This window comes from Mycoplana rhizolycopersici (genome assembly GCF_013378445.1).
GTDB classification, from domain to species: domain Bacteria; phylum Pseudomonadota; class Alphaproteobacteria; order Rhizobiales; family Rhizobiaceae; genus Mycoplana; species Mycoplana rhizolycopersici.
On the sequence record NZ_JABXYK010000014.1, the window covers coordinates 1 to 55265 of the forward strand.

Below are 55265 nucleotides of genomic sequence, written 5' to 3' on the forward strand. Positions count from 1 at the left end.
GAAGAACGAACCGTCGAAACAACATGGAGGCGCGTCGGCGATCTCCTGCAGCTCTTTACGCCGCAGGAGTGCTCGAACTATCTGCGACATGCAGGCTATGGTGCAGCCTAGCCCTGACAGACTCTAGAAGGGCTGGACGGCCATATTGCAAGGCACGCGGACTTCCAAAACCCGACCGGAACCCGTCGCAACCGCATCTACGGGCGCTAGCCCGAATTAGCCAGCGGCCCGCCGAAAGGTGGGCCGTTTTCCTGCGGGGCGTCGGGCAGATGTCAGAAAGCACCGAGTGTGCCACCCCCAGACACCTGCAACTGAGCAATGCACAGTCATGGCCATTGCTCCGCCGCGATTGAAATCCTAGGTCCTGTTGACAAAGTGACCATCCACGTGGAACCGAGCGTTGTCGTTCCACCGATCCGGAAATGCGTTTGATCATGAAAGTATCAGTTCCCCTAGAAGCTTTTCCCGAATTAGGAACGGTCGCAAACCCTGCCGTGCTGTATGACGGGAACGACGCATTCGTTTGCTATGAAGCCTCGTTGCGTGCGGGAGGCGGCAATGTGGTGCTAAAATTTGGAGAAGTTATCGATTTCAGAATAACGCCGATGAATGTTGAGGGCCTGAAAGAGTGCCGGTATGCGGTCCACCCATGGAGGTTCAACGAAATTGTTGGCGGCGAAGAGACCTTCAAATGGAAGGCCCTGAACCCGAGGTTCTGGCTTATATCTTTCAATGACGTAATGATCGAAGTTCTGTTCGAAACGGTTTCTCTCATACACCGCGACACGGAAGGTGGGCCGCAACACAGAACGTTGATTGGTGCCCTACCTGATTGAAAGGAAATGGGATTCTCAAATCGGTGAGAACATGATTCAAAGCTGCCTTTTAGGCAGGTAGCGTTGGAGCGAGGCGATTTGAGCGAAGAGGAATGGCATATCATCGAGCCGTTCTTACCGAGAGAACGTGGGCGTAAGTCGCGCCCCGCTTATGATAATCGGCGTTTTCTAAATGGGATGCTGCATGTTCTACGCGTCGGATGCCCCTGGCGCGATATGCACGAGCGCTATGGCAAGTGGAACTCGATTTATGTCCGGTTCCGTCGATGGGCCGAACAAGGTGTCTGGGACGCTCTTCTCGAAACGCTTGTTGAGCTGGGGTTGACCGATGACTGGCAGCACATGATCGACAGCACCACGGTTCGGGGCCATTCGCAGGCTGCGGGCGCAAAAGGGGGACTTATCAGGAGGCCTTTGGTCGATCACGCGGCGGCTTTACGACGAAAATCCACGCCCGTGCAGACGGTCAGGGACGCCCTCTCGGCTTTATCCTGACGGGTGGCGAAGCGTCGGATTACAGTGCCGTTCCAGACCTGCTGACAATGCCGGTCAGCAGACCGAGATTGTTTCTTGCCGACAAAGGTTATGATGGTGATTACCTGCGCGAAGAACTGCTGATCCACGGGATAAGGCCCGTGATCCCGCCGAAGGCTAACAGGAACAACCCGCCTCCTTGCGATTTTCGAGCCTACAAAGATAGAAATCGCATCGAACGGATGTTCAACCGGCTCAAGCAGTTCCGCCGTATGGCAACCAGATACGACAAGACCCGGAAATCCTTCTCAGCATTCCTTGCGCTGGCCGCGGCGAAGATATGGTTGCCGTACTTTGTCAACAGGACCTAGGTTGACATAAGTCGATCGCTCCAAGGAGTTTCTGTGCGGCGTCTTTGCTTCATTTTCGGGATTGCCCTCCTCCTTTCGAGCATCGGTGGGAGGGCGGGCGCCTGCACAATGCTCGCTCGGTTGGATCTGGACGATGTCCAGTACGCCGATGTCGTGGTGGTTGGGAGAGTTTCGGGCTATCACATCGTGCTCGATCCCATTGCGCGCGAACGTTTCAAATCGCTGGTCGCCAAACACCCGGGACTTTGGAAATCAACGAAGGAGCCGTCGGGCTTCCTCACCGACTATGCCCGTTTCAAGATCATGGTCGATGAAGTTCTGCGAGGCAATGCCCCTCACGAGCTTTCGGTGACATGGGACAATTCAACATTCGGCGAGCCGGAGAGCATCCCGTCCGGTCCATTTCTTGTTGCCCTGCGAGACCCGAGTGCTCCCATTCCTCCGCTGCGCGGGCCGTCAGCAACCGGTGTGCCCAATCTTGAGCCAGGCACCCTGACGGTGTTGCAAGCGCCGTGCTCAAGAGCGTTTCTGTTCGAGGTCGACAGCCAGGAAGCCCAACTGCTCCGACAGCAACTGGCGCGGCCGCAACAGCAATAGCTGATGTTCGGAAGTATGGCGCCGCGTTCTCGATCCCCCGATGCCCCAGCGGCACTTCCGCTCGCCTCCCGCGTTCCTATCTAATAGGGTGACGATAGAACCCGGGCGCCAAGGTCTGGGCGCTCAGACCCAGGCCATCAAGGAATGCGAGCCGAACCATGACAGAAGCTGCCACCCGGATTTCGGCAAGCAAGGCCAAGCCGATCGAATTCGACAACAGCTATGCGCGCCTTCCGCAGAATTTCTTCGCCCGCGTCGAGCCGACGCCGGTGGCAGCACCGCGGTTGATCGCGTTCAACCGGACACTCGCTGAAGAAATGGGGCTCGACGCCGAGGCGCTGGAACGCGACGGTGCTGCGATCTTTTCCGGCAACCGCATCCTGGCCGGCTCCGAGCCGATCGCCCAGGCCTATGCCGGCCACCAGTTCGGCCAGTTCGTGCCGCAACTTGGCGACGGCCGCGCGATCCTTCTGGGCGAAGTGATCCGCCCTGACGGCGCGCGGCGCGACATCCAGCTGAAAGGGTCCGGCCCGACGCCGTTCTCGCGGCGCGGGGACGGGCGCGCAGCCCTTGGCCCGGTGCTGCGCGAATACATCGTGAGCGAGGCGATGCATGCGCTGGGCATCCCGACGACGCGCGCGCTCGCCGCCGTTACCACCGGCCAGCCCGTGTACCGCGAAACGATGCTGCCCGGCGCGATCGTGACGCGCGTCGCCTCAAGCCACATCCGCGTGGGCACGTTCCAGTTCTTCGCGGCGCGCGGCGACACCGACAGCATCCGCATTCTCGCCGACCACGTGATCGACCGCCACTATCCCGAACTCAAGGGACAGGACGGGCGCTACCTGAAGCTCCTAGACGCGGTGGCACAGCGGCAGGCACAGCTGATCGCCCGCTGGCTCGGCGTGGGCTTCATTCACGGCGTGATGAACACCGACAACATGGCGGTGTCCGGCGAGACGATCGATTTCGGCCCCTGCGCCTTCATGGACAGCTACGATCCGCGCACCGTCTTCTCCTCGATCGACAAGGGTGGCCGCTACGCCTATGGCAACCAGCCGATGATCGGCCAGTGGAACATCGCAAGGCTTGCCGAGACGCTGCTGCCGCTGCTGCACGAGACGCCGGGCGATGCCGTCGATCTCGCAAACGATGCCGTTTCCCGCTTCATGGAGCATTTCCAGGAGGCCTGGAGCGGAACGATCCGCGCCAAACTCGGCCTCGGCGACGACGTGGAGGAAGCCGATACCGACCTGATCCGCGCCTTCCTCGCCCTGATGCTGGAGCAGAAGGCGGACTTCACCCTCTCCTTCCGAAGCCTTTCGGATGCGGCGGAAGATAGCGCCGCCGATGCCGCCTTCGCAAATCTGCTGGCCGACCGGGAGGCTGCAGGCCCGTGGCTTGCCCGCTGGCGCGAAAGGCTCGACCGCGATGCCCGCCTTCCCGCAGAGCGGGCGGCTTCGATGCGCGCGGTCAACCCTGCCTTCATCCCGCGCAACCACCGGATCGAGGAAGCGATCGCCGCCGCGGTCGAAGAACAGGATTTTTCCCTGTTCGAGGCGCTGAACGACCTGCTTTCCCGCCCCTATGACGACCAGCCGGCCTTTTCGGCCTACGCCCGGCCGCCAATGCCGGGCGAAGAGGTGCTGCAGACCTTTTGCGGGACGTGAGTGGGCGGGCGCAGTTGCGCGGCGGGACGACTGTTGCAGGTGGAGGCGGGGACGGCGGCCGCACGATGCAACCGAGGGCGAAGTGTACGGAGACGTATGCACCTCCCGCAGCAGAGAGCGGTCAGGCCGACGCGTTTACACGATAGGCCATTCCCAGAGACCTTGGTGCCGTTTCCTTGAAGCCGAACTTTTCATAAAGCGTGTTTGCCGGCACATCGGCGATCAGGCTGACATACGCCGAAGAGGGCAGTCTGTCTTTTACATGCTCCATGATGGCATTCATGATCGCCTTACCGAGTCCCCGCCCCTGGTGTTCGGGATGCACGGCAATGTCGACGACCTGAAAAAAGCAACCTCCGTCTCCGATCAAACGTCCCATGCCGACTGCGGAACCCTCGCGAACAACCACTACGGAATAGACAGTCCCGTGCAGGCCCCTGCCCGCGGCCTCTTCCGTAAATGAACTCAGTCCCGCCACCGCTCGAAGATGCAAATACTCCTCGACAGATGGGGTCCGGGCCACGATTGAATAGGCAGGCTGGTTCATTGGGATCCTCTCTTCGTCTCGCCATGTCGACATCGTCTACCACGAGATACATCATCGAGCTTTGCTGGCCGTAAACAGCGAGAGACATTGCTTTAACAGAGGACGTCGGTCCCTTCCCTGAAGCGAACACATTCGCCTCGCTCGCCGTTTCACCTCACCCGTTGATTGTGATTGTGGGCGCGCTAGTTGATGGTTGCAGAGAGGTCCTCGACCCGAGCGATGACACGACCCGATGACATGCCGCGTTGACCGGTTCACGGCCTCCCGCACTGGCTCGACCTGCCTTCATGGAGAACGCGCATGCTCCTCATTCTCACCGCCATCGTCTTCGACCTGATCGGCATTGTTCTCGTCGCTGGTGGCGGGTGGCTGGTCTCGCTCGGCGGCAGCCCCTACTACCTGATCGCCGGCCTCGGCTTTCTCGCGACCGGCATTCTGCTGTTCATGAGGCGGCCGATCGCCATCTGGATCTACGCCATCCTGATGATCGGCTCGCTGGCATGGGCGGTCTGGGAAGTCGGCTTCGACTGGTGGCAACTCGGCCCGCGCGGCGGCATCATCGTGCTTCTCGGCCTGTGGCTGATGCTGCCGGCGATCCGTCGCCCCCTCGGCTTCACCAGCCCCACCGGCGAGGTCTATCCCGCGACCGTGCTGCCGCTCGCCGTTGCGGGGCTACTGGCGATCGGCGTCGCGGTGTTCGCCATGACGCATGACATTCACGACATCCGTGGCGCGTTGCCGGTGGAGGCACTCATCACCACACCCGCACTCGGCGGCGATGTGCCGGACGGCGAATGGCACCAGTACGGCCGCACCGGCTACGGGCAGCGCTACTCTCCCCTTGACCAGATCACGCCGGAAAACGTCAACACGCTCAAGGTCGCCTGGCAGTACCAGACCGGCGACGTGAAGCTGCCGGACGACGTCGCCGAGACCACCTACCAGGTGACGCCGCTGAAGGTCGGCGAGACCCTCTATCTGTGCACGCCGCACAACTGGGCGATCGCGCTGGATGCCGCGACGGGCGAGCAGAAGTGGAAATACGACAGCAATTCCGGCATGAACCCGGACCGACAGCACCAGACCTGCCGCGGCGTCACCTACTGGAAGGATCCGGCGGCCGCAGCCGGCGCCCCTTGCGCCGAGCGCGTCTACCTGCCGACCTCGGACGCACGCCTGATCGCGCTCGACGCGGCGACCGGGCAGGTCTGCACCGCGTTTGCCGACAACGGCGTGCTGCATCTGGAGACCGGCATGGAGTACAATCCCGCCGGCTACTACTACTCGACGTCGCCGCCGGTCGCCGTCGGCGGCAAGATCATCGTCGCCGGCGCGGTCAACGACAACTACTCGATCCACGAGCAGTCGGGCGTGATCCGCGCCTTCGACATCAACACCGGGCAGTTGATCTGGAACTGGGATTCGGGCAATCCCGACGTCACCACGCCGCTTCCCGAAGGCCAGAAGTATACGACCAACTCGCCCAACAGCTGGTCTGTTTCCTCTTACGACGAGGCGCTGGGCCTGATCTTCGTGCCGCTCGGCAACCAGGTCCCCGACCAGCTCGGCATGGGCCGCAGCGAGCACGTGGAAAAATACTCCTCCTCCATCGTGGCGCTCGACCTTGAGACCGGACAGGTGCGCTGGGTGCGCCAGACCGTGCACCACGACCTGTGGGACATGGATATTCCCGCCCAGCCGGCCCTGCTCGACATCACCAGGGAGGACGGCACCGTCGTGCCCGCGCTCGTCGGGCCGACGAAGCAGGGCGACGTCTACGTTCTCGACCGGCGGACCGGCGAGCCGCTGGTCCCGGTCACAGAAGTGCCGGCGCCGACGGGCGCGATCCCCGAGGACTTCACCTCGCCGACGCAGCCGCTTTCCGGCCTGACCTTCATGCCCGACCCGCTGCAGGAAAAGGACATGTGGGGGGTGACGATGTTCGACCAGCTCGCCTGCCGCATCGACTTCCACCGGCTGAAATACGAGGGACGATACACCCCGCCCTCGCTGGAAGGCAGCATCATCTATCCCGGCAATTTCGGCGTGTTCAACTGGGGCTCGGTCGCCGTCGATCCCGAACGCCAGATCATGTTCGGCATGCCGACCTATCTGGCCTTCACCTCGCGGCTCGTCCCGCGCGACCAGATCCCGCCGAAGGAACAGGGCGAGAAGGGCTCCGAGCAGGGGCTCAACCGCAACGAGGGCGCGCCCTACGGCGTCTACATGGGGCCGTTCCTGGGGCCGCTGAAGATCCCCTGCCAAGCGCCGCCGTGGGGCTATGTCGCCGGCGCCGACCTTCGCACCGGCAAGGTCGTCTACAAGCACAAGAACGGCACCGTGCGCGACATGTCGCCCCTGCCCCTGCCCTTCAAGGTGGGCGTTCCCGGCATCGGCGGGCCGATCATCACCAAGGGCGGGGTCGCCTTCCTGGGCGCTGCGGTGGACGACTACCTGCGCGCCTACGACGTGACGACGGGCGAGCAGCTGTGGGAAGCGAGGCTTCCGGCCGGCGGCCAGTCGACGCCGATGACCTACACCGTCGGCGACAAGCAGTTCGTGCTCATCGTTGCAGGCGGTCACGGGTCGATCGGCACCAAGCCCGGCGACTACGTGATCGCCTATACGCTGCCATAGCGCTGGCAAGGCTCGCATAAGCTGCAATGCCTAGGGTCTGCCGGACCTCAACCGCGCCCCGCCCGGGGCGCCCTGCGACTTCGGGATACCCGGATTCGTACTTTTCCGGAGATCGGCATGAAGATCGGCAGCGACAACCTCCTGGCGAATTACACACTGGCGCGGCAGACCTCTTCGAAGCGGGAAGACTTCACCGGTTCGAGCGAGGAAAGCGGCGTCACACGCACCAGCGCCCCCACGGTCGCCCCGTCCATGCCCCAGACGTCGGCGTTTGCGCGCGCACTGTGGACGATCGGCGCAGACAAGAGCGAAACGACCTCGGCGGACACGGGAATTGTCGAAGAATTCATGGAGCTCGCGAAGATGACGCCGGCCGAGCGCCTCCGCAAGCAGATGCTGGAGGAAATGGGGCTCACGGAAGATTCCCTGAAGGCCCTGCCGCCGGAGGAGCGCAAGGCGATCGAGGCCGAGATCCGCGAGGCGATCGAACAACAGTTCGGCGTCGGGGCGGCAGGCGAAAGCACCTCAGAGCTGAAGACGGCGGCCGAAGGCTAAACTGTCAGGACGATCGTCGTTGCGGCGCGTCCGGCATGGCCCTGAAATTTTCGCATTGACAATGGCGGCGAATAGGAGAATATCGCCGCCATGATCACGAACGCACCCATCGCGCACACGTATTTTTGGCTGTTCCGATAAGGAGCGGCTGTTCGATCATCATGTCCAACAAGCCGCCATCAGGCGGCTTTGTTGTTTTCAGGCTCCTGTTGGCAAAAGAACCCGAAGGAGCCTCGCAATGAACACCGTCATCAAGCTCGAAACGGCATCCGCCGAACGCCCGCCCGTCCTCAACATCCGCGCGGCACGCCCCGGCGACCTGCGCCAGTTGCTGGACATGATTGCCCTGCATGCCGAATGCCACGGCGACGACGCAAAGGTGACGGCGAGCGACCTCGACCGCGACCTGTTCGGAACGACCCCGTGGGTTACCGCGGTCGTCGCCGAAGCCGGCGGCCAGCTCGTCGGATACGCCATACTCGTGCCGCTCTACCGGGCGCTCGAAGGGCGGCGCGGCATGGAGCTGCACCAGATCTTCGTCCGCGAGGGACATCGCGGCAGCGGCATTGGCCGGCATCTGGTTTCGCGGGCGCGCGAGCAGGCCCGAATCGCCGGGTGCAGCTACCTTTCCGTCAGCGCCGCCACCGGCAATTTCGGCGCACACCGTTTCTACGAGGAAATGAACTTCAAGGCTGGTCCCGTCACCGGCATGCGCTACATGCAGGCGCTGTCCTAAAGAAATAAAGCATAGAGAAAACAGGCTCAGAGCGAGCAGGACTGACGGAAAGCGCCGTGCCCGGCTCCGGCGCGGCGCTGTTCCGCCGCAAACCGAACATCTCCTTGCCAGAATGTCCCATGCGGCATAAGAGGGCAGAAGCAGGTGCGTGCGCCTGCGGCTGGTGCGCGACGGGAGGGCGCGGCAGTCCGTCTTCAATCGCCAAGGGGCGCTCCCGATCCGCTTCAGTATCTTCAGGAACGGTGCGCGCATGCTCGACCGACCCATGATGCCAGGCACTCTCACCTTGTCCATCTCCGACCGAGTGGCGCCGGCTTCAGGTTTTCAACCGGTTGACGTCCCAAAGGAGCTGGAAACCCCATGACAGATACCCCATACGCGACGCCTGCGGCCGCCAAGATATGGCTGTTCGTTCTCGGCGCCGTTCTCATTCTCGCAGGCCTGTTCCTCGCCATCGGCGGCGGAAAGCTGGTCTCCCTCGGCGGCAGCTGGTACTTCCTGCTGGCCGGCATCGGCATCGTGCTTTCCGGTGCGCTGGTGCTCTTGCGCAAGCCGTCCGGCGCGCTGCTCTTCGGGCTCGTCACCCTGCTCACGGTCGTCTGGGCCGTGTGGGATGTCGGCCTCGACTTCTGGGCGCTGATCTCGCGCCTGCTGGCACTCGGCATCGGTGCTGCGGTGGTGGCACTCTCCTATCCGCTGCTGCGCAAGGCGAGCGGCCGTTCGCCTGCCTACCTTCCCTCCTTCCTCATCGCAGCGATCCTGGCGCTCGCTGCGGCCGCAGGCGTCGCCGGCATGTTCGTGCCGCATCCGACCGTCCGCTTCGCCGGCACCGCGCCCGCACGGACACCGGTCGACCCGGCCAGCGAGCAGAAGAACTGGGAGGCCTACGGCAACACGCACGGCGGCAGCCGCTTTGCCGCACTCGACCAGATCAACGTCGACAACGTGAAGGACCTGAAGGTCGCCTGGACCTACCGGACCGGCGACACGCCGATCAGCCCCGGCAATAACGGCGCCGAAGACCAGCAGACACCGCTGCAGGTGGGAGACAAGCTGTTTTTGTGCACGCCGCACAACAACGTCATCGCCGTCGATGTCGATACCGGCAAGGAGATCTGGAAGACCGAGATCAACGCCAAGTCGTCAGTCTGGATGCGTTGCCGCGGCCTTGCCTACTTCGATGCGACCAGCCAGATCCAACAGCCGACGCTACCCGGCTCGACGCCGGTCACGCCGGTTTCGGTGGCCGAAGGCGCGCTTTGCCAACGCCGCATCCTGATGAACACGATCGAGGCCGAACTCATCGCGCTCGACGCCGACACCGGCGCCTTCTGCCCGGATTTCGGCACCAACGGCCGCGTCAACCTGAAGATCGGTCTCGGCGATGCCGCCGATCCGAGCTATGTGCTGACCTCGGCTCCGACGCTTGCGGGCACCACCGTCGTTGTCGGCGGACGTATCGCCGACAACGTGCAGGTGGACATGCCGGGCGGCGTGATGCGCGGCTTCGACGTCATCACCGGCCAGCTCCGCTGGGCCTTCGACCCGGGCAATCCGGACATCACAGGCCTGCCGCCGGAAGGCCAGACCTACACCCGTTCGACGCCGAACGTCTGGGCGGCCATGTCCTACGACCCGGCTTCCAACGTCGTCTTCATGCCGGTCGGTAGCCCCTCCGTCGACCTGTACGGCGCAACGCGCACGCCGCTCGACCACAAGTACGGTGCCTCGATGCTTGCGCTCGACGCAACCACGGGCCGCGAGAAATGGGTCTTCCAGACCGTGCACAACGACCTCTGGGACTTCGACGTGCCGATGCAACCCTCCTTCGTGGACTTCCCGAAGGCTGACGGTTCCACCGTGCCGGCGCTGGTCTTCGGCACCAAGGCCGGCCAGCTCTACGTGCTCGACCGGGCGACCGGCAAGCCGCTGACGGAGGTGAAGGAAATCCCCGTCAAGCCGGCGAACATCCCGAACGAGCCCTACGCCCCCACCCAGCCGCTTTCCGTCGGCATGCCGCAGATCGGCGTCGGTCCCTATACCGAGTCCGACATGTGGGGCGCCACGCCGTTCGACCAGCTTCTGTGCCGCATCGCCTTCAAGTCGATGCGTTACGATGGCCTCTACACCGCGCCGGGCACCGACCTGTCGCTGTCCTTCCCCGGCTCGCTGGGCGGGATGAACTGGGGCGGCCTTTCGACCGACCCGATCAACAACATGATCTTCGTCAACGACATGCGCGTCGGCCTCTGGGTGAAGATGGTCGAGGCCGCACCGAGCGACCAGACCGCCAGTGGCGGCGAGAGCGTCAACACCGGCATGGGCCTCGTGCCGATGAAGGGCACGCCCTATGCGGTCGACAAGAACCGCTTCCTGTCGCAGCTCGGCATCCCCTGCCAGGCCCCGCCCTTCGGCACGCTGACCGCTGTGGACATGAAGACGCAGAAGATCGCCTGGCAGGTGCCGGTCGGCACGGTCATGGACACGGGCCCGTTCGGCATCAAGATGGGCCTGCCGATCCCGATCGGCATGCCGACGCTCGGCGGCACGCTCGCAACGCAGGGCGGGCTCGTCTTCATCGCCGGCACGCAGGACTACTATCTGCGCGCCTTCAGCACGGCGACGGGCGAGGAAGTCTGGACGGAGCGGCTGCCCGTCGGCAGCCAGGGCGGACCGATGACCTACAAGTCGCCAAAGACCGGCAAGCAGTACGTGGTCATCTCGGCCGGCGGCGCGCGCCAGTCGCCCGACCGCGGCGACTATGTGATCGCCTACGCCCTGCCGGACTGATCGGTCAGCGGCAAAGACAACGGACTGCCCGCATGGCCGGGCAGTCCTTCACGTTTTTGGATCAATGGGCCGGAATGGCCTTGAGATAGGCTGCGATCGCGTCGCGGTCCTCTGCCGGCAGCCGCGCCATGTTCTTCTGCACCGCTGTCATCGAACCGCCGACCGAATCGTAATCCGGCGTGAAACCGGATTCGAGATAGTAGGCGATGTCGCTCTCGCTCCAGCCGTCGAGACCGCCCGGCGTGATGTTGGGGACACGGCCCGGCCCGCCTTCGGGGTTCGGCCCGCCCGCAAGCCACAGATCCGCCTTCAGCCCGCCCAGCGCATCGCGCGGCGTGTGGCATTCGCCGCAATGGCCGGGGCCTTCGACGAGATACTGGCCGCGCTCCACCTTCGCATCGGCGTTGGCGATTGCAACGCGCGGATCGTCGTTCAGATAGAGAAACTTCCAGCCGCCCAGGAGCGCACGCTGATTGAAGGGGAACGGCAGTTCATGCGCGGGTGCGACGTTGTCGCTCGCCGGCAACGTCTTCAGGTATCCGAAGAGATCGTTGATGTCGGAAGGCGTCATGCGGGCATAGGAGGCGTAGGGAAAGGAAGGATAGAGGTGTTCTCCCTGCCTGCCGACGCCACGCAGCATCGCATCGCCGAATTCATGCAGCGACCAGCCGCCGATGCCGGCTTCGGGGTGGGGCGAGATGTTGGGGGCGTGGAACGTGCCGAACGGGCTTGCAAGCGGCGCGCCACCGGCCAGCACGAGCCTGCCGTCGTCGCCTGCACCGGGTGCTGCGTGGCAGCTGGAACAGCCGCCTGCGGAAAAGACACGCTCGCCGTTTTCGACATTTGGCTCGCCCAGCCCCTGCCACAGATCATCCGGCGTGCGCGCGGGTGCCGTGACCCAGAGAAAGCAGGCAAGGCCCAAAAGACCTGCCGCGCCGACTGCAGCGGTGACTTTCAGAAATTTCATCTTTACGTCCTAGGGTCACGCGGTCCGGCAGATCCCGCAGCAATCAATGCCGGGCATCGGCCGGCTGCATGGTCGCATGCGCACATGGAAGTGCGGCCTCCGGGATATTTGTCCCCGGAAGGCGCGAGCTTTCAGCTGCCAATCGTTACTTCTTCAGCCGATATGTCTCATGACAGGCGGAACAGTTCTTGCCGATCGTTCCGAGTGCTGCGCCCACGCCCGCCTGGTCTGCGGGCAGCGTAGCGAGTGCCGTATCGACATCCTTGCCGAACTGTGCGTCCTTCGCGCGGAAATCATCCATGTTTTCCCAGATCTTCGGGCTCGCCTCGGTCTCGAAGCCAGTCTCCGAGCCTGCCGGAAACTGGTCGGCAAAGGTCTTGGAGACCTCGCTCATCGTCGTCAGCGAGGCTTTTACCACGTCGGCGTCATAGGGCTTTTCGCCCTTGGCGATCCCGGCGAGAGCGCCCATGGCGCGCCCGACGTCCTTCATCATCTGCTGGCGCGCGGCCTGCGGCTCGTCAGCCGCAACGACGGCGCCGGCTCCGAGGACTGCAACGATGGCAGCGGCGGCGATTGTCTTTAACTTCATCATTGGCTCCAGGTGGGAACGCCCGACCTGGTCGGCGGGCGTGATTTGTCGATTGCGGCTGCAAGATTGCATGCCGACACGCGAAGAAAAGTAACGTTTTATTGATGTCCGGGATCCAGGTTGCATCGCATCTGCGATCCGCCCGTCCATGCGGGAACGGTCACGCTCACCCGCCGGGTGCGGCGGAAGATTCGGTAAGCGCGCGCTCCAGCGCCGCCTCGACATGCAACTGCACCACGTCGAAAGCCGGCACCGCATAGGCGTCGAGCTCGGCCAGAATCGGAAGCTCGGTGCAGGCCACGGCGACGGCTCCGGCGCCGCGGGAAGCCAGTTCGCCGGCAATCGCAAGCAGGGTCGTGCGCGCTTGCGGCGTGACGCGACCGAGCGTCAGTTCCTCGATGATGATGCTGTGGAGTGCGCTTCGCTGATCCGGCGGCGGCACCAGCACCTCCAGACCGAAGCGGTCACGCAGGCGGTCGGTGAAAAAGTCCATCTCCATCGTGTAGCGCGTGCCGAGCAGGCCCACGGTCGTGATCCCCTGTGCCCTCAGCGCCTCGCCCAGGGGATCGGCCAGATGCAGCAGCGGCACGCGCATTGCCGCCTCGACCGCAGCAGCCACCGCGTGGCCACTGACGGCCGTGATCAACACGAAATCCGCACCTGCGCTTTCCAGCCGGCGCGCCGCGTCGGCAAGCACCGCGCCGACCTCATCCCAGCGCCCTTCTGCGGCCATCCTGTTGATGCCGTCGAAGTCGAGTGTGTAGAGAACGGAGCGGGCATTGTGATGCCCGCCGAGGCGGCGATGGGCAGCCTGGTTGAGCAGGCGATAGTAGAGCGCGCTGGATTCCCAGCTCATGCCGCCGATCATGCCGATCAATTTCATGCCGTTTCCCCCTCGTTCAAGTCTCTCCGCGATGCGAGGTCCCGTCCAGACCCCTCGCCCGGTTCACCTCGCCAACACCGTATTTGTAGCATGCCTCGCCAGATCCGGCGCCGGAAACGAGAAAGCCCCGGCCGTGCGACCGGGGCTTTCTGATACTCTGCCGTGCGCGAGACTTATTTCGTCGCGGCTTCGTACATTTCCAGGACGTAGTCCCAGTTGATCAGGCTGTCGACGAAGGCCTCGAGGTACTTCGGACGGGCGTTGCGGTAGTCGATGTAGTAGGAGTGCTCCCATACGTCGACGCCGAGGATCGGGGACGCGCCATGAACGAGCGGGTTTTCGCCGTTCGGGGTCTTGGAGATGGCGAGCTTGCCGTCCTTGACCGAAAGCCATGCCCAGCCGGAGCCGAACTGCGTGGTGCCGGCAGCGACGAAGTCAGCCTTGAACTTGTCGTAGCCGCCGAGATCGCTGTCGATCGCCTTCTGCAGCGCGCCCGGAAGCGACTTGCCGCCGCCGCCCTTCTTCATCCACTTCCAGAAGTGGATGTGGTTGTAGTGCTGGCCGGCGTTGTTGAAGAGGCCCTGGTTGGTGCCATAGGACTTCTTGACGATCTCTTCCAGCGTCAGGTTGGAAAGACCGGCTTCCTCGGCAAGCTTGTTACCGTTGTCGACATAGGCCTTGTGGTGCTTGTCGTGGTGGTACTCCAGCGTCTCGCGCGACATGAACGGGGCGAGCGCGTCGTAGTCGTAGGGAAGCGGCGGAAGTTCGAAGGCCATGGGGTATCTCCTCTTAATCGCGGAATTTTAAAAGAAATCCGTGGAGCGGAACATAGGGGGATGACCTGTCCCAGACAACCGGGTTGCATGCCAAAATTTGCGACTGCGCAAGATTTTCGTGCTCATGCGCAACTTGCACGCGTTGCCATGGAACCGCCCCATCCCGCAGCCATTTCTCCCTCTGTCGTCCCGTTTGGGCCGTCCGGCCCGCAATCACCTGAAAGGCACCTCACATGCGCATGCTCACCCCATTTCTTATCGTCGCGGCACTCGTCGGCGCAGCTCCCGCCTTCGCGTCCTCTTCGGACGCCTGGTCGGAATTCCGGGACGACGTGAAGGCAAAGTGCGTCGCCGCCCTGCCCGAGAAGCTGAAGAACGAGACCGTCTTCGTCGATGAGTTCGGCACCGAGAAGTACGGCGTAGCGCTGATCAGCGGCCGCTCGGACCAGGAGAAGGCGCGCGTCACCTTTGCCTGCGTCTACGACAAGCAGTCCAGGAGCGCACAGGTCACGGGCGCGATCGGCCGGGAATACGTCCGCGTCCTGAACGACAGGCAGCGTGCGGCCGTGCTGGAGCGGCAGAAGTCGAACGGGGCTACCGACGAGAGCGACGAGAGCGAATAGCGGATGACCCCGTTCTTTCGCCCAAGACGCAAGCCCAGGCTCCGGCCCGTCATGGCGAACCTGATCCGGCATCCAGTACGCCCATGTCCTTGAGCGTACCGGAGCCCCTTACGCCGCAGACGCGGTTGGATCCCGCTCGGTGGCCGGGATGACGGTGCTGGCGGAGACGCGCGCACCACGCAGACGCGCCCCCTGTCCCTCAGGCCTGGTTCGCGTTCGAATGCGCCCAGTCGAAGTAGAGTTCGCGCGCCTTGGCCGTCACCGGCCCGGGCTGCAGGCTGCGATCGTCCAGCCGGTTCACGGGCACGACCTTGGAATAGTTGCCGGAGGTGAAGATCTCGTCGGCGGTCTGGAATTCCTCCAGCGTCATCGTCTTTTCAACCACCTCGAAGCCTTCCGCGCGCAGCAGCGTGATCACGCGATAGCGCGTGATGCCGGCAAGGAAGGTATGGTTCGCGGCCGGGGTGAAGACGACGCCGTCCTTGACCATGAAGACGTTGGACGAGCCGGTCTCGGCGACGTTTCCAAGCATGTCGCGCACCAGCGCGTTTTCAAAGCCGCGCTTGTTCGCCTCCGCGAGAATGCGGGCGTTGTTCGGATAGAGGCAGCCGGCCTTGGCATCCGTCGGCATGCACTCGTTGGTCGGCCGGCGGAACGGCGAAACCGTCATCGAATTGCCGACCTGGCCGTCTCCCATCGGCGCCTCGAACAGGCAGAGCACAAAGCGGGTCGATTCCGGATCGGGCGCGACGACGCTGAACGGGGCGCCGTGCTCGGCCCAGTACATCGGCTTGACGTAGATCGCCGTCTTGCCGTCGAACTTCTTCACACCCTCCCAGGCCAGGCCTTCGATTTCCTCGGCGCTCATCGTCGGCTTGAGGCCGAGATTGAATGCCGAGCGGTTGATGCGCTGGCAATGGAGGTCGAGGTCGGGCGCGATGCCGTCGAACCAGCGTGCGCCGTCGAAGACGGTGGAGGCGAGCCACATCGCATGCGAGGTGGGGCCGATCAGCGGCGGATTGCCGGAGATCCATTCGCCATCGACATAGGTCCAGGTGGGCGTGCGCGGGGATGTATCGACTGCCATCTTCAAGTCTCCTTCCAACCCATGAGGCCGGACCTTTCGGCCCGGGTCAAGTCGCCATGGCGTGAACCAAATCGCAAGCCGTGTCCACACACGATCTTGAATGAGTGCATCAGCCATTGTCATGGATGCGGCAATGGAACGTTCGGCCGCTGCATGGCATAGAAATGACACACGAACGGAGGGTGGCCCGATGAAGGCAATGTACTACGAAGCATTCGGCGCAAGACCGGAAATCCGCACCCTGCCCGATCCGACGCCTTCGAACGCGGGCGTGGTCGTCAAGGTCGAGGCGACCGGACTATGCCGCAGCGACTGGCACGGATGGCAGGGGCATGACCCCGACATCTCCCTGCCGCACGTGCCAGGCCACGAGCTCGCCGGTACCGTGCTCGCCACCGGCAGGGGCGTGACGCGCTTCCGGGTCGGCGACCGGGTGACGGTGCCCTTCGTCTCGGGCTGCGGCCATTGCCACGAGTGCCGCTCGGGCAACCAGCAGATCTGCGAGGAGCAGTTCCAGCCGGGCTTCACCCATTGGGGATCATTCGCCGAGTACGTGGCGCTCGACTACGCCGACCAGAACCTCGTGCACCTGCCTGACAATGTCAGCTTTGCGACCGCGGCAAGCCTCGGCTGCCGCTTTGCTACCTCGTTTCGCGCCGTCTGCGACCAGGCAAAGGTCAAGGGCGGAGAATGGGTGGCGGTGCACGGCTGCGGCGGCGTCGGCCTCTCCGCCATCATGATCGCGGCGGCGCTCGGCGCCCATCCGATCGCGATCGACATTTCGGACGACAAGCTCGCCTTTGCCCGCAAGATGGGCGCCGTCGCCGCCATCAACGCGCGGGACGTGGCCGATGTGGCCGAGGCGGTGCGGGAGATCACCGGCGGGGGCGCGCATGCCTCGATCGATGCGCTCGGCTCGCGCGTGACCTGCTTCAACTCGATCAGGAACCTGCGCCGACGCGGCCGGCACGTGCAGGTCGGCCTGATGCTGGGGGACGAGGCGACACCGGAAATCCCGATGGCGCAGGTGATCGGGCACGAACTGGAGATCTATGGCAGCCACGGCATGCAAGCCTGGCGCTACGACGCCATGCTTTCGATGATGGCGCAGGGACGGCTGCAGCCGGAGAAACTCATCGGCCGCGAGATCAGCCTCGACGAAGGCGTCGATGCCCTGATGACCCTGGACACGACAACCGACCTCGGAATCAGCGTGATCACGCGGTTCTGAGCGCGCAAGGAAGGACGTTTCCTTTCTTGTGCAATGCACCCAATGTTGACATGATCTCGCGCTAATGATTTGGAATAATAGCGCTTTCTGGGAGTTGAGCCGCCGCCGTGCCCTATGCAGCCTATGTCTTCGATGCCTATGGCACGCTGTTTGACGTGCATGCGGCCGTGCGCCACCATGCGGGCGACGTCGGCCCGGAATACCAGCGTTTTTCCGAACTGTGGCGAGCCAAGCAGCTGGAATACTCCTGGACGCGGGCGCTGATGAGCGCCTACCGCGACTTCTGGCAGCTGACCGAAGAAGCGCTGGACTACTCGTTTCACAGAATTCCCGAAGTGGACCGGTCGCTGCGAACGAAGCTTCTCGACGCGTACTGGAAACTGGACTGCTATCCGGAAGTGCCCGCGGTCCTGAAAAGCCTCAAGGCGCGCGGGGCACGGGTCGCGATCCTTTCCAACGGCTCACCGGCGATGCTGAAGTCCGCCGTCGACAATGCCGCGCTTGACACCGTCATCGACGATATCTTCTCCGTCGACGCGCTGCGCACCTACAAGACAGCACCCGCCGTCTACGACGTGGTGACGACGAGCTACCGGCTCTATCCCGCGGCCGTATCGTTCCAGTCGTCGAACCGCTGGGATGTGGCGGGTGCGACGAAATTCGGCTTCCGCACGGTGTGGATCAACCGGACCGGCATGCCGGACGAATATGCCGATCTCGGCCCGTCGCTGATCCTGCCGACGCTGGAGGCGCTCGAGTAACAGACGGAGGGAGAGGCGCGGATGGCGTGGTCGGCGGCACAGTATGTGAAATTCGAGGGCGAGCGTACGCGCGCCGCGCGAGACCTGCTGGCGCAGGTCCCGGACCTTCCCGCAGGCCCCGCCTACGACCTCGGCTGCGGTCCGGGCAACTCGACCGAGCTGGTGGCGGAGCGCTTTGCCGATCACCAGACCATCGGCATCGACAGCGACGAGGACATGCTGGCGGCGGCTCGAAAGCGGCTGCCGGGCATCACCTTTGCCCATGGGGACCTTTCGGTCTGGACGCCGCCTGTGCCGGCAGCGCTCCTGTTCGCCAACGCGGTCTTCCAATGGGTGCCCGACCATATCGCCGTGTTCGAACGGCTGATGGACCACCTCGTCCCCGGCGGCGTGCTGGCGGTGCAGATGCCCGACAATCGCGGCGAGCCGAACCACACGGAAACGGATGCGGTGACCGAGGATCCGCGCTGGGCCCGCTACTTTGCCGCCTCCCATCCGAGGCGTCCGCCCCTGCCGCCGACGATCGCCTATTTCGACGCGCTGTCGAAAAAAGCTGAACGGGTCGACATTTGGCACACGATCTACAACCATCCGATGGCGGATGCGGCGGCGATCGTCGAATGGGTGAAGGGCACGGGCATCAGGCCATATCTCGAAAAGCTGCCGGACGAAGAACAGCCCGGCTTCCTGGAATGCTACCGGCAGCGGATCGAAAAGGCCTATCCGCAGACCGCCGACGGGCGCGTGCTGCTGCGCTTCCCGCGGCTTTTCCTGGTGGCGGTCAAGGCGTGAGCATCCGCGGCGTCGGCAATTGGGAAATTGTCAGTCGAACGGGCAAGGCCAGTTGGACGGTGCGGTAAGGCCGGCCGGCAGCCGGGTTTTGCCATCGCCGCAGGCGAGATTGACCTGCTCCTGCGACAGACCCTTCGCGTTTGTGAGATCCAGCCCCTCGATGCGGGTCAGGAACATGAAGGCCTGCGAAAAGTCCAACGGCTGGTCGAATGTCGCTTTGCTGAAGTCAGCCCGCGAGAGGTTGGCAAGCGGGAAGCTGGCGCCGGAGATGACCGCGCCGCGGAAATCCGCCCGGCCGAGTTCCGCCTTCTCGAAATCGACGCCGGCAAGGCTGGCGTTCTTGAAGTTCGCCCGCTGCAATTCGGCGCTGGCAAAGGTCGCCCCATTCGCCGCGACACCCTCGAAGCCGACGCGGTAGGCCTCGACCCGATTGAAATTGGCCTTCGTGAGGGTGGCGCCGGTGAACCAGGCGCGAGAGAGATTGGCCTTTTCCAGATTGGCGGAGGTGAGGTTGGTCCGGCTCAGATCGGTCAGCGCGAGATCGGCCTCGCCGAGGTTGGCGCCCCTCATGTTACTGCCCTGGAGCATGATCGCCCTCTTCTTGCAGCCGGCCCAGTCGATCCCCGGCTCCGGCGTGCTGCCGCAGTCGGCCGCAGCTGCGGTGCGCCCCGCTAAAATGACGGCGACGCAGGGGACAGAGAGGGCAAGGAAGCCAAGCACGATGGCGGAACCGAGGCCGGCCTTGCGCTGCAGCGAAAGGGCTTTGGAAGAACGCCGGAACTTCACATGTGCCTGATGCCCGCCACGAATGCTCATCTGCCACCTCGGTACGCTGCTATAGCCGGCAGGCCGCCTTCGGAAACGCTCCAAACGGCCCGCCGTTCTTCAGTTCTGACACAGGCATGCAAGAATTGGCAATCGGGAATTACGCGTTCCGGCCGCCCCGCTTGCTCCTGCGCAGCGGCCCCGAACGTCAGGCAAGCATGTTTTTGTGGAACACGCCGTCCTTCATGATGATCTTCAGGTTTTGCTCCGCATCGACCAGCACGTTCAGGTCCACGGTCGGATCACCGTCGACAAGCAGGAGATCGGCGAAGGCACCTTGCGCAATCCGCCCCACCGGCGCCGGATAGGGCGTGCGCGGCCCGGACATCGCCAGAAGCTCGGCGTTGGTGGCGGTCGCCATCTTCAGCGCTTCGGCCGCCGAGAAGCCGTAGTTCTTCATTTTCGCCAGTTGCGCCGTCTGCGTCGCTGCCCCCTCGGCATCGAACAGCAGGTCGGTGCCCCACGCGGTCTTCAGCTTGTGCTCCCTTGCGAGCTGATAGGCGCGCTTCGTGCCGGCAAACATCTCCAACTGCTTGACCCGGTTCGGCGTTCCCTCGGAGAACTGGTAGCCGTGCGTCTCGTCGAAGGGCTGGGTGCTGAGCCAGATGCCGTCGCCCGCCATGATCTTCGCCGTCTCCTCGTCCATCAGCTGGCCATGGTCGATGCAGCGCACGCCGCCCCTGAGGGCGATCTGGATCGCGCGCGGCATATAGGCGTGGACGGTCACGTAGGTTCCCCAGTTCTCGGCGGCGTCGACTGCGGCACGGAACTCGGCGACGGTATACTGGCTGCTGTCGAGCGGATCGTAGTTCGAGGAGACGCCGCCGCCGGCAGCGAGCTTGAGCTGCGAGGCGCCCAGCATCAGCTGTTCCCGGCAGCGCTTGAGCACTTCGTCGACACCGTCGGCGATGGCGCTGCCGCCGATCGCCTCTGCGCGTGAAAACGGTGCGCCCGGTGGCGAGGGGATCTCGTAGGGCATGCGGAAATCGCCATGGCCGGAGGTTTGCGAGATCATCGCACCCGAGGGCCAGATGCGGGGCCCGGCGCAGATCCCGCCGTCGATCGCCCGCTTCAGGCCGAAGGTCGGGCCGCTAAGGTCGCGCACGCTGGTAAAGCCGCGCATCAGCATGCGCTCCGCCTCCTGCGCGGCAAGCAGATTGAGATAGCCCACGTCAGCGGTCAGCAGCACCTGCATCGAGATCGCCGCCATCATCACATGCACATGGGCATCGATCAGGCCGGGCATCAGCGTGCGCCCGCCGCAGTCCACGGCCTGAACATCCGGCGGCAGCGGGGCAGTGTCGGGCTCGACGGCCTTGATCGTCTTGCCGTCCACCAGCACGCGCATTCCGGTGCGCACCGTCTCCGACGTGCCGTCGAAGAGGCGGATATTGGTGAAGGCGACCGGATTTTTCGGCGGAGCCGGCACGGCGGCCAGCAAACGGCCGGGTCCCAGCGCCAGCAGTCCGGCCGAGGCAGCCGCCCCGGTGAGAAAGGTACGCCTGGAAAATTTCGACGCCAGCGCTCCGTTCAGCCGGGCGAAGGCCGGGCTGTGGCAAATGCAGGCGAAGGTCTCATGAGTTTGGCTGGCATCAACGGCGGGATCGCATGCAAACATGAACTGCTCCTAGATGACGCTGATATCTGACGCTGAAATATTCCTGTCTGAAACGCTTTCGACGCAGAGCATTTCATGCTGCGGGGATGTTTGCCAGAGGCATTCCGCGCCGGCCCTCCCTCCAAGGTTGTCCAATGGGCACCCCGGAACGAACGCGCCTCAGGGACATATGCGTGCGGCAAGGAAATCGATGAAGGCGCGAATGCGGGCTGCCAGGTGTTCGTGGCCGGCAAAGACAGCGTAGACCGTCTCGACCTCGCCGGAATGAAAAGCCTCCAGCAGCGGCACGAGGCGGCCGGCCTGCAGGTCCGGCTCCACATGGAAGCGGCCGACGCGGCCAATCCCGATCCCATCCAGGCAGATCTGGCGGACGATCGCGCCGCTCGACACCTGCATGTTGCCGGTGACCGCATAGTGGCGCAGCGCCGCCTGCCCGGGCAGGCGGAACGCCCACTCGTCGACGCTGCGGCGGAAGTTGAAGCGGATACAGTTGTGGCCCGCAAGCTCGTCCGGCGTCCTCGGCGTGCCGTGGCGGTCGAGATAGGAGGGCGAAGCCATGACCACGGGGGCGCTTTCCATCAGCTTGCGCGCCTTCAGCGAGGAATCGCGCATGGGACCGCTACGGATGGCGACGTCGGCCCGCTCGCCGATCACGTCGATCATGCTGTCGGTCAGCGTCAGGTCGAGCTGGATCTCGGGATAGAGCGCGAGGAACTCCGGTGCCAGCGGCAGGATGAAGCGTTCGCCGAAGCCAACCGAGGCGTTGACGCGCAAGGGGCCGCGGGGCGTCGCCCGGGCGCCGTCGGCGACCGCCTGCTCGGTTTCGGCGATCTCGGCCAGGATGCGCCGCGCGCGTTCGAGATAGACCTCGCCCTCCGGCGTCAGCTCCAGGCGGCGGGTGGTGCGCACGAGCAGCCGCGTCGACAGCCGGTCCTCGATGCGGCTGACCAGCTTGCTGACGGCCGAGGGCGACAGGCCGAGCCTGCGGCCGGCCGCCGAGAAGCTCTTCATGTCCATGGCGGTCACGAAGACCTCCATCTCGCCGGCCCGATTGTCCATTTGACGCCTGTTCTATGAATTCAATTCAAAGATACTTGTCCCACTATGCGGATTATCGCGCAGGCTCACAAGGGTCATATTGCCCGGCGAACGAACCTTTCAATCGCTTTTGACCGCCCGGCACCGCCGGCCGCGGAAGGAGTATCCCATGCCTCTGGCCCTCTTCGCGCTGACGATCGCCGCCTATGCGATCGGCACGACCGAATTCGTCATCGTCGGCCTGTTGCCGACAGTCGCCGACGATCTCGGCATCACCCTGCCGCTTGCCGGCCTCATCGTCTCCATCTATGCGCTCGGCGTCACCTTCGGCGCGCCGGTGCTGACGGCGCTGACCGGCCGCGCCAGACGCAAGCCGCTGCTGCTCGGGCTGATGGCTCTGTTCATCGCCGGCAACACGCTCGCCGCCTTCGCCCCATCCTACGAAATCCTGCTCGTCGCCCGCGTGCTGTCGGCCTTCGCCCACGGTGTATTCTTCTCCGTCGGTGCGACGATCGCGGCCGAACTCGTGCCGGAAGACCGGCGGGCCTCGGCCATCGCCATGATGTTCATGGGCCTGACGGTGGCCATCGTCACCGGGGTGCCGCTCGGCACGCTGATCGGCCAGACCTTCGGCTGGCGCGCCACCTTCGCCGCCGTCGCCGGTCTTGGTGTCGTGGCCTTTGCCGGCATCGCAGCACTTCTGCCCTCGAACCTCAAGCGGCAGGAGGCGGCAAGCCTTGGAGAGCAGGTCCGCGTGCTGGGTTCCGGCCGGCTGTTGATCGTGTTCGCCATGACCGCGCTCGGCTACGGCGGCACCTTCGTGACCTTCACCTTCCTTGCCCCGATGCTGCAGCAGGTCACCGGTTTTTCCGCATCCTCTGTCAGTCTTGTGCTGGTGCTCTACGGGCTTGCCATCGCCATCGGCAACATCGCAGGCGGCAAGATCGCCGACCGCAACCCGGTGCGGGCGCTGACCTGGCTGTTTGCAGCCCAGGCCGCCGTGCTGGCCCTCTTCACCTTCACCGCTCCCTCGCCGGTTCTGGCGCTCGTCACGCTTGCCGCCCTCGGCTTTCTCTCCTTCGCCAACGTGCCCGGCCTGCAGCTCTATGTGGTCCAGCTCGCGAAGCGCCACCGGCCGGCCGCCGTCGACGTCGCCTCGGCGCTGAACATCGCTGCCTTCAACCTCGGCATCGCCGCCGGCGCCTGGATCGGCGGGCTGGTGGTCGCCTCGTCGCTCGGCCTCGGCGCCACCCCCTTCGTCGGCGCGCTGCTGGTCGCAGCCGCCCTCGGCTTCACGCTCCTCAGCGGCCATCTCGACCGCCGGGAAGCGCCCCGCCAGCCGGCAGAGGCGGCCGGCCAGCCGGCCTGACCGAAAAACGGTCCCCTCCGGCGCGAACATGCGCGCCGGATCACGACAGCAACAAGGACAAATCGACATGCACATCATTCCCGCAAACGGCGCCCATATCCCCCAGCTCGGCTTCGGCACCTTCCGAATGCCCGAGGATCAGGTGGCGGACATCCTGCCGAAGGCGATCGACACCGGCTTCCGCCATATCGACACGGCACAGATCTACGGCAACGAGGCTGCCGTCGGCGCGGCGATCAAGGCCTCCGGCATCGCCCGCGAGGCGATTTTCCTCACCACCAAGGTCTGGGTCGAGAACTACCGCCGCGATGCCTTCCAGGCCTCGGTGGAAGAGAGCCTGCGGAAGCTTCAGACGGACCATGTCGACCTTCTGCTGCTGCACTGGCCGAACGAGGCGGTTCCGCTTGCCGAACAGATCGAGGCGCTCAACCGCGTGCGCGAGAAAGGACAGGCGCGGCATATCGGCGTCAGCAACTTCACCACCGCCCTGATGGCCGAGGCCGTGGCCCTCAGCCCGGCGCCGCTCGCAACCAACCAGATCGAGTATCATCCCTATCTCGACCAGACGAAGGTGATCGCCGCCGCCCGCGCTTCCGGCCTTTCGATCACCGCCTACTACGCAATGGCGGACGGAAAGGTGCCGAACGACGCGGTGCTGCAGGAGATCGGCGCCCGCCACGGCAGGACGGCAGCACAGGCAGCACTGCGCTGGCTCATCCAGCAGCCAGACGTCGCGGCGCTGACGAAGACCGCAACGGCGACCCGGCTCAAGGAGAACCTCGACATCTTCGATTTCGCCCTCTCCGCCGAGGAAATGGCGGCGATCCACGCGCTTGCCCGACCCGATGGCCGGATCGTCAGCCCGGACGGGCTTGCGCCGCAATGGGACGCGGCGTCGTGATCGCAGCCGGCCGATATGGTGCATGACGAGGACGGAGCGCCGAGTTTCCCGGCGGCTCCGTTCGTTGGCAGTCCGCGACCGTCCGGTAACGCCCTCGGCCTTGTTCGCCTTGTGACGGGAACGCGCGTGTGGCCGCGCCGCCCTCCCCCTTCCGTCACCCCGGGCTTGATCCTGGGTCCAGCAGCGCCGCGTCCGCGGCGCTGGAAACGCTTTATCGCGCAAGGACTTGCGCGGCTGGATGCCGGCTCAAGCCCGGCATGACGGCTGAGGGGTTGGCCGCCCATGGTTGAGACGGGTGGCGAGAGAGGCGGTTGACAGGGCGGCTGTCAGGGCGGCGAGACAGGGTGGGGTTCACGCGGCGGGACCGGACTTGATCGGCGCCGCTCCGTCCTGCCCTTCCCAAATGCGATGGCGGGAGATATGGATGGGGTCCGGCAGCAGGTCGCGCGCCGCGCGGGAATCCAACATGCAGACACATCAGGAGCTTGCGGCGCACAGCGCGCCCGACTGGCCGGCGATCGTCGCCGTCGTTCTCGGCGTCACGGCGTTTTCGGTGGCGCAGGGCGTCACCTATCCGCTGATCTCGCTGGTGCTGGAAGGGCGCGGCGTTTCTTCGACCATGATCGGCATCAATGCCGTCGGCTTCGCGCTCGGGCTTGCGGCGGCGACGCTGATGCTCGGGCAGCTGACGCAGCGATTCCGCGCCCAGCACCTGATCATCGCGGGGCTCGTCGGCTGCTCGCTGTGCCTCGCCGCCTTCGCCACCTTCTCGTCGATCACCGTCTGGTTCGTGGCGCGCTTCCTGCTCGGCTTCTGCGCCAGCCTGATCTTCATGCTCAGCGAAGCCTGGCTGAACGTCGCCTGCCCCGACCGCTTGCGCGGGCGGATTTCGGGCATCTACGGCGCTGCGATCTGCGCCGGCTTTGCCGCCGGCCCGCTCGCCATTCCGCTGTTCGGCACCGCCGGCGGTTTCGGCTTTGCGTTGACGGCGGTCTATCTGGCGCTCGTCGCCTTCGCCACCGCGCTCCTGATGGTTTCCACCCGCACGGTGCCCGAACCGTCCTCGACGCGCGACCTGTTCGCCTTCTTCCGCCATGCGCCGATGCTGGTGGCGATGGTCTTCGCCTTCGGCTTCGCCGACATCGCGGCGATCTCGTCCATGCCTGTCTATTTCGTCAAGATGGGGCATTCGGAGGCCTTCGCAGCCCTCAGCGTGACCGTGCTGGCCCTGCCGACCGCGGTGGCGCAGCCCCTGATCGGCTATGCGCTGGATCGCCTGCCGCGCCACAGCGTCGCCGTCGGCACGGCCTTCGTCGCGGCCCTCAGCTACCTTGCCATCCCCTTCATCGAGACGCCGGCGCTGATCCTCGCAGCCTTTGCCATGATTGGCGCTGCCAGCTTCTCGCTCTATACCTGCGCGCTGACGATGCTGGGTGAAAACTTCCGCGGCGGCATGCTCGTGGCGGGCAGTGCCGCCTACTCGCTGACCTATGCGATCGGTAGCGGCGCCGGATCGAGCCTGACCGGCGCCATCATGGAAATCGGCGGCCCGCAGGCGGGACCGCTGTCCGTCGGCGCCGCACTTGCGGTGTTCACCGCCGCCTTCGTGCTCGGCAGGCGCCGATAATCGTTTGTCCGGCCGGACTTTTCGCCCGGCCGGACAAGTTCAAATCAGACCGGCTGGCGAATCAGACGAACTGGCTGAGGCCCGGTACCGAAGCGACGACCTCGTCGACCACCTCGTCGCCGGCATGTTCGCGCGCGATTGCAAGGGTCTCCTTGGCGAGCCCGGTGATCTCGCTCATGCCAAGCCCCTGGCTCATCAGCTGCTGGCCGAGCGCCATGACCCCGCCGCCCATGGCGTTCATCAGGCCGCCGAGCAGACCGCCGGAGCCCTCGCCATTGTACTGGGCCACCAGGTCGGAGGCGCCCGGGATGGCCTCGATCATCCTTGCGACCGGCCCGTCGGCCGCCTCGCGCTGGAGGAAACCGAGCATCATGCCGATGGACTTTTCTGTGATGACGGGATCGAGGCCGACACTGTCGGCCACGCGGTTAACGAGATCGTTCATGGAAAAGCCTCCGATACGAATTTGACGTTAACGTCAACGTTAAATGAATCAGCCAATGAACTCAAGCATGAGACAGTCGTATTCTACGCCACCACGCCGGTTCATCACAGGTGTTGAAGTTCCCTTTTCACCTTATAAAGTCGGCGATACGATTCAATGACGATTTCGGGCGTCCCCCGACCGGCGCGCACAAGGGAGATACACTGTGAGCGAGACGATACTGCAAGACGGCAAGCTCTATATCGGCACCAGCCGCAAGCCGGACGATTCGATCAACGCACCGGAATATCTCGAACTGAAATTCGGCAACCGGCACGGCCTCGTCACGGGGGCAACCGGTACCGGCAAGACGATCACGCTGCAGATTCTTGCCGAGGGCTTCTCCAATGCCGGCGTGCCGGTGTTCTGCGCCGACGTGAAGGGCGACCTTTCCGGCATCGGCGCGATCGGCGAGGCGAAGGACTTCCTGCTCAAGCGCGCCGAGGAGATCGGCCTTCAACCCTACGACTTCCAGGAGTTCCCGGTGATCTTCTGGGATCTCTACGGCGAGAAGGGCCACCGGGTGCGCGCCACCATGACGGAGATGGGCCCCCTGCTCCTGTCGCGGCTGATGAATGCCACGGATGCGCAGGAGGGCGTGCTCAACATCGCCTTCAAGATCGCCGACCAGGGCGGCCTGCCGCTGCTCGACCTGAAGGACCTGCAGGCGCTGCTGCAATACATGGGCGATAACGCGTCCGCGCTTTCCAACCAGTTCGGTTTCATCTCCAAGGCATCGGTCGGCTCGATCCAGCGCGAGCTGCTGATCCTTGAGCAGCAGGGCGCACAGCACTTCTTCGGCGAGCCGGCGCTGAAGATCTCCGACATCATGCGCACCACCAATGACGGGCGCGGCGCGATCTCGGTGCTCGCCGCCGACAAGCTGATGATGAACCCCCGCCTCTACGGCACTTTCCTGCTGTGGCTGCTCTCGGAGCTGTTCGAGGAACTGCCGGAAGTGGGCGATCCGGAAAAGCCGAAGCTCGTCTTCTTCTTCGACGAGGCGCATCTGCTCTTCAAGGATGCGCCGAAGGTGCTGGTCGAGCGCGTCGAGCAGGTCGTCCGCCTGATCCGCTCCAAGGGCGTCGGCGTCTATTTCGTCACCCAGAACCCGCTCGACGTGCCCGAGACCGTACTCGCTCAGCTCGGCAACCGGGTGCAGCACGCGCTGCGCGCCTATACGCCGCGCGAGCAAAAGGCAGTGAAGACGGCGGCGGAGACCTTCCGGCCGAACCCGGATTTCGACTGCGCCACCGTCATCACCGAGCTCGGCACCGGCGAAGCGCTGGTCTCCACGCTGGAGGGCAAGGGCGTGCCATCGATGGTGGAGCGCACGCTTGTCCGCCCGCCGGCCTCGCGGGTCGGGCCGCTGACGGACGCCGAGCGCGCGCAGGTGATGAAAGTCAGCCCCGTCGCCGGCCTCTACGACGAGGACTTCGACCGCGAGTCGGCTTACGAGATACTGGCCGCCCGCACGAAAAAGCTGGAGGAACAGCAGCAGGCCGAGAAGCAGGAGGCGGAAGCGCCGCAGCAGAACGGCGGCAGCCGCTGGACGCTGCCCGGCTTCGGCGACGACCCCGAGCAGGCCTCGACCACCGGCAAACCAAAGGCCCGCTCCGGCTACCAGCGCGAGACCGTCGTCGAAGCGGCGATGAAGTCCGCCGCCCGCAGCGTCGCCAACTCGCTGGGCCGGGCGATCGTGCGCGGCATTCTCGGCAGCCTGCGGCGCTAGCCGCGAGCCGGAATGAGACCTGTCCGCAAAAGGCCACGAAACTTGCACGCCACCGATACGTGGGCGGAAGTCGATACGCGCGTGACGAGCCCCGGCCCGCCGGGCAGTCTGCCGAACTCGCACCAAGCCATCGGGGCCGCTCGTGCGGGAAGCGCAAAGTAGCGTGCCAGCAGCCACGACAAGCATTTCTTCCAAACGGAAGGCTTTCGCCGGACGGATTTTCGTGATCCTCTTTGGGGGCTGCTGCATGCGACGAACGCCATTGTTTTTCATTCCAGCTTTTCAGAGACACACGACGAATGCCTTTCCTGCCGTTGCCCCTTGCCCCTGATGCCGGCAAGCTCTCGACGTCCGTTCTCTGTGTGAGCCGGGCAAACGAGCGGGCTGCCTGATGACGGTTGCGCGTCGCCGTCGCCTGATCAGACGTCAACGCAGCGCCGTCGGCGTGGCGCTTGTGGCGGCGATCGCGTTCCTGGCCGGGATGACCGACGCGATCGGGCTGATGGCCGTGGGCGACTTCGTTTCCTTCATGAGCGGTAATACCACGCGCACCGCCGTGGCGGTCGCAGCCGGCGACACCGCCCGGGCCGTGCTGCTTTTGACGGGGCTTGCCGTTTTCGTGCTCGGCAATTGCGGCGGGGTGCTGATCGCCAGCCGCTTCCAGTCCGCCGGCGTCCTTGTGGGCGTGACCGCCCTGCTCGCCGCCTCGGCGCTGGTGCCGCAGCACCAGGAGGTGCGCTTCCTGCTTCTCATCCTGGCCATGGGCACGGTCAACGCGGCCGTCGAACAGATCGAGGGGCTGTCGATCGGGCTCACCTATGTCACCGGCGCGCTCTCGCGCTTCGGGCGGGGGCTGGGCCGCTGGATCCTCGGCGTGCGCGACCGGTCCTGGCTGATCCAGCTCGTGCCCTGGACCGGCATGATCGCGGGCGCCGTCACCGGTGCGGCCCTTCAACTGAACGTGACGGCCGCGGCGAACTGGGCGCCCTTCGTCGTCGCCGCACTCGTCACGGCGGCATCGATCCTCATTCCGCGGCGCTGGTCCGTGCGCTTCCTCGTGCGCTGAACGAACGGCCAGGTTGAAAAATGGCAGGATCAGTGCTATCCAGCACCCCTCAACGGTGGCCGGAAAGGAGGGCGGACGTGAGATTCGATTTCCTGCCCAATCTTTCGCACGGTCCCGATCGTGCCCTGCAAATGCGTTTGCAGGGCTGACCAGAGACCGTTTCCCATAACCTCCCTGGTCTGCCCCTGATGGCAGCGCCGCGTCCTGTTCGACGCGCGCAATTCCAATGCTTCCGAGCCTGAACGCGCCCGCCTTCGATGATGGCTGATGCCCTTGATGCGGCGATCGCTCGGACGATGATCAGGGATCGATCATGTCACTCATTACCGTGCGCAATCTCGGCGTCACCCTCGGTGCGCCGCTGTTTTCCGGCCTCAACCTTTCCATCAACGCTGGCGACCGCATCGGGCTCGTTGCCGCCAATGGCCGCGGCAAGTCCACGCTTTTGCGCTGCATCGCCGGCCTGTTCGAACCGGGCGAAGGCGAGATCACGCGATCACGCGGGCTGACCGTCGGCCATGTCGAGCAGACCGGGCCGCCCGCCCTGTCCGGCGCGAGCTTCAGTGCCGCCGTGCGGGATGCGCTGCCGGCCGATCAGGCCGAGCATGAAAGCTGGCGCGTGGATGTCGTTCTGGAAACGCTGGCCGTGCCCGAAGCACTGCGCGCCCGCCCGCTGTCGCAACTGAGCGGCGGCTGGCAGCGGCTCGCCCTGCTGGCGCGCGCATGGGTGCGCGAGCCGGACGTGCTGCTTCTCGATGAGCCGACCAACCATCTGGACCTCGCCCGGATCCTGCAATTGGAGGGATGGCTGAACGCATTGCCGCGCGACGTTCCCGTCGTCATCGCCAGCCACGACCGCGCCTTCCTCGACGCCACGACCAACCGGACGCTCTTCCTCCGGCCGGAGAGGTCACAGAGCTTCGCGCTGCCCTATTCCCGTGCGCGGGCTGCCGTCGACGAGGCGGACGCATCCGACGAGCGGCGCTACCAGCGCGACATGAAGCAGGCGCAGCAGTTGCGCCAGCAGGCGGCCAAGCTGAACAATATCGGCATCAATTCCGGCTCCGACCTGCTCGTCGTCAAGACCAAGCAACTGAGGCAGCGCGCCGACCGGCTGGAGGAGACGGCAAGGCCTGTGCATCTGGAGCGTTCGGCCGGGACGATCCGGCTGTCCAATCGCGGCACGCATGCCAAGGTGCTGGTGACGCTGGAGGATGCGGAGATCGCCACGCCGGACGGCACGGCGCTGTTCAGGACCGGCCGCCAGTTCATCTGCCAGGGTGACCGGATCGTGCTTCTCGGGCGCAACGGCGCCGGCAAGACACGGCTCGTCAAAGCACTGCGGGCGGCGATCGGCGGCAATGCGGGGCCGGACGCCGCGTGCGGCATCAGGGCGACGCCCTCGCTCGTGCTCGGCTATGGCGATCAGGCGTTGGCGGATCTTCCCGACGACGACACGCCACATGGCGCCATCATCCGGCGCTTTGCGGTGGGCGACCAGCGCGCACGCTCGCTGCTTGCCGGGATCGGCATTGCCATCGAGATGCAGGGGCAGCCCGTGGGCCGGCTCTCGGGCGGGCAGAAGGCAAGGCTCGGCATGCTGGTGCTTCGCCTCACCGAGCCGAATTTCTACCTGCTCGACGAGCCGACCAACCATCTCGACATCGAGGGGCAGGAAGCGCTGGAACGTGAACTGACGGCGCAGCAGGCAAGCTGCCTGTTCGTCTCCCACGACCGCAGTTTCGTCCGCGCCGTCGCCAACCGTTTCTGGGTGATCGAGCGGCGACGGCTGCTGGAGGTCGAGGATGCCGAGGCCTTCTTCTGCGAGGCGGCAGCGGGTTGAAAGTCGCCGGCGGCAGCCTCGGGAGGCCGTGGAGTGGCTATCGGCCGGGCACGGCAAGACGGGGATCGTTGCCAAAGTCCGCGCGCGCGAATTCGACGCGCGCGGGCGGGAACTCGCAGATCGCCTGGACGCCGCGGCCGGACAGGCGGATATGCCAGGTCTGGCGTTCCTGCGGCTTCGGCGCGGCAAAGGCTGTGGCCGAGAGCAGCGCGACATTCGCCCCGCCGCCCGGATCGCGGACGGAAACGTATCGGACGACCTCGATGCCGGCATCGCGCGCGGCGTCGGAAAGGGCCTGGCAGGCAGCGTAGTCGGTCGGGTCGCTCCAGCGCGCATGGTCGCGGTCGAGGGGGGAGCGCGTCAGGTCGAGAGCGGCGCCCGTCGCCACCGAAGCGGAAAAGGCGGTGAAGTCGGCCGCATTGGCCGGATAGGGCGTCTGCGGGGATTCGGCGTAGAACAGCAGCCGGTAGAAGGCCATTTCGGCAAGGGCCGTCGTGACGGCCTCGGCGGCATAGAAGACGCCCCGCGTGCGCCCTGCCCTGCGAAAGCGCGAGCCGTGCGGATAGACCGCCCCGTAGCGAAAGGGGGTTGCGAGGAGATAGTCGAGGCCTACGCATTCTGGCGGCAGCAGCGGCTTGCTTTCCTCCAGCAACTCTTCCAGCAGCGCCTGCTCCTCCAGCGTGTCGACGAGCTTCAGCGTCGAGACCCGATGCTGTGCCTCCACCAGCCGCCAGACGGGGCCGGCATAGGCCCGCGCCTCAGACGAGAGCGCGGCGGGCGTCCAGATAGGCAAGGACATCGACAAGTCCGGAAATCGAGGTGATGCGATCGATCGGGCGGCCGCCGAGGAGACTGTTTTCCACCGACATCCAGGCGCGGGCCACCGCCTCGTCGCCGCCGACGATGGCATCGAGCGAACGGAACAGGCGAATGAAAAGAACGGCCAGTTCGAACGGCTTGGTGCCGCGCTCCAGGCGATAGTCCTGCCGGCGCATGCGCGAGACACTGGCCTCCGAAACGCCAAGGACGGCCGAAAGCGCCCGCGCGGTTAGCCCCAAGGCTTCGGACGCTCGAACAACCGCCTTGGTCATCACTGTTTCGGCCTGGGCCTGCTGTGCTGGCGAACGGGTCTCGACGAGCATCGAACAATCTCCTTTCCGTGGAAATAATATAATGCAAAAATTTCCAAAGAAAAGCCCGGCACCAAACGCCGGGCCTTGGGATTTCGACTTCGCCCGTCGATCCGCTCAGACGACGGTCGTCTTGACGTCCAGATTGCCGCGCGTGGCGTGGCTATAGGGGCAGACGACGTGCGCCTTCTTGACCAGGTCCTCGACCACGACCTTGTCGACGCCGGGAACGGAGACCTGCAGGGCCGCCTCGATGCCGAAGCCGCCGCCATCCTCGCGCGGGCCGATGCCGACGGTCGCCGTCACCTTGGCGTCCTCGGGGATCTTCACCTTTTCCTTACCGGCGACGAACTTCAGCGCGCCGAGGAAGCAGGCGGAATAGCCGGTGGCGAACAATTGCTCCGGGTTGGTGCCGCGGGCGCCATCGCCGCCCAGTTCCTTCGGCACGGTGAGGGTGACGTCGAGAACGCCGTCTTCGGACGCGCCATGGCCCGCGCGGCCGCCGGTGGCAAATGCCTTGGTGGTGTAGAGAATGGACATGTCAGGTCTCCTTGGTTGTTGATGATTATCGTATAGCCCCAAAATAGATTGCGCGCAATATAATTTTGCACATTGCATTTTGGACGATTTGCGGCGACACTGCCGTATGGAAAACCAACCTGCGCCCTCACCTCCCCTGGATATGGCGGACGACGCGAACCTCGCGCTGGATCGCCAGCTCTGCTTTGCCATCTATTCGGCTGCGCACGCATTCAACCGCACCTACAAGCCCCTGCTCGACCCCTACGGGCTCACCTATCCCCAGTATCTGGTGCTGCTGTCGCTGTGGCAAGACGACGGCAAGACGGTGAAGGCGCTGGGCGAGGCGCTGCATCTGGATTCGGGCACGCTGTCGCCGCTGTTGAAACGCCTCGAAGCAAGCGGCTACATCGAGCGCACGCGCGACCGTGCCGACGAGAGGCAGGTGCTGATCACACTGACCCCCAAGGGCCGGGAGATGAAAGGCGAGGCGCACGGCATCCTGATGCAGATCGGCAAGGCGGCCGGATGCACCGCCGACGACCTGCACCAGCTCGGCGCCTCGCTGCAGGCGCTGGCCGACAGGCTGCGCGCCCGGCAAACGCCGGATACCGCCTGAATCGGCGCCTACCCCCCTGTGCAAAGGCGAAGGCTCGATTAAACTGCGCCGGTCACGCGGGACGGAGGTGGCATGCAAAGCGAGCACCGACACTCTCAACTGACGGGCATCCTGGCAGGACTGTGGTGCATCCTGGTCGGCGTCGGCATGATGGCGGCTTGGCTGGCGGAGCCGGCATCCCTTGCCGAGCGATATCCGAGTTTCTTCGGGATGAAATTCAACGCGGCCTTCGCCTTCCTGCTCATCGGCATCGCGTTCCTGCTTGCGCTCGCCCGTTATCACGTGCTGCCCATCCTGCTGATGGTGCCGGTTTTCGTCTATGGCACTCTCGCGCTGTCGCAGCATCTCTTCGGGCTGGACCTCGGCGTCGACGAGCTGTTCTACCGGCCGTTCGTCGACATCGGCACCAGCGTGCCGGGCCGCATCGCGCCGAATACGGCGCTCTGCTTCATGCTCGCCAGCCTCGCCATCATGCTGCGGGCGCTGAGAGGCGGCCCGGACCTGCTTCAAGTCGCCTGCGCCTATCTCAGCGTCATTATCGCCGCGACGTCGCTGGTCGGCTACATCGTCGCCCTCGAAGGCGCGCATGACTGGATCGCCTTCACCCGAATGTCGCTGCAGAGCGCCAGCTGCTTTCTCGCCGTCGGCATCGGAGTTCTCTATTCCGGCTCCCGCAGTGCCGCCGGCAAGACCGCGATCGCCGTCTCGCTTGCCATCACCACTTATCTGGTGCTGCTGTCGCTTGCCTATGTAAAAGTGCAAAGCCAGATGCTTGCGACGCTGCCGGCGCATCCGGAGGCGCTTGCGACCACGGCGACGACCATCCTCAACCTCATCCTGATCTCGGGGGCGATCTATGTGGGGCTGCTCGCCTACTCCTACTGGAACTCGAAGCGCTACCGGCAAAGCACAAGCTTTCTCGGCGAGAGCCAGCGGCGCCTCGCCGCCATCATCGACCATGCCATCGCCGGCATCCTGACCATCGGCGAGGACGGAACGATCCTGTCGGCGAACCCGGCGTGCCAACAGATCTTCGGATACCAGCCCAGCGAACTGATCGGACGCAGCGTCAAGATGCTGCTGCCGGAAGGCGAACGCGCCGCCGGCGCCAACGTGCTGCGAACGGAGCTTCTTGCCGGTGGCGAACGGGAGGCTCGGCGCAAGGACGGCAGCACCGTCCCCATCGACATCTCCGTCGCCCGCGTCGAACTGTCCGAAGGCACGATCTATACCGCCATCATCCGCGACATTTCCGAGCGAAAGCACTTCGAACAGCAACTTCTGACCGCGAATGCGGAACTGGAAGAGTTCGCCTACCGCACCTCGCACGACTTGCGCTCGCCGATCGCCTCTTCCATCGGCCTGCTGAACATATCCCGCGAACTGCTGGAGAACGGCGAGTATGACGCGCTCGGCAGCACGCTCGGGCGCATGGAACGCAACTTCAACCGGCTGGACGGGCTTATCCAGAACATCATCGTGCTGACGCGGGACCGGCTGCTGGACGAAGAGGACCAGACAATCCTGGTGCACGACGTGGTGCAGAGCCAGGCAGACACCCTTGCCAATCTGGAAACCGAAAACCGGGTACGGATCGGCAACTACGTCGACCCGCAATTGACAATACGCAATAAGCCGTCGAAATTCGAGGTCATCGTCGGCAACCTTCTTTCCAACGCCATCAAGTACCATGACCCCCAGGAACCGGAACCGCGGGTGGACATCTATCTTGAAGAGCGCCCGGGGTCGGTCCGGCTGATCGTGGAGGACAATGGCATCGGCGTTCCGGAGGAAAAGCGCCAGTTTCTGTTTCGCATGTTCAAGCGCCTGCATCCCAGCCGATCCTTCGGCAGTGGACTCGGGCTTTATATTCTGAAGAAGAGCGCTGAATCCCTCGGCGGGACTGCGACATACGAGCCGAAAGAAAAAGGCAGCCGCTTCATTGTGGAACTGCCGAACGAGGACGGAGGGAAATGAAGCTCAACACCATCCTGGTGGTCGATGACGACGAGAACGACCAGTTCATCTGCGAATACACCATCCGCAAGTTCGACCCGACGATCAAAATCCTCAAAGCCCATGACGGCACAGAGGCCCTGACCCTGCTCGAAACGGTGACGCCGGACGGGATCATCCTCGACATCAATATGCCCGTCATGAACGGCTTCGAGTTTCTCGACCACTATGCGAGCCGCTTCCGGGTGCATGCACCCGTGGTCGCCATGCTGACCAGCTCGCATCTTGGCACCGACCGGGAGCGCGCCATGCGCTACGCTTTCGTGAAGAACTATTTCGAGAAGCCCCTGACCATCAAGCACCTGAGCCAGATGCAGGAGCTGCTGTCGGGCTGACCGCTGCCCAGAGCGGCCAGACCAAGCGAGCGCACTTCTGCGCCCGCCTCCGCCGTGCTGCGATCAGATAACGACGATCGGCGAGCCGTTGGGCACGCGGCTGTAGAGATCCATCACGTCCTGGTTGATCAGGCGGACGCAGCCCGACGAGGCCGCCCGGCCGATCGACTTCCATTCGGGCGTGCCGTGCAGGCGGTAGAGCGTATCCTCGCCGTTCTGGAAGATGTAGAGGGCGCGCGCGCCCAGCGGGTTGGAGATGCCCGGCGCCATGCCGCCCTTGCGGGCGGAGTATTTCGCCAGTTCCGGCTGGCGTTCGATCATCGAATCGGGCGGCGTCCAGCGCGGCCAGGCCTGTTTCCACTGGATGACGCCGCGCCCGTTCCAGGCAAATCCTTCGCGGCCGATGCTGACGCCATAGCGCATGGCGCGGCCGCCCGGTAGCGTGAAATAGAGGTAGCGGTTGGCGGTATCGACGATGATCGTGCCCGGCGCCTCGCCGAACGGATCCTCGACCTCGTGGCGCAGGAAGCGGGCATCGATCTTGCGGTAGGGCACCTGCGGAACAGTGAAGCCGCCGTCGATGCGGGTATCGTAGATTGCCGCATATTGCGGGTCGAGATTGGGGATGCCGGTCGGCAGCATCGCCTCTTCATAGGGCCCCTGGTCGGGGTCGCGCCCCTCGAGAATGGGGCCGGGAACGCCTTCCAGCGCCGGATTTCGATAGACGGGCTCGGTCTCCCAGCGGAAGCGATCGGTGTTCATCGACGAGGTACAGCCGGCCAGGCCAGACACCGCGGCAAGCCCGGAGAGGCGCAGAAGACGCCGGCGGGAGAGAAGAAATTCTGAGGCCATGATCAGCGAGGCGTGTCCGTGAAATTCCGATTGCTGGCAGGGACCGAAGGCGGGCGCGATTCCTGGCGGCGTGATAACGCATTTACCGTGCCGCAATTGTGGCACGGTCGGCTGGCGCGGGGCTTGCGGCGGGGATATCAACAGCGACCGTCAGGCGAAGCCATGGGGGGTTCGAAGGCCTGTAAAGAACAACCCGGCGGCCTCGGGCCTCATACCAAGTCTCGATGATAGGAACCGGTCCTATCGGTTCCTATCATCGAGACTTGGTATCAGTGCGTCCAGTTGCACTGATGAGCCAGCACCGGCTTTGCAAAGCCCTTCAGGCGATAGCCGCTGGCGCGGGCAAAGATGTCGGCAGCGCCATACTCCTGGAAAACATTCTCCGACACGAGGATCTGGTCGGAGCTTGCGGCGGCGCAAAGCCTTGCAGCGGTCTGGACGGTGGCCCCGAAAAGATCATTGCTGTCTTCGACCGGTTCGCCGCAATCCAAACCTATCCGAATGTGGATCTGCTCCGGGTTGTCGGCATTGAAACGGCGGAACTCGCGCTGAATATCCATGGCACAATCAACAGCGGCCAGCGACGAGGTAAAGGCCGCCATGATGCCATCGCCGGTATGCTTGACCTCCCGGCCCCGGGCGCGGGTCAGACAACGGCGGACGAGTGCATCATGCGCCCTGACGAGTTCGGTCGCCATGCGATCGCCCAGGCGCGTCGTCATCTCGGTGGAGCCAACGATATCGGTAAAGAGGACGACGCGGTGACCGGCATCCCTATCCGCCTCGCCGTCTCCTTGAGGTTTCAGATCATGTATCCGGCCAAGAAAAGCCTCGACGGCGGATAGCGCCACCTCCACGACCTCGCTGGCAACGAACCCGTGCGCCTCGCGATGGACGCACTGCGCCGTCTCGACATCGGGCGCATCGATCAGGCAGAAGGTGCGGCCGTTGCGATGATCGAACCAGTAGGTCAGGAACTTGACGCCGTACTGGTCCTGTATGCTGAGGTCCTTCAGGTGCGCTTCGGCCACCTGCTCCGCCGTCGCCCCTGTCAGATCGTGCCTGTCCATGAATATCGGCATTCGCTCGCTCCGCTTGGGGTCGCAGTCGCATGTCGCGATTTTACGACAGAGGCAGCGCATCGTCCATCGCGATGACGTTTTCCCCCGTCCGAGGCAGGAGGCAGCCCGGATTTCTCAACGCAACTGCCGCTCGCAACGAACGCGCGCCGCGCGGTCCTTCACCCCTCCCGCGTTTCGATCAGCGCCATCAGCGTTTCCAGACGGTCGGCTTGCCGCGGCAGCTTGTCCTGCCGCAGGCGGGCGATGCGGGGGAAGCGCATGGCGACGCCGGACTTGTGGCGGGTTGAGCGGTTGATGCCCTCGAAGGCAACCTCCACCACGAAGCCGAAATCGGGCTCGGCGCGAACGGCGCGCACCGGGCCGAAGCGTTCGACGGTGTTATTGCGCACGAAGCGGTCGAGCACCTCCAGTTCCGCGTCGGTGAAGCCGAAATAGGCCTTTCCGACCGGCACCAGCATATCACCTTCCGGCCCGTTTTCCGGAGCCTGCGCCCAGACGCCGAAGGTAAAGTCCGAATAGTAGCTGGACCGCTTGCCGTGGCCGCGCTGCGCATACATCAGCACCGCATCGACATTGAACGGATCCCGCTTCCACTTGAACCACGGCCCCTTGAGCCTGCCGGCCTGATAGGCGCTGTCCAGCCGCTTGATCATCACGCCCTCGATCACCGGATCGGGCGGCGTGGTGCGCAATGCATCGAGCTCGGCCCAGCTTTCGAAAGGCACCAGCGGCGACAGGTCGAAGCGGTCGTGCGGCGCGCCGTCGATAAGATCCGTCAGCCGTGCGCGACGGGTGGCGAAGTTTTCGGGGCGTATGTCCGTCTCGCCGTCGAAAAGGATGTCGTAGGCGCGCACGAAGGCGGGATAGTCGTCCAGCATGCGCGCATTGACCGTCTTGCGGTTCAGCCGCTGCTGCAGGTCGGAAAACGTGCGGGTCGCACTGTTGGAGCGGGCCGTGCCTCCGACCAGCAGTTCGCCATCGACGACGCCCTCGAAGGTCATGGCGCCCAGAACATCCGGGAAGGCAGCAGAGATGTCGTCGCCGGAACGGGAATAGAGACGGCGCGTCGTGCCGGATGCCGAGAGCTGCACGCGGATGCCGTCCCATTTCCATTCGGCGGCGAAATCGGCAGGGTCGAGGCCGTCGAGATCGCCCTCGCCGACGGGATTGGCGAGCATGACGGAGTGGAAGATTGCCGGCGTCGCCAGAACCGGCCGCTCCGCCCTGTCCTCCAGCCAGGCAAACAGCGGCTCGTAGGGCGGCTGCAGGCCATGCCACAGCGTCTCGATCTCGATGATGTCCCGGCCGGAGAAATCGGCGAGCGCCTGCTTGGCAAGCCGCGCGGACACGCCGATGCGCAAGCCGCCGGTGGCAAGCTTGATGAAGGCGAAGCGGGCGGACGGATCGAGCCGGTCGAGCAGATCGCGGACGGCGGCACGCACCTCGGTGCGGCCGAGCGCATTCATGCGGACGACCACGTCGGACAGGCGCGGCTGGTGGGCGTCGTCGATCCGTTCCTTCCGCTCCTGGTCCCAGACGAGCGCGATCGTCTCGGCAAGGTCGCCGACATAGTCGTAGGAATAGCGGAACAGCACCTCGTCCATCCGCTCCAGCACCAGTTCGCGCAAGAGCGCCGGCTTGACGCTCTTCAGGTCGAGGGTGCCGGCGATCGCCGCCAGCCCGTAACCGCGGTCGGGATCGGGAACGGCGCGGAAATAATCGGCGAGCAGTTTCAGCTTGCCGTTGCGCGAGGGGGTGAGCACGAGGCGGTCGAGGAGATCGGCGAAGGCTTTCATGGGGTGGTCGTCCTCGCTTCCGCGCGGCAAATCGGTGCGACGATCGCCGAACCACCGCCACGACTTGCGCCGTCGCCGTTGGCCATTCCCTGCGCGGCGAAGCCCCCCTCATCCGGCCCGCGGGGCCACCCTCTGCCCGATGGGGCGAAGAGGGAGATCGAGGCGGGCGTTATGGCGGATGCCTGGGCGAAGTCCGCGCAGCGTGTGCCCTTCTCCCCGCCTGCGGGGAGAAGGTGCCGGCAGGCGGATGAGGGGCGAAGGGCGGACGCGGGAGCAGCGACTATCCGCGGAGCGCTGCACGCGCGGCAGCGACTGCCCCTCACCCAGTCTCTCACCCTGGCCCTCTCCCCGCAGGCGGGGTGAGGGAACGCGGGGGCGGCCGCTATGCGGGGTCGATCGCCGACATCAAAGCGAGCCTCGACCACCATCAATCTCCCTCGTCCTCGTAGCCGACGAGGTGTAGCGGGCGGGCGGGGATGCCGGCGAGTTCGCACCAGCGCACCAGCGCCTCCTCGCGGCCGTGCGTCACCCAGACCTCCGACGGCGAAAGCTCGCGGATGGTTTCGGTCAGCTCCGGCCAGTCGCAGTGGTCGGAAATGACGAGCGGCAGCTCGACGCCACCCTGTTTCGCCCGCTGGCGCACCATCATCCAGCCGGAAGCGAAGGCGACGAGCGGGTCGGGAAAGCGGCGCGCCCAGCGCTCGCCGAACGCCGAGGGCGGGCCGACGATGACGGCGCCGGAGAAATCGGTCGTGTCACCCTTCTCCAGCGTTGCCGGTCGCAGCTCGCCAAGGTCGATGCCGCGCGAGAGGTAGTATTCGCAAAGCCTGGCCAGCGAGCCGTGAATGTAGATCGGCCGGTCGTAGCCGCAGTCGCGCAGGAGTCGGATCACCCGCTGCGCCTTGCCGAGCGAATAGGCGCCGACAAGGTGGGCGCGCTCGGGAAACTGCCGTAGCGAGGTCAGGAGCTTGCCGATCTCGCCCTTCGGCCCGGGATGGTGAAAGACCGGCAGGCCGAAGGTCGCCTCGGTGATGAACACGTCGCAGGCGACCGGCTCGTACGGCGTGCAGGTCGGGTCGGGGCTGCGCTTGTAGTCGCCGGAGACGCCGAAGCGGGTGCCGCTGGTCGAGATCGCGACCTGTGCCGAGCCGAGCACGTGGCCGGCTGGGTGAAGCGACACCTTCACCCCGGCCAGGTCGATGGTCTCGCCGAAAGCTGCCGCCTGCGCCGAACCGCAGAAGTCCGGCCCGTAGCGGATCGCCATGATATCAAGCGTCTCGCGCGTCGCCAGCACGGCCCCGTGCCCGGCGCGGGCGTGGTCGGAGTGGCCATGGGTGATGACGGCGCGGGCGACCGGGCGCATCGGATCGACATGAAAATCGCCGGCGGGGCAATAGAGGCCGGCGGGGGCGGGATAGAGCAGCTGGTCTGGCTTCATGCCGGAGAAGATAGGCCGATTTGCGCGTTCCGCCAGAGCCGGCAGTTCAGAGCCGGCAGTTCAGGGCCGCCGATGCAGGATCGCGATGCAGGCGCGGCGCGGCGATGCAGAGCCGGCGGTCACGGGTCATCCGTGCGGAGCCGCCAGTGCAGGACCTCGGCCCCGGATCGAATTCACGAGATCGCCTTCAGTCCCGCGCGCAAGGCATCCACGTCGATCCCGGTCATCTCCGCCTCGAGCGCGTCATGGTTTGCAATCCAGATCGGCAGGGCGCGGGCGAGCAGATCACGCCCCTCCTCCGTCAGGCCGAGGCGCCGACCGCGGCGGTCGCGCGGATCGGGCGTCACGACGACAAGGCCACGCCGCTGCAACGGCTTGACCGCCGCCGTCAACGTCGTCCGGTCCATCGCCAGCAGGGATGCGACTGGTCCCATCGGCGGCGGCTCCGGCCTGTTCAGCGCCATCATCAGCGAGAACTGCCCGTTGGTCAGGCCCAGCGGACGAAAAGCCTCGTCGAACCTGCGCGCCAGGGCGCGGGCAGCGCGTTGCGCATGCAGGCAAAGGCAGCGGTCGCGCACGTGCGGCGCGGTCTCGTGGGAAAGCGTGACATTCGAATTCATGCCCATTACTGTTGATATCAACCTTGTTTTGTCAAGCGCGGCGATCGACGCCTTGAAACGAATGGTGCGTTCCACAGTTAATACCCATGATCGATGATGGGTATCAGGCTGGTGACGCGCACACCGCACGGCAACCGGGAGGCGAACATGCAGGCAGAAATAACCACGCAGCATCGCTGGCTGGAAAGGCTCGTCGGCGACTGGGACGTCTCGGACGCGGCCATCACCGCCCCGCCGGCCGAACCGACCTGGACCGAACGGGTGCGGCGGATCGGCGGTCTCTGGATCGCCTGCGAGGGCCGCGGCCTGATGCCCGACGGCGAGCCGGCCGAAACGCTCCTGACGCTCGGCTATGATGCGGCGCGCGACCGCTACGTCGGCACATGGATCGGCTCCATGATGGCGCATCTGTGGCACTATGACGGCACGCTGGAGCCGACCGGCAACGTGCTGACGCTGCACAGCGAAGGACCAGACTTCGAAAGCGAAGGCCGGCACCTGCCCTATCAGGACATCATCACCTTCATCGACGACAACCACCGCACCATGACTGCGTTGGTGAACCGGCCGGGAAAGGGCTGGGAGAAACTGATGGAGGTGCATTACTGGCGGCGGAAACATCCCCTGCCTGTCTGAGGGGATGCCGGCGTGCCCGCTCGCGGTCGGGGCATGCAGCCCAGAATGCGTTGCAGCTGTGTGACGGCCTATGCAAGATCACCAGGTTGAAGCGTCAGATGCGAACCTGAGCGGTCGCGGCCTGCTTCCGGCCAACGTCCTTCAGGCTCCATCTCGTTCAGCCGCGCCTCGATCGCGGCGGCTTCCACCGGCCTGCCGATATAGAAGCCCTGGATCTCGTTGCAGCCGGCTTCGCGCAGGAATTCCAGTTGTTCGCGGGTCTCCACGCCCTCTGCGATCACCCTAAGCTGCAGCGTGTGCGCGAGCGAGATCACGGCCCTCGCGATCGCCGCATCGTCCGCGTCGCCCGGAAGATCCTGCACGAAGGAGCGGTCGATCTTGAGCCGGCCGACGGGAAAGCGCTTCAGCGCGCTGAGGCTGGAATAGCCGGTGCCGAAGTCGTCGATGGCCAGATGCACGCCCAGCGCCTCCAGCCGGTACATCAGCGCCACCGCCTGCTGCACGTCAGCCATGATCAGGCTTTCGGTCAGTTCCAGTTCCAGATAGCGCGCGTCCAGCCCGCTGTCGCTCAAGGCGGAGCGCACGCGCTCCACCCAGTCGATCTCCTGGAACTGGCGGGCGGATACGTTGACGCTGACGACCAGCCGTGGCAGGCCCGCGTCCTGCCAGGCCTTGTTCTGGCGGCAGGCGGCGCGCAGCGTCCAGTCGCCGATCTGACCGATCAGGCCGGACTCCTCGGCAAACGGAATGAACTCGCCGGGCGGGAGCAGGCCGCGCTCCGGATGCTTCCAGCGGATCAGCGCCTCGACGGCGAAAACGCTTCCGGTTCTCAGGTCCACCTGCGGCTGATAATGCAGGACGAACTCGTCGCAGGCGATGGCGCGGCGCAGTTCCTCCTGCTGGCGGAGTTTCTCATGCGCGCTGATCGCCATGTCGTTGCTGAAAAAGTGCAGCGCATCGCGGCCAATTTCCTTGGCGCGGTACATGGCGAGATCGGCATTGGCTAGCAGTTCGGTCGGCGTGCGTCCGTGCTCGGGATAGAGTGCGACCCCCATGCTGCAGCTTACCTGCACCGTGCGCCCCTCCAGCGTGACGGGGGCGGCAATGGTCTGGCGGACGGCCTCGAGCCGGGCAGCGACGCCCTTGGCGTTACGGCGCGGGGCACTGACGATCAGCACGAATTCATCACCGCCGAGACGGACGAGCACGTCGCCCGGGCGAAGACCGTCGGCCATGCGGGCGGCCACAGTCTTCAAGAGCGTGTCGCCTGCCTTGTGGCCCAGGCTGTCGTTGACCAGCTTGAAGTTGTCGAGGTCGAGGAAGGCGAGCGCGACGCTCCGGTTCTCGTCGTCGGCAATCTCGATGGCTGTCGCGATACGCTCGTCGAGCATGCCGCGGTTGGGAAGCCCCGTCAGCGCATCGTGGTGGGCCATGAACTGGATGCGGTCTTCCGCTTCCTTGCGTTCGATGGCGATGCCGGCGATATGCGTCGCCACGCCGAGCAGCTTGTGGCAGGCTGGCGTCGGCAGCCCGGGCGTGCGCGAATAGAGTGCGAAGGTGCCCAGCACCTGCCCCTGGCTGGAGCGGATAGGCGAGGACCAGCAGGCGCGAAAACCATAGGGCCGCACCAGATGGCGATAGTCCGCCCAGAGCGGATCTTCGGCGATGTCGGCGACCAGCACCTGCTCGCCGCGATAGGCGGCCGTGCCGCATGATCCCACAGCCGGGCCGATCGGCGCGCCGTCGATGGCACGGGTATAGTCCGGATGCAGGTTCGGCGCCGAGGCATGGCGAACACATTGCCGGTCATGATCGATCAGGAGAATGGAGCCGGTGACGTCGGCCACCTGATCTTCGATCAAGAAGATCAACGCCGGGAAGACTTCCGACAGCGCCTCACCGCGCGCAATCATCTGGAGGATCTCGGCCTGCCCGCGGTGCAGGGCCTCCTGTCGCTTGCGATCGGTAATGTCGCGGGCGATGCCAACGATGCCGACGATTTCGCCCTGGTCGTTGCGCATGGGCAGCTTGGACGTCAGCACCCACTTCCGCCGCCCCGCAACATCGCGGTAGCATTCCTCCATGTCGAGCGCGGGTTCGCCGGTCCTGATGATCTGCTGCTCGCAGTCGCGCAGCACCTGCGCCACCTCGCGGGGAAAAATGTCGAAATCGGTCAGGCCGGTCAGATCGTCGCGGCCGCAGCCGACATGCCTGGCCGTGGCCTTGTTCGCGATCAGGAAGCGGCCGTCACGGTCCTTGAAGAAGAGGCCTACCGGTGCCTCCTCGATCATTGCATCCATCCAGTAGGCGCGGTCGTGACGGTCGCCGGCGATCGGGAAACGGCGGGCGGCCTCGGCAATCAGCCGCTCGCCTGCCGCCAGCAGCAGCGACGTGGGGTCGGCAGGCTTTTCCTCCGAAGACCACTGCGTGCTGGACCGGCTCATGCGCTTCCCACTCCCCCGCCGCGCCAATCGGCGACCTCATGTTTGACGGTTCGAAGCTACACCTGAGAGTATTATGCAATACTGAATCTTTTTGCTGCAATGCACTCTATCCGGGCGACACGGCTCCGCGAACGCCCCGCATTTCGGGCGTTTGAGGAATGCTCGCCTGTGCCAATTCGGAACGGCGCTCCATTCCGGTCGACGGCGAATTCGCCAAACCGGCCCTGAAGGCCCCGTTTCGCTTCATTCCGGCACGGAAAGCGGTTGGCACGTTTCATGCTCCTTTGGGAACAAGGAGCTGAAATGGTTAGCAGGCGGTTAATACTCTCTTCGTTCGGCCTCAGCGCGCTTGGTGCCGCCCTGCCCGCGCGCGCCGCGGGGACGGCAACGCTGGTCAACGTGGAACTGCGCGGCGCGATCGACGCCGCCGCCCATGGCGTGCGTCCCGGCGGCGAAAGCCGCAAGAACAGGGCCTTCGCCAAGCTTCTGCGCGACGCTTCGGCAAAGAACCTGCCGATCTTCCTGCCGCCCGGCGACTACGTGATCTCCAACATCGAGCTTCCCGACAACACGCGGCTGACCGGCGTTCCGGGCGCCACACGCATCGTCTACGGCGGCGACGGCCATCTCTTCAAAAGCCGCAACGCGATAAACGTCACCTTCGAAAACCTGGTCATCGACGGCGGCAACCGCTGGCTGGACAGCAGCGTCGAGGGGCTGCTGCACCTGTCCCTGGCAAGCGAAGTCGTCATCGACAATTGCGAGATCAAGGGATCGTCGAAGTCGGCGGTCTATCTGGAGCGCTGCGGCGGACGGATCGACCGCAGCCGCCTGTCGGGTGCTGCCGAATACGGTGTCTATGCGATCGAGAGCACCGGGCTTTCGGTCAGCGACAACACCGTCTTCGAATGCGCCAACGGCGGCATCCTCGTGCACCGCTGGACCAAGGGGGCTGACGGCACGATCGTCTCGCGCAACCGGATTTCGAAGATCGCGGCCGGCAAGGGCGGCACGGGCGAATATGGAAACGGGATCAACGTCTTCCGCGCCGACAACGTGCTGGTGACGAACAACATCCTCACCGACTGCGCCTTCTCGGCCATCCGCTCGAATGCCGGCTCCAACGTCCAGATTGCCGGCAATACCTGCCTGAACTGCGGGGAAACGGCGATCTATTCGGAGTTCGGCTTCGAGGGCGCGATCGTCAGTTCGAACCTGATCGATGGTGCTGCCAACGGCATCCTGATCGTCAACTTCAACGAGGGCGGGCGGCTCGCCACGGTGACGGGCAACGTCGTGCGGAACCTGAGAAGCGAGGGGCCCTACGTGCACGACGGCGCGGGCTTCGGCTTCGGCATCGCCGTCGAGGCCGACACCGTCGTGAGCGGCAACACCGTCGAGAACGCGCCCCGCTTCGGGCTGATGCTCGGCTGGGGACCCTACATGCGCGGCCTCGTCGTCAACGGCAATCTGGTGCGCGGCGCGCCGGTCGGCTGCGCGGTCAGCGTCGTCGAGGGCGCGGGCTCGGCACTGATTTCCGGAAACCTGTTCGAGGACACCCCGCAAGGCGCGATCGCCGGCTATCGCTGGAACGAGCGGACCACGGGAGAACTGGCCGACGGCCGCGAGCACTTCGCGCATATCACGATCGAGCGCAACCGGTCGGGATAAGCCGGGCAGGCGCTCCCGCGGCGCGCGTCGGCCGATGCGCCCGCGGTCAAATTCGCACACGGCCGCCGCACAGCGGCCATGACATTCGCCCCTTCCGGTTCCCGAACGCCGGTTGGGGCGATGGGGCGGGATGGGGAAGGCCACTCTGCGTGCCTTTCCCATCTCCCGCCGCCCCTCCTGCCGAAGTGCGCCGCAACGGCGCTTCGGCGCGGGGCTTCAACCTCTGTCGCGCTCAATGCGCCTTGTGCGTGTCGCCGCCCGCCTCACCCTGGCTTGCCGGGCGGAAGGCCTCGACGTTGAACTGCACGTCGACGGGGCCGGCCTTTTCGAAATTCAGGGTGGCGGGGAAACTTTCGCCTTCCTTGAACGGCGCCTTGATGCCCATGAACATCACATGCAAGCCGCCGGGCTCGAGCTTCACCGTGCCGCCGGCCGGAACGTCGATGCCGTCCGCCAGCCGGCGCATCTGCATGACGTCGTTTTCCATCGTCATCGTGTGCAACTGCACATCGTCGGAAACCGGCGAGGTGATGGAGACGAGGCGATCGGGATCGCCGCCGTTGTTGATGATGGTGAAGAAGCCGCCGCCGACCGGCTGGCCGGGTAGCGTCGCCTTGGCGGCGGGGTGGTGGATCTGCAGGTTGCCGGCCTTGTATTCATGCGCGGCAGCGCCGGAAACCGGGAGGACCAGCAGCAATGCGGCGAGGAGAAAGTGTGCAAGCGATTTCATTTCATGTTCCCTTCCTGAGGGCGTGACGTTGGACAGGTCCAGTCCGCCGCAAGGGCGGCGACGGTATTTCGGAGCAGAAACCGCCTGAGTGTCTGGACGAGTGGCGCGACCGGCTCGGCCGGCGCATCCATCACGTCGCCTGTGCGGTGACGCTGGAGCCGATGACGAGCGCGCGCAAACGCACCCGGCATGCTCACATTCAGTTCGAAGGATGTGGTGGGGCTGTGGGCGGTGCGCCCGGCTGGAACCGGTGGCTATGAACGACCGCCTCGATCAGGGGACGATCGCCGACTTTTGCATAAGCGATGAGATGGCCGGCGACATCGGCCGGCTGCGGTAGCAGCAGGCCGGCACCGATGCGGCAGGCTTCGCAGTTCCGCCCGAAGGCGCCCTTGGTCTTGCCGTGCACCACGCCGTCACTGAAGCAGATGTCTGCGATTGTGCCGTCCGGCAGCGTCATCGCGGCGAGTTCGGCTGGCGAAAGAGGTGTTGCGAGCGCCGGGCGATGCGCAAACGAGAGGCAGACGAGCGCGATGACGCAGAGCATGCGCACCATCACGGCTGCCTTTTCGCTCCCCCGGACCATCCTTGCCTCGTTTTCCCCTCACGGACCTCTAGCGGCCATCTAGCGGCCATATCGCCTCACCCGGAATGGGTCAATGCGGCATATTTCGATCACGACAATTCATGATCCGATCATCGTCATCCCCTGTCTAGAGGGCTGGCGACACCCTATGGTGCGCTCCACTCAGAAGGGAGATCAGTTCCATGCTCACGATTTACGGTGTCTATCGCTCGCGCGCCTCGCGCAACTACTGGCTGGCCGGCGAACTTGGCCTGCCGTTCAAATCGGTACCGGTGATCCAGGCGCGCAGGCTCGACGACCCGAGTGCGGCCGACGCGCCGCTGAATACGGTCTCTCCCGAATTCCTCAAGATCAATCCCGGCGGGCTGATCCCCTGCATCGAGGATGACGGCTTCGTGATGAACGAATCGCTTGCGATCAACCTCTATCTCGCCCGCAAGCATGGCGGGCCGCTTTCGGCGCAGACGCTGACGGAAGAGGCGGAAATGCTGCAATGGACGATGTGGGCGGCGACGGAGGTCGAGCCGCACGCCGTCCGCATCGTGCTGATCCATGATGCCAAGTCTGCCGATACGGACGAGGGACGCCAAGCCATCCGGCTTGCCACGCGCGCGCTGCGCAAGGCCTTTGCCCTGCTCGACGCGAAGCTTGCGGCGACGGGCCATGTCGTCGGCGACCGCTTCACCGTCGCCGACCTGAACCTTGCCGAAGTGTTCCGCTATGCCATGACCCAGACCGAGCTTTTCGAGGCCGCGCCGAACGTCAAGGCCTGGCTTTCCGCCTGCCAGGCACGGCCGGCCTTCAAGGCGATGTTCGAGACGCGCCTCAAGGAAGCGGAGTAGGCGATCCGTCGGTGTGGTCGGCCATGCTCTCGGCAATGGCCTGCCGCATCCACGCCTTGAAGAGCGTGACCTTTTTCGGTTCGCGAACGTCGGGAGCCGTGACGAAGTAGTAGCCCATTCCTGTCTTGACGCGGATGTCGAAGGGGGCGACGAGCCGCCCTTCCTCCAGCGCCCAGGAGGCGAGGATCGGCCAGGCGAGCAGCACCCCCTGCCCCGCCAGCGCCGCATCCAGGCAGAGCGAGGCGTCGCTGAACATGTGGCGCGTCTTGGGCGGCGGCTGATCGAGGTTTGCGGCCTTCAGCCAGCGGTCCCAGGTGAACTGGTCGTTGGCGTCGATCACCGCCGGCATGTCGACGAGATCGGCGGGCGTGCGGAGCTTTTGCGCCAGTTCCGGCGTGCAGACGGGAAACATCTCCTGCGGCAGCACGAATTCCGCGCGCACCCCCGGCCAGTTGCCGGGACCGATGCGGATACCGAGATCGACGTCAGAACCGGCGAGATCCGCCAGCGTCGTGGTCGATTCGATCCGCAGGCTGATTTCAGGATGCCGCGCGCTGAACTGGTGGATGCGGTGGATCAGCCAGCGCGAGGCGAAGATCGGCGCGACCGAAATGACGAGAATGGTATCGTCGCGGTGGCGCACGCTGCCGACCGCCTCGGAGAGTTCGCGGAAACCGGCGTTCAGCTTGCGAAGGAACGGCTCGCCGGCGCGCGACGGCCGCAGGCCGCGCGGCGTACGCTCGAATATGCTGCGCCCAAGCTGGGTTTCCGCCTTGATGACCTGCTGGCTGACCGCACCTATGGTCACGCCCAGCTCCTCGGCCGCCGCCTGCAGCGACCCCAGTCGCCCGACCGCCTCGACGGCACGCAATCCATTCAACTGAACGACATTCAGGTTCTTCATATAGTTTTTCTATAGCATCTCGCTGATCTCCTCAATTGTATTCGCCCGCAGTGCGGCGCAAGGTCAGCCCCAGCACAACTCATTTCGCCGGTTTCTCGTTCAGAGGAAACAGCGGCACAACGACACTGCAGGAGGAACGATGTTCAAGCTTTTCTTGACCCTCGCCCATCGTGCGAGAAATGAAACGGGCAGCAGCGAAGCCGACCTCGTCTGGGTCCGCGATCCGCTTTCCCATCCCGATATCGCCGCGATGGACGAACGCCAGCGGGCGGACCTGCCGTTCCAGGGCGTTGCGCGAGTGCAGGGCTGCGCCCCGGCCGCTGTCTGCGGTCGTACAGGGTAGCAAGGCTGAATGGTCGGCCGGGATAGCGCCCGGTTTGCCAGAACGGCTGCGGCGAGGTTATCGTCTCCGCACGCGGAGAGACATCGCCATGTCAGAGACCGAGACGCAAGCGCAATTCGCGAGACTCGAACGACTGGCCGCCGGCCTGCCCGGCGTCGAGGCGGGCACCTGCTATGGGCAGGCGGCGCTGAAGGTCGGCGGGCGGATGATTGCGGTTGCCAAGAGCGCCGACCTCGTCGCGCTGTCGATGCCGCTCGACCAGAAGGAACACCTGATCGAGCTGGCGCCGGAAATCTATTTCGAAACCCCGCATTTTCACGGCTGGCCCGCCGTACTCGTGCGCGCGGCTGTGATCGGCGACGACGAATTGCGGCTTCGCCTGCAGGAGGCGTGGAAGCGGCGGGCGACGGCAAGGCAGCGCAAGCAGTACGAGGCTGCCGCGGGATCGGCTACCTGATGCCTGTTCCTGCCCGCCTTCCGGAGATGGAAGGCGGTTTCTGGAAACGGGCCGAGCGCCTGACCTTCGCTGCACCGGTCAGGCCTCTGCGCGCTCCAATGCCCGCTTGACGGCCGGACGCTCCAGCATGCGGGCGCGATGCTCCGCCACCTTCGGGAACAGCGCCGGATCGACACCGTCGCCCTTCAGCCACCCGCCGATCGTGAAGAGATAGGGATCGGCGACGGAATAGGCGGCGCCCATGACCCAGGGACCGGTCAGCATCATCTCCTCGATCAGACGGAAGCACTCGGCCATGTTCTGCGGTACCTTCGCCTTCATCGTCTCGACCGCGGCCGGGTCGTCCGACCAGCGCGCGCCGCGACGGCTATGGGCATGGGCGACGTGGACAGTGGAGCAAAGGTAGGAGTTGAAAGCCTGCATGCGGGCAAAGGCGAAGGCGTCATCGAGCGGCGCAAGTCGCCCGCCTGGGGTGATCTGGGCGACATAGGCAAGGATCGCCGGCGTCTCGGTCAGAACGCCGCGGTCGGTGACGAGCGCCGGCACGCGGCCTTTCGGATTGATCGCAAGGTAGCCCGGCGATTGCTGCTCGGAACTTGCAAAATCGACCCCGCGCACATCGAACCGCAAGCCGCTTTCCTCCAGCGCGATGAGCGAGGCCAGTGCGCATGTCTTCGGGGCGATGTGCAGGGTGAGCATGGGATTTCCTCCGGAATCGTTTTCACTGCGATACAGGAGACCGCATCACGCCCGGCCTGACAAGCAAGGCCAGGCCCGCTGGGTGACGAAAAGTTCAAATTTGCGGCAAGGATGTCGTTCCGGCGGAGCAAGGCGCGGTTTCTTCGCCTCGCTCCAGGGATTCTCTCGCGGGGCATCTCACTCCAGCGCCCGCACGGCAGCGCCCCTCATTCCTGCGCCATGTGCATCATTTCCCATACGTGGCCGTTGATGTCCTGGAAGCTGCAGCCGTACATGGGACCGAACTCGACGTTCGGCTTCCACTCACGCGCACCGGCGGCAAGCGCCTTGGCCTTGAAGTCGTCCACCTCGGCACGGCTTTCGGCGGACAGGCAGGTCAGCACCTGGGTATCCTTCTCCGGATCGCCGACGGCGCCGTTGACGAACTCGCCGAACCTGCTCTCGACCATCAGCATGACGAAAATGTTGTCAGAAACGACCATGCAGGCCGCCTGCTCGTCGCTGAACTGCTCGTTGAAGGTGAAGCCGAGCGCACCGAAGAAGCGCCGGGTGGCAGCCATTTCCTTGACAGGCAGGTTGACGAAGATCATGCGCATTCGGCTACTCCTTTTTGGGTTCGCAACCGCGTCTGCGGCCGCCGATGCTACAAGGACGCAACTGTGGGGCGAGTTCCGACATCGGCCCTGAAAAAATCCTAGCCGCTTGCGCGATCCGGAGAAACTCCCGTGAGATCCGGCTGAGCTTCCATCTTCCCGGCCTTGAGCCGGGAACCAGCGCGATCAAGTCTTTGATCGCAGGAGATTCTTTTCGCCTTGCAGACGCAAGGCGACTGGATTCCGGCTCAGGCCGGAATGACGGAAGCGGAAGGTACCGTACTCATGCAAAACTTGTGCCGTGGGCTGTGAACAGAAGCGCTGCCAATGCTCGATCTCTTTGGTCTTACGCAATTCCCGACGCAAAACCGCGGCCCACTTTCGCGCGACATGCGTCAGGCGGCAAGCGGCCCCGTCACCCTGATGTCGCCCACGTGCATGCCGTTCCAGTTGTGCATCGCCCGGTTGGCCTGGCTCAGCAGGGCGTTACGCACCGCTTCGTCATGGTCGAAGAAGCGGGCCAGCGTTGCTGCGACCATGGCCTCGGCCGCGCGCGTGGCGCCATCCTCGCATTTCAGCGCAATGGCGATGCCCTTTTCGGGTACCGCCGCGCAGAAGACGCCTTCCGCACCGGTCTTGGCGAAGATGCGTCCTGGCGCCGTCTGCATCAGGCGCGTGCAGGCGCGCCCTGTGCCTGCGACGTAGAAGGGTTCGGCCATGCAGGCATCGATCAGCCGCTTGGCGGCTCGGGCGCGAACAGGCTCCAGCCCTGCCCCCGTCGCCATCCTTGCAAAACCATGGGCAAGCTTGCGCAGCGGCACCGCATAGGTGGGGATCGAGCAGCCGTCGATGCCGCAGTCGTCGTGCGCGAGCGCGGCCCCCGTCAGGCTCTCCATGACGTCGCGGATTTCCGCCTGGATGGGATGGTCGTAGCCGACATAGCCCTTCACGTCGGTGCCGGTGTGGCAGGCGGTGCAGACGAAGCCCGCATGCTTGCCCGAACAGTTGTTGTGCAGCGCAGTCGGGCGTTCCATCGCCCGCGCCTGGTGGATCAATGCCGGCTGGTCAAAAGCCCAATGGGCGCCACATTCGAGCGCGCCCGCATCGCGGCCGGCGGCCGCAAGCATGCTTGCTGCGAGCGCCGCGTGCTCCGGCTCGCCGCTGTGCGAGGCGCAGGCAAGCGCCAGTTCCCGGTCGCCGAAGCCATAGGCGTCCGCCGCGCCGCTTTCCACCAGCGGCAGCGCCTGCATCGCCTTGCAGGCGGAGCGGGGGAAAATGGCGGCGTCGACCTCGCCGCCGGCAAGGATCACCTTGCCGTCACCATCGACGGCAACGACCATGCCGCGATGGCGGCTTTCCACGCGGTTTCCACGCGTCACCTCGACTATTACGGGATTTTCCATGCCAGATGCCCTCAAAATTCCAAGATCGCTTGCCGTATTAGCCCAGACTGTGTCTGAAATCAGCAACATACGGAGAAGAGCCGGATGAAAGTCGGCAGGAAGGTGCTGATCCTGTTTCTCGCGATCTACCTGATGCCGGCGCTGGCGAGCGCGGGCTACTGGTACCTGCTGGACCGGCCGGCCTCCTGGCGGGAGGCGAACTGGACGTCGGCCGGCATCCTGCCGGCGCCGGTGGCCGAACCGCGCGCGACGGTCCACATCTTCTCGGCTGCGACCGGCGGCATGAAGGGCGCCTTTGCCAGCCATTCCTGGATCGTCACCAAGGCTGCGAACGCCACTGCATACGACCGCTACGACAAGGTCGGTTGGGGCAGCCCGGTGCGGCGCAACGGCTACCCCGCCGACGCCTTCTGGTATTCCAACCGGCCGCGTGTGGTCGTCTCGCTTGCGGGCGAGGAAGCGGCAAGGCTGATCCCGACGATCGAGGCTGCGATAGAGGCCTACCCCTACGCGCAGCCGGGCGGCTACCGCATGTGGCCGGGCCCGAACTCGAACACCTTCGTGGCGCACGTGCTGAAGAGCGTGCCGGAACTGGGAGCTGTGCTGCCGCCGGAAGCCGTCGGGCGCGACTTCCTGCCGTGGGGCACCTTCTTCGAACTTGCGCCCGACGGCCGCGATTTCCACGTGAGCCTGGTCGGTCTGGTCGGATTCTCCGCGGGCGTTCGCAGCGGCCTCGAATTCCATCTCGCCGGCCTCGTTGCCGGGATCGACGTCACGCGCCCGGGCCTGAAGATCCCGGCCCTCGGCCGCGTGGGCATCTGAGCCGGCGCCCGTCGCGGCTCCGCGAGTAAGCTGCGATACTTTCGGCATTGGCCACACCGCGTGCGTCGGACATCCGCACACGGCAGCGCTGCGGCCATTTCCGGCTGCGGCGAAAGCTTGCCCTTTCGGGGCGGCGGGAAATGTGATCCATTCGCCCCTTTCCAGAATCGATACCCGCATGACACACACAATCCAGCACACCGACGCGCCGCCACGCCTTTCAGCGCTTTTCCGCCCCGAGAATCTGTTCGCGACGCTGATGCTCGGCGGCGGCATCGCCCTGCATGCGATCGAGACCTACATCACGGCCACCCTGATGCCGTCGATCGTGCGCGATATCGGCGGGCTTGCGCTGTTTGCATGGGCGACGACGCTCTATGTCGCCGCATCGGTCATCGGGTCGATCTTCGTGGCCGTGCGTCCGGCAAGCGTTACGCTCAATCGCTGCTACGTGGCGGGCGCCGCCCTGTTCGGGCTCGGCAGCCTGATCTGCGCGATTGCGCCGGTGATTGGTGTCGTGCTGCTCGGCCGCACCGTGCAGGGGCTCGGCGCCGGCCTTTTGGTCGCGCTCGGCTACTCCTTCATCCGCTTCGTCTATCCCGAGCCGCTGTGGCGAAAGGCGACGACGCTCTATGCGGCGATCTGGGGCGTGTCGACCCTGCTCGGGCCTTCCATCGGCGGCATTTTCGCCAATGGCGGCGCCTGGCGCGAAGCCTTCCTGATGCTGGTGCCGATCTCGCTCCTGATGGCCTACATGGCGCCACGGCGGCTGCCGCCGGGGGAGGACCGCGAAAGCGCGCCTCCCGCCCCGTTCACGCAGATCGCACTGGTTCTTGGCTCGGTGCTGCTGGTCTCCTTTGCCGGCTCGGTCGACGAAGTGGCGCTGCGGGCGGGACTGGCGGGTCTCGCCGCCGTCGCGATCGCAGCCATGCTGGCGGTCGAGCGGCGCTCCAAGGTCCTGCTCCTGCCGGCGCGGACGGCCACCCTAGCCTCGCCGCTGGGGCGCATCTACGCGATCATGGTGCTCCTGATGGTCACCCTGACCTCGGATGTCTACATTCCGTATTTCCTGCAGGAACTGCACGGGCTCGATCCGCTGGCCTCCGGGTATCTGGTCGCCGTCGTCGCACTCGGATGGACCATGGCGGCATTCCTGACCTCCGGGCTCAGCGGGCGGAATGCGATCCGTTCCATCATCGCGGGCACCGTGGTCGAGGCCGCCTCGACCGGCGCGATGGTGTTCCTGCTCGCCCGGCACAATCCCGAAAGCAGCATATCGCAGCTTGCCCCGCTGACGGTCGCG

Annotated in this window: 53 protein-coding genes (1 of these 53 running past the window's edge); 28 read left to right on the forward strand and 25 right to left on the reverse strand. The window is 65.0% G+C overall.

Annotation, left to right across the window (positions count from 1 at the left end; genetic code table 11):
* The first annotated feature begins 434 nt into the window (after positions 1 to 434).
* The 4 genes from HV823_RS19730 (at position 435) to HV823_RS19745 (ending at position 3948) form a co-directional block, all read left to right on the forward strand.
* Complete coding sequence (locus tag HV823_RS19730) at positions 435 to 836, forward strand: hypothetical protein (RefSeq protein ID WP_176951464.1); 402 nt, start codon at positions 435 to 437, stop codon at positions 834 to 836.
* Between the two features lie 63 nt (positions 837 to 899).
* Positions 900 to 1681 (forward strand): IS5 family transposase gene (locus tag HV823_RS19735; RefSeq protein ID WP_246301808.1). Its coding sequence is split into 2 segments (ribosomal slippage): positions 900 to 1239 and positions 1239 to 1681, totalling 783 coding nucleotides; the frame shifts between segments, so codons are not numbered across the junction.
* Between the two features lie 33 nt (positions 1682 to 1714).
* Positions 1715 to 2278, forward strand: coding sequence for a hypothetical protein (locus tag HV823_RS19740; protein ID WP_343051943.1), 564 nt, complete (start codon positions 1715 to 1717; stop codon positions 2276 to 2278).
* Positions 2279 to 2436: 158 nt separating this feature from the next.
* On the forward strand, positions 2437 to 3948 hold the full coding sequence (locus HV823_RS19745) for a protein adenylyltransferase SelO (RefSeq protein ID WP_176951465.1): 1512 nt from the start codon (positions 2437 to 2439) through the stop codon (positions 3946 to 3948).
* A 121-nt stretch (positions 3949 to 4069) separates the two neighbouring features.
* Here HV823_RS19745 and HV823_RS19750 read toward each other — a convergent pair whose 3' ends face one another.
* Positions 4070 to 4495, reverse strand: a complete 426-nt coding sequence (locus HV823_RS19750) for a GNAT family N-acetyltransferase (RefSeq protein WP_176951466.1) — start codon at positions 4493 to 4495, stop codon at positions 4070 to 4072.
* Positions 4496 to 4795: 300 nt separating this feature from the next.
* Here HV823_RS19750 and HV823_RS19755 point away from each other — a divergent pair, with 300 nt between their 5' ends.
* The 4 genes from HV823_RS19755 (at position 4796) to HV823_RS19770 (ending at position 11213) form a co-directional block, all read left to right on the forward strand.
* Entirely contained in the window at positions 4796 to 7132 is a 2337-nt protein-coding gene (locus HV823_RS19755) for a glucose/quinate/shikimate family membrane-bound PQQ-dependent dehydrogenase (RefSeq protein ID WP_176951467.1), read from the forward strand.
* A gap of 117 nt (positions 7133 to 7249) precedes the next feature.
* Entirely contained in the window at positions 7250 to 7687 is a 438-nt protein-coding gene (locus HV823_RS19760) for a hypothetical protein (RefSeq protein ID WP_176951468.1), read from the forward strand.
* Between the two features lie 238 nt (positions 7688 to 7925).
* Positions 7926 to 8423 (forward strand): GNAT family N-acetyltransferase, encoded by a 498-nt coding sequence (locus HV823_RS19765; protein ID WP_176951469.1) that lies wholly within the window; start codon positions 7926 to 7928, stop codon positions 8421 to 8423.
* Between the two features lie 360 nt (positions 8424 to 8783).
* Entirely contained in the window at positions 8784 to 11213 is a 2430-nt protein-coding gene (locus HV823_RS19770) for a glucose/quinate/shikimate family membrane-bound PQQ-dependent dehydrogenase (RefSeq protein WP_176951470.1), read from the forward strand.
* 61 nt (positions 11214 to 11274) lie between these two features.
* On the opposite strand, the gene HV823_RS19775 is transcribed toward HV823_RS19770, so the two are convergent.
* From HV823_RS19775 to HV823_RS19790, 4 genes are all read right to left on the reverse strand, one after another.
* Complete coding sequence (locus tag HV823_RS19775) at positions 11275 to 12180, reverse strand: cytochrome c (RefSeq protein ID WP_176951471.1); 906 nt, start codon at positions 12178 to 12180, stop codon at positions 11275 to 11277.
* A 145-nt stretch (positions 12181 to 12325) separates the two neighbouring features.
* Positions 12326 to 12769 (reverse strand): c-type cytochrome, encoded by a 444-nt coding sequence (locus HV823_RS19780; RefSeq protein ID WP_176951472.1) that lies wholly within the window; start codon positions 12767 to 12769, stop codon positions 12326 to 12328.
* 166 nt (positions 12770 to 12935) lie between these two features.
* Complete coding sequence (locus HV823_RS19785) at positions 12936 to 13652, reverse strand: aspartate/glutamate racemase family protein (RefSeq protein ID WP_176951473.1); 717 nt, start codon at positions 13650 to 13652, stop codon at positions 12936 to 12938.
* A gap of 173 nt (positions 13653 to 13825) precedes the next feature.
* Entirely contained in the window at positions 13826 to 14428 is a 603-nt protein-coding gene (locus HV823_RS19790; protein ID WP_176951474.1) for a superoxide dismutase, read from the reverse strand.
* A gap of 233 nt (positions 14429 to 14661) precedes the next feature.
* On the opposite strand from HV823_RS19790, the gene HV823_RS19795 reads away from it, so the two are divergent.
* Positions 14662 to 15051 carry a hypothetical protein gene (locus HV823_RS19795; protein WP_176951475.1) on the forward strand — a complete coding sequence of 130 codons (390 nt, stop codon included), beginning with the start codon at positions 14662 to 14664 and terminating at the stop codon, positions 15049 to 15051.
* A gap of 199 nt (positions 15052 to 15250) precedes the next feature.
* Here HV823_RS19795 and HV823_RS19800 read toward each other — a convergent pair whose 3' ends face one another.
* The gene (locus HV823_RS19800; RefSeq protein WP_176951476.1) at positions 15251 to 16138 is read right to left on the reverse strand and encodes a branched-chain amino acid aminotransferase; all 888 of its coding nucleotides are present in this window, start codon (positions 16136 to 16138) and stop codon (positions 15251 to 15253) included.
* 190 nt (positions 16139 to 16328) lie between these two features.
* Between HV823_RS19800 and HV823_RS19805 the strand changes: the two genes are divergently transcribed.
* From HV823_RS19805 to tam, 3 genes are all read left to right on the forward strand, one after another.
* On the forward strand, positions 16329 to 17369 hold the full coding sequence (locus HV823_RS19805; protein WP_176951477.1) for a zinc-dependent alcohol dehydrogenase family protein: 1041 nt from the start codon (positions 16329 to 16331) through the stop codon (positions 17367 to 17369).
* Between the two features lie 107 nt (positions 17370 to 17476).
* Complete coding sequence (locus HV823_RS19810) at positions 17477 to 18130, forward strand: haloacid dehalogenase type II (protein ID WP_176951478.1); 654 nt, start codon at positions 17477 to 17479, stop codon at positions 18128 to 18130.
* Positions 18131 to 18151: 21 nt separating this feature from the next.
* Positions 18152 to 18922 carry a trans-aconitate 2-methyltransferase gene (gene tam / locus HV823_RS19815; RefSeq protein WP_176951479.1) on the forward strand — a complete coding sequence of 257 codons (771 nt, stop codon included), beginning with the start codon at positions 18152 to 18154 and terminating at the stop codon, positions 18920 to 18922.
* 30 nt (positions 18923 to 18952) lie between these two features.
* Here tam and HV823_RS19820 read toward each other — a convergent pair whose 3' ends face one another.
* The 3 genes from HV823_RS19820 to HV823_RS19830 form a co-directional block, all read right to left on the reverse strand.
* Positions 18953 to 19738: a pentapeptide repeat-containing protein gene (locus HV823_RS19820; protein ID WP_176951480.1), complete on the reverse strand. Its 786-nt coding sequence runs from the start codon at positions 19736 to 19738 to the stop codon at positions 18953 to 18955.
* Positions 19739 to 19895: 157 nt separating this feature from the next.
* Entirely contained in the window at positions 19896 to 21365 is a 1470-nt protein-coding gene (locus tag HV823_RS19825; RefSeq protein WP_176951481.1) for a metal-dependent hydrolase family protein, read from the reverse strand.
* Between the two features lie 159 nt (positions 21366 to 21524).
* Positions 21525 to 22424, reverse strand: coding sequence for a LysR family transcriptional regulator (locus tag HV823_RS19830; RefSeq protein ID WP_176951482.1), 900 nt, complete (start codon positions 22422 to 22424; stop codon positions 21525 to 21527).
* Positions 22425 to 22572: 148 nt separating this feature from the next.
* On the opposite strand from HV823_RS19830, the gene HV823_RS19835 reads away from it, so the two are divergent.
* The 3 genes from HV823_RS19835 (at position 22573) to HV823_RS19845 (ending at position 26300) form a co-directional block, all read left to right on the forward strand.
* Positions 22573 to 23772 carry an MFS transporter gene (locus tag HV823_RS19835; protein ID WP_176951483.1) on the forward strand — a complete coding sequence of 400 codons (1200 nt, stop codon included), beginning with the start codon at positions 22573 to 22575 and terminating at the stop codon, positions 23770 to 23772.
* A gap of 67 nt (positions 23773 to 23839) precedes the next feature.
* The gene (locus HV823_RS19840) at positions 23840 to 24673 is read left to right on the forward strand and encodes an aldo/keto reductase (protein WP_176951484.1); all 834 of its coding nucleotides are present in this window, start codon (positions 23840 to 23842) and stop codon (positions 24671 to 24673) included.
* 466 nt (positions 24674 to 25139) lie between these two features.
* Positions 25140 to 26300 (forward strand): MFS transporter, encoded by a 1161-nt coding sequence (locus HV823_RS19845; RefSeq protein WP_176951485.1) that lies wholly within the window; start codon positions 25140 to 25142, stop codon positions 26298 to 26300.
* 61 nt (positions 26301 to 26361) lie between these two features.
* On the opposite strand, the gene HV823_RS19850 is transcribed toward HV823_RS19845, so the two are convergent.
* Positions 26362 to 26745, reverse strand: coding sequence for a hypothetical protein (locus HV823_RS19850; protein WP_176951486.1), 384 nt, complete (start codon positions 26743 to 26745; stop codon positions 26362 to 26364).
* 217 nt (positions 26746 to 26962) lie between these two features.
* On the opposite strand from HV823_RS19850, the gene HV823_RS19855 reads away from it, so the two are divergent.
* From HV823_RS19855 to HV823_RS19865, 3 genes are all read left to right on the forward strand, one after another.
* Positions 26963 to 28516, forward strand: coding sequence for a helicase HerA-like domain-containing protein (locus HV823_RS19855; RefSeq protein WP_176951577.1), 1554 nt, complete (start codon positions 26963 to 26965; stop codon positions 28514 to 28516).
* A 391-nt stretch (positions 28517 to 28907) separates the two neighbouring features.
* Positions 28908 to 29582, forward strand: a complete 675-nt coding sequence (locus tag HV823_RS19860) for a YoaK family protein (RefSeq protein WP_176951487.1) — start codon at positions 28908 to 28910, stop codon at positions 29580 to 29582.
* Between the two features lie 313 nt (positions 29583 to 29895).
* Positions 29896 to 31425 carry an ABC-F family ATP-binding cassette domain-containing protein gene (locus HV823_RS19865; RefSeq protein WP_176951488.1) on the forward strand — a complete coding sequence of 510 codons (1530 nt, stop codon included), beginning with the start codon at positions 29896 to 29898 and terminating at the stop codon, positions 31423 to 31425.
* A gap of 37 nt (positions 31426 to 31462) precedes the next feature.
* Here HV823_RS19865 and HV823_RS19870 read toward each other — a convergent pair whose 3' ends face one another.
* The 3 genes from HV823_RS19870 to HV823_RS19880 form a co-directional block, all read right to left on the reverse strand.
* Positions 31463 to 32224: an RES family NAD+ phosphorylase gene (locus HV823_RS19870; RefSeq protein ID WP_176951489.1), complete on the reverse strand. Its 762-nt coding sequence runs from the start codon at positions 32222 to 32224 to the stop codon at positions 31463 to 31465.
* On the reverse strand, positions 32184 to 32567 hold the full coding sequence (locus HV823_RS19875; RefSeq protein ID WP_176951490.1) for an MbcA/ParS/Xre antitoxin family protein: 384 nt from the start codon (positions 32565 to 32567) through the stop codon (positions 32184 to 32186). The genes HV823_RS19870 and HV823_RS19875 overlap by 41 nt, the downstream gene beginning before the upstream one ends.
* Before the next feature lie 105 nt (positions 32568 to 32672).
* On the reverse strand, positions 32673 to 33095 hold the full coding sequence (locus HV823_RS19880; RefSeq protein WP_176951491.1) for an organic hydroperoxide resistance protein: 423 nt from the start codon (positions 33093 to 33095) through the stop codon (positions 32673 to 32675).
* 142 nt (positions 33096 to 33237) lie between these two features.
* On the opposite strand from HV823_RS19880, the gene HV823_RS19885 reads away from it, so the two are divergent.
* The 3 genes from HV823_RS19885 (at position 33238) to HV823_RS19895 (ending at position 36044) form a co-directional block, all read left to right on the forward strand.
* Complete coding sequence (locus HV823_RS19885; RefSeq protein ID WP_176951492.1) at positions 33238 to 33693, forward strand: MarR family winged helix-turn-helix transcriptional regulator; 456 nt, start codon at positions 33238 to 33240, stop codon at positions 33691 to 33693.
* A 72-nt stretch (positions 33694 to 33765) separates the two neighbouring features.
* Complete coding sequence (locus HV823_RS19890) at positions 33766 to 35670, forward strand: sensor histidine kinase (protein WP_176951493.1); 1905 nt, start codon at positions 33766 to 33768, stop codon at positions 35668 to 35670.
* Positions 35667 to 36044 (forward strand): response regulator, encoded by a 378-nt coding sequence (locus HV823_RS19895; protein ID WP_176951494.1) that lies wholly within the window; start codon positions 35667 to 35669, stop codon positions 36042 to 36044. The genes HV823_RS19890 and HV823_RS19895 overlap by 4 nt, the downstream gene beginning before the upstream one ends.
* A gap of 63 nt (positions 36045 to 36107) precedes the next feature.
* Here HV823_RS19895 and HV823_RS19900 read toward each other — a convergent pair whose 3' ends face one another.
* The 5 genes from HV823_RS19900 to HV823_RS19920 all read right to left on the reverse strand — a co-directional run bounded on the left by HV823_RS19900 (position 36108) and on the right by HV823_RS19920 (position 41832).
* Positions 36108 to 36896, reverse strand: a complete 789-nt coding sequence (locus tag HV823_RS19900; protein ID WP_176951495.1) for a L,D-transpeptidase — start codon at positions 36894 to 36896, stop codon at positions 36108 to 36110.
* Positions 36897 to 37165: 269 nt separating this feature from the next.
* Entirely contained in the window at positions 37166 to 37978 is an 813-nt protein-coding gene (locus tag HV823_RS19905; RefSeq protein ID WP_176951496.1) for a nickel-binding protein, read from the reverse strand.
* A gap of 158 nt (positions 37979 to 38136) precedes the next feature.
* The gene (locus HV823_RS19910; RefSeq protein WP_176951497.1) at positions 38137 to 39774 is read right to left on the reverse strand and encodes a cisplatin damage response ATP-dependent DNA ligase; all 1638 of its coding nucleotides are present in this window, start codon (positions 39772 to 39774) and stop codon (positions 38137 to 38139) included.
* Positions 39775 to 40201: 427 nt separating this feature from the next.
* Positions 40202 to 41212 carry a ligase-associated DNA damage response exonuclease gene (locus tag HV823_RS19915; protein WP_176951498.1) on the reverse strand — a complete coding sequence of 337 codons (1011 nt, stop codon included), beginning with the start codon at positions 41210 to 41212 and terminating at the stop codon, positions 40202 to 40204.
* A gap of 173 nt (positions 41213 to 41385) precedes the next feature.
* Entirely contained in the window at positions 41386 to 41832 is a 447-nt protein-coding gene (locus HV823_RS19920; RefSeq protein WP_176951499.1) for a MarR family winged helix-turn-helix transcriptional regulator, read from the reverse strand.
* Between the two features lie 147 nt (positions 41833 to 41979).
* Between HV823_RS19920 and HV823_RS19925 the strand changes: the two genes are divergently transcribed.
* Positions 41980 to 42468 carry a DUF1579 domain-containing protein gene (locus HV823_RS19925; protein ID WP_176951500.1) on the forward strand — a complete coding sequence of 163 codons (489 nt, stop codon included), beginning with the start codon at positions 41980 to 41982 and terminating at the stop codon, positions 42466 to 42468.
* 68 nt (positions 42469 to 42536) lie between these two features.
* Here HV823_RS19925 and HV823_RS19930 read toward each other — a convergent pair whose 3' ends face one another.
* A complete protein-coding gene (locus tag HV823_RS19930) occupies positions 42537 to 44912 on the reverse strand; it encodes a sensor domain-containing protein (RefSeq protein ID WP_176951501.1) in 2376 nt (791 codons plus the stop codon).
* 303 nt (positions 44913 to 45215) lie between these two features.
* Here HV823_RS19930 and HV823_RS19935 point away from each other — a divergent pair, with 303 nt between their 5' ends.
* A complete protein-coding gene (locus HV823_RS19935) occupies positions 45216 to 46583 on the forward strand; it encodes a TIGR03808 family TAT-translocated repetitive protein (protein WP_176951502.1) in 1368 nt (455 codons plus the stop codon).
* A 232-nt stretch (positions 46584 to 46815) separates the two neighbouring features.
* Here HV823_RS19935 and HV823_RS19940 read toward each other — a convergent pair whose 3' ends face one another.
* Positions 46816 to 47313, reverse strand: coding sequence for a copper chaperone PCu(A)C (locus tag HV823_RS19940; protein ID WP_176951503.1), 498 nt, complete (start codon positions 47311 to 47313; stop codon positions 46816 to 46818).
* 199 nt (positions 47314 to 47512) lie between these two features.
* The gene (locus tag HV823_RS19945; protein WP_176951504.1) at positions 47513 to 47899 is read right to left on the reverse strand and encodes a hypothetical protein; all 387 of its coding nucleotides are present in this window, start codon (positions 47897 to 47899) and stop codon (positions 47513 to 47515) included.
* A gap of 182 nt (positions 47900 to 48081) precedes the next feature.
* Between HV823_RS19945 and HV823_RS19950 the strand changes: the two genes are divergently transcribed.
* Positions 48082 to 48741 carry a glutathione S-transferase family protein gene (locus tag HV823_RS19950; protein WP_176951505.1) on the forward strand — a complete coding sequence of 220 codons (660 nt, stop codon included), beginning with the start codon at positions 48082 to 48084 and terminating at the stop codon, positions 48739 to 48741.
* On the opposite strand, the gene HV823_RS19955 is transcribed toward HV823_RS19950, so the two are convergent.
* Positions 48725 to 49645 carry a LysR substrate-binding domain-containing protein gene (locus HV823_RS19955; RefSeq protein WP_176951506.1) on the reverse strand — a complete coding sequence of 307 codons (921 nt, stop codon included), beginning with the start codon at positions 49643 to 49645 and terminating at the stop codon, positions 48725 to 48727. The two genes, HV823_RS19950 and HV823_RS19955, sit on opposite strands and share 17 nt — an antisense overlap.
* Positions 49646 to 49784: 139 nt before the next feature.
* On the opposite strand from HV823_RS19955, the gene HV823_RS19960 reads away from it, so the two are divergent.
* Positions 49785 to 49988, forward strand: a complete 204-nt coding sequence (locus tag HV823_RS19960) for a hypothetical protein (RefSeq protein WP_176951507.1) — start codon at positions 49785 to 49787, stop codon at positions 49986 to 49988.
* An 88-nt stretch (positions 49989 to 50076) separates the two neighbouring features.
* Complete coding sequence (locus HV823_RS19965) at positions 50077 to 50445, forward strand: MmcQ/YjbR family DNA-binding protein (protein ID WP_176951508.1); 369 nt, start codon at positions 50077 to 50079, stop codon at positions 50443 to 50445.
* Between the two features lie 78 nt (positions 50446 to 50523).
* On the opposite strand, the gene HV823_RS19970 is transcribed toward HV823_RS19965, so the two are convergent.
* From HV823_RS19970 to HV823_RS19980, 3 genes are all read right to left on the reverse strand, one after another.
* On the reverse strand, positions 50524 to 51144 hold the full coding sequence (locus HV823_RS19970; RefSeq protein WP_176951509.1) for a glutathione S-transferase family protein: 621 nt from the start codon (positions 51142 to 51144) through the stop codon (positions 50524 to 50526).
* Positions 51145 to 51350: 206 nt separating this feature from the next.
* Positions 51351 to 51740 (reverse strand): VOC family protein, encoded by a 390-nt coding sequence (locus tag HV823_RS19975; protein ID WP_176951510.1) that lies wholly within the window; start codon positions 51738 to 51740, stop codon positions 51351 to 51353.
* A 392-nt stretch (positions 51741 to 52132) separates the two neighbouring features.
* A complete protein-coding gene (locus tag HV823_RS19980) occupies positions 52133 to 53140 on the reverse strand; it encodes an asparaginase (RefSeq protein ID WP_176951511.1) in 1008 nt (335 codons plus the stop codon).
* An 84-nt stretch (positions 53141 to 53224) separates the two neighbouring features.
* Here HV823_RS19980 and HV823_RS19985 point away from each other — a divergent pair, with 84 nt between their 5' ends.
* Complete coding sequence (locus HV823_RS19985; RefSeq protein ID WP_176951512.1) at positions 53225 to 53962, forward strand: DUF3750 domain-containing protein; 738 nt, start codon at positions 53225 to 53227, stop codon at positions 53960 to 53962.
* Positions 53963 to 54140: 178 nt separating this feature from the next.
* Positions 54141 to 55265: the 5' portion of an MFS transporter gene (locus HV823_RS19990; protein ID WP_176951513.1), read on the forward strand. It continues 297 nt past the right edge of the window; only the first 1125 of its 1422 coding nucleotides appear in the window; its start codon is at positions 54141 to 54143; the stop codon falls past the right edge of the window.

What these genes read in the sequence shown, in the direction of transcription:
- HV823_RS19860 (WP_176951487.1), top strand. Translation starts at nt 28,908, where the DNA reads ATGACGGTTGCGCGTCGCCGTCGCCTGATCAGACGTCAACGCAGCGCC.
- HV823_RS19875 (WP_176951490.1), bottom strand. Translation starts at nt 32,567, where the DNA reads ATGCTCGTCGAGACCCGTTCGCCAGCACAGCAGGCCCAGGCCGAAACA.
- HV823_RS19750 (WP_176951466.1), bottom strand. Translation starts at nt 4,495, where the DNA reads ATGAACCAGCCTGCCTATTCAATCGTGGCCCGGACCCCATCTGTCGAG.
- HV823_RS19920 (WP_176951499.1), bottom strand. Translation starts at nt 41,832, where the DNA reads ATGAATTCGAATGTCACGCTTTCCCACGAGACCGCGCCGCACGTGCGC.
- tam (WP_176951479.1), top strand. Translation starts at nt 18,152, where the DNA reads ATGGCGTGGTCGGCGGCACAGTATGTGAAATTCGAGGGCGAGCGTACG.
- HV823_RS19910 (WP_176951497.1), bottom strand. Translation starts at nt 39,774, where the DNA reads ATGAAAGCCTTCGCCGATCTCCTCGACCGCCTCGTGCTCACCCCCTCG.
- HV823_RS19950 (WP_176951505.1), top strand. Translation starts at nt 48,082, where the DNA reads ATGCTCACGATTTACGGTGTCTATCGCTCGCGCGCCTCGCGCAACTAC.
- HV823_RS19915 (WP_176951498.1), bottom strand. Translation starts at nt 41,212, where the DNA reads ATGAAGCCAGACCAGCTGCTCTATCCCGCCCCCGCCGGCCTCTATTGC.
- HV823_RS19745 (WP_176951465.1), top strand. Translation starts at nt 2,437, where the DNA reads ATGACAGAAGCTGCCACCCGGATTTCGGCAAGCAAGGCCAAGCCGATC.
- HV823_RS19900 (WP_176951495.1), bottom strand. Translation starts at nt 36,896, where the DNA reads ATGGCCTCAGAATTTCTTCTCTCCCGCCGGCGTCTTCTGCGCCTCTCC.
- HV823_RS19820 (WP_176951480.1), bottom strand. Translation starts at nt 19,738, where the DNA reads ATGAGCATTCGTGGCGGGCATCAGGCACATGTGAAGTTCCGGCGTTCT.
- HV823_RS19880 (WP_176951491.1), bottom strand. Translation starts at nt 33,095, where the DNA reads ATGTCCATTCTCTACACCACCAAGGCATTTGCCACCGGCGGCCGCGCG.
- HV823_RS19940 (WP_176951503.1), bottom strand. Translation starts at nt 47,313, where the DNA reads ATGAAATCGCTTGCACACTTTCTCCTCGCCGCATTGCTGCTGGTCCTC.
- HV823_RS19895 (WP_176951494.1), top strand. Translation starts at nt 35,667, where the DNA reads ATGAAGCTCAACACCATCCTGGTGGTCGATGACGACGAGAACGACCAG.
- HV823_RS19965 (WP_176951508.1), top strand. Translation starts at nt 50,077, where the DNA reads ATGTCAGAGACCGAGACGCAAGCGCAATTCGCGAGACTCGAACGACTG.
- HV823_RS19890 (WP_176951493.1), top strand. Translation starts at nt 33,766, where the DNA reads ATGCAAAGCGAGCACCGACACTCTCAACTGACGGGCATCCTGGCAGGA.
- HV823_RS19730 (WP_176951464.1), top strand. Translation starts at nt 435, where the DNA reads ATGAAAGTATCAGTTCCCCTAGAAGCTTTTCCCGAATTAGGAACGGTC.
- HV823_RS19885 (WP_176951492.1), top strand. Translation starts at nt 33,238, where the DNA reads ATGGCGGACGACGCGAACCTCGCGCTGGATCGCCAGCTCTGCTTTGCC.
- HV823_RS19785 (WP_176951473.1), bottom strand. Translation starts at nt 13,652, where the DNA reads ATGAAATTGATCGGCATGATCGGCGGCATGAGCTGGGAATCCAGCGCG.
- HV823_RS19905 (WP_176951496.1), bottom strand. Translation starts at nt 37,978, where the DNA reads ATGCCGATATTCATGGACAGGCACGATCTGACAGGGGCGACGGCGGAG.
- HV823_RS19960 (WP_176951507.1), top strand. Translation starts at nt 49,785, where the DNA reads ATGTTCAAGCTTTTCTTGACCCTCGCCCATCGTGCGAGAAATGAAACG.
- HV823_RS19775 (WP_176951471.1), bottom strand. Translation starts at nt 12,180, where the DNA reads ATGAAATTTCTGAAAGTCACCGCTGCAGTCGGCGCGGCAGGTCTTTTG.
- HV823_RS19840 (WP_176951484.1), top strand. Translation starts at nt 23,840, where the DNA reads ATGCACATCATTCCCGCAAACGGCGCCCATATCCCCCAGCTCGGCTTC.
- HV823_RS19980 (WP_176951511.1), bottom strand. Translation starts at nt 53,140, where the DNA reads ATGGAAAATCCCGTAATAGTCGAGGTGACGCGTGGAAACCGCGTGGAA.
- HV823_RS19865 (WP_176951488.1), top strand. Translation starts at nt 29,896, where the DNA reads ATGTCACTCATTACCGTGCGCAATCTCGGCGTCACCCTCGGTGCGCCG.
- HV823_RS19970 (WP_176951509.1), bottom strand. Translation starts at nt 51,144, where the DNA reads ATGCTCACCCTGCACATCGCCCCGAAGACATGCGCACTGGCCTCGCTC.
- HV823_RS19975 (WP_176951510.1), bottom strand. Translation starts at nt 51,740, where the DNA reads ATGCGCATGATCTTCGTCAACCTGCCTGTCAAGGAAATGGCTGCCACC.
- HV823_RS19795 (WP_176951475.1), top strand. Translation starts at nt 14,662, where the DNA reads ATGCGCATGCTCACCCCATTTCTTATCGTCGCGGCACTCGTCGGCGCA.
- HV823_RS19945 (WP_176951504.1), bottom strand. Translation starts at nt 47,899, where the DNA reads ATGGTCCGGGGGAGCGAAAAGGCAGCCGTGATGGTGCGCATGCTCTGC.
- HV823_RS19925 (WP_176951500.1), top strand. Translation starts at nt 41,980, where the DNA reads ATGCAGGCAGAAATAACCACGCAGCATCGCTGGCTGGAAAGGCTCGTC.
- HV823_RS19780 (WP_176951472.1), bottom strand. Translation starts at nt 12,769, where the DNA reads ATGAAGTTAAAGACAATCGCCGCCGCTGCCATCGTTGCAGTCCTCGGA.
- HV823_RS19790 (WP_176951474.1), bottom strand. Translation starts at nt 14,428, where the DNA reads ATGGCCTTCGAACTTCCGCCGCTTCCCTACGACTACGACGCGCTCGCC.
- HV823_RS19825 (WP_176951481.1), bottom strand. Translation starts at nt 21,365, where the DNA reads ATGTTTGCATGCGATCCCGCCGTTGATGCCAGCCAAACTCATGAGACC.
- HV823_RS19755 (WP_176951467.1), top strand. Translation starts at nt 4,796, where the DNA reads ATGCTCCTCATTCTCACCGCCATCGTCTTCGACCTGATCGGCATTGTT.
- HV823_RS19765 (WP_176951469.1), top strand. Translation starts at nt 7,926, where the DNA reads ATGAACACCGTCATCAAGCTCGAAACGGCATCCGCCGAACGCCCGCCC.
- HV823_RS19870 (WP_176951489.1), bottom strand. Translation starts at nt 32,224, where the DNA reads ATGTCCTTGCCTATCTGGACGCCCGCCGCGCTCTCGTCTGAGGCGCGG.
- HV823_RS19935 (WP_176951502.1), top strand. Translation starts at nt 45,216, where the DNA reads ATGGTTAGCAGGCGGTTAATACTCTCTTCGTTCGGCCTCAGCGCGCTT.
- HV823_RS19760 (WP_176951468.1), top strand. Translation starts at nt 7,250, where the DNA reads ATGAAGATCGGCAGCGACAACCTCCTGGCGAATTACACACTGGCGCGG.
- HV823_RS19845 (WP_176951485.1), top strand. Translation starts at nt 25,140, where the DNA reads ATGCAGACACATCAGGAGCTTGCGGCGCACAGCGCGCCCGACTGGCCG.
- HV823_RS19930 (WP_176951501.1), bottom strand. Translation starts at nt 44,912, where the DNA reads ATGAGCCGGTCCAGCACGCAGTGGTCTTCGGAGGAAAAGCCTGCCGAC.
- HV823_RS19830 (WP_176951482.1), bottom strand. Translation starts at nt 22,424, where the DNA reads ATGGACAATCGGGCCGGCGAGATGGAGGTCTTCGTGACCGCCATGGAC.
- HV823_RS19985 (WP_176951512.1), top strand. Translation starts at nt 53,225, where the DNA reads ATGAAAGTCGGCAGGAAGGTGCTGATCCTGTTTCTCGCGATCTACCTG.
- HV823_RS19805 (WP_176951477.1), top strand. Translation starts at nt 16,329, where the DNA reads ATGAAGGCAATGTACTACGAAGCATTCGGCGCAAGACCGGAAATCCGC.
- HV823_RS19835 (WP_176951483.1), top strand. Translation starts at nt 22,573, where the DNA reads ATGCCTCTGGCCCTCTTCGCGCTGACGATCGCCGCCTATGCGATCGGC.
- HV823_RS19955 (WP_176951506.1), bottom strand. Translation starts at nt 49,645, where the DNA reads ATGAAGAACCTGAATGTCGTTCAGTTGAATGGATTGCGTGCCGTCGAG.
- HV823_RS19800 (WP_176951476.1), bottom strand. Translation starts at nt 16,138, where the DNA reads ATGGCAGTCGATACATCCCCGCGCACGCCCACCTGGACCTATGTCGAT.
- HV823_RS19850 (WP_176951486.1), bottom strand. Translation starts at nt 26,745, where the DNA reads ATGAACGATCTCGTTAACCGCGTGGCCGACAGTGTCGGCCTCGATCCC.
- HV823_RS19770 (WP_176951470.1), top strand. Translation starts at nt 8,784, where the DNA reads ATGACAGATACCCCATACGCGACGCCTGCGGCCGCCAAGATATGGCTG.